The sequence below is a fragment of the Kitasatospora sp. NPDC003701 genome, assembly GCF_053587085.1.
Genome location: NZ_JBSFNM010000072.1, coordinates 1 through 44,035, shown reverse-complemented (window position 1 = coordinate 44,035; position 44,035 = coordinate 1). Strand labels below are relative to the sequence as shown.

Below are 44,035 nucleotides of genomic sequence, written 5' to 3'. Positions count from 1 at the left end.
CGGGTTCCCGCCGGCCGATGCCGGCGGGAACCCGCGCCCCATTCTCGCTGCTGTCGTTGATCACCCGCTGTCGGTGTGGACGTGCCCACCGTGGTCGGTGCCGCTGTCGATCACCCCGCCGAGCAGCCCGTGCAGGAGGTCCTCGGTGGCGTCGGACAGCACGACCACCCATCCGTCGCCCACCAGGTACGACCCGCCGTAGTCCTTCGCCTCCGAGGTCCAGGCCTCCTGAGCACGCCGCGTGGGGAAGGTGGCGATCCAGATCTCCTCACCGCCCGAGGTGCACATGCCCTGCCGGAGGTCGGCCACGTCGGCGGTGATCTCGGCCGTGCAGCCGATCCGCCCGGCCAGCTCCTCCACCGAACGCGGGCCCGGGCGCTGCGCGGCCTGCGACGGGCCGATCAATCCGCCTGGGCCGACGAGGAGTTGGAGGATGCCGAGCAGGAGCAGGAGGACCAGCAGGGCCCACTGGACGGCGGTCCGGACGGTACGGTCGGTGCGGGGCAGGGCGGGGAGGGCGCCCCGGGCCCTCACTTGCCGGTGGCCGGCGTGCCCTGCGGATTGATGGCCGTCCACAGGTTGTTGTCCATCCCGCTTCCGAGGGCGCTACCGTAGCCCTGGTCGCCCGAATAGAGGTAGGCGGGCGTGCAGTTGATGCTCAGCTGCCACGTGCCGTCCGGCCGCTGCATCTTGCCGATCAGCTTCGGGTCCACGCCGCTGATCGCATTGGCGTCCACGGGCGGGGCGGGTGTCCAGGTCTTGATGCACTGCCCTTCGCAGTTGGAGCGCATGGGCCAGGCGGTGTCCTTGCCGAAGTGGTACAGGGTGCGGCCGTAGCCGTCCACCATGATCTTGCCGAGCTGGGGGTGGACGATGACGGAGATCTGCACCTTGACCTGGGTCTGCTGGGGCTTCTGCGGTACGGCGGCGGCCGGACTCGGGGCCGCCGTGGTCGCCGGTGCGGGAGCCGTCGGTGCCGCGGTCGTCGGTGCGGGGGTGGCCGGCGCATCGGTGGCGGCCTTCGCCTTCGTCCCGTCCGGCGCCAGGGCGAACCAAGTGCCGCCCACGCCCTGGCCCTTGGTGTCGCCGGGCACCGCGTCCTGCGCGTAGCGGTAGGCGGGCCAGCCGCCCACCGTCAGCTGGTGCGTGCCGTCGGCCCGGGCGATCTCGCCGAGCTTGCTCTGGTCGACGTCGGCGCCCGCGGTGGTGCTGGCGTTGAAGTTGAGAACCGGCGGCCAGGTGGCGGCACAGGCGTCGGCGCAGTTGGACGCCGGCGGCTTGCTGGTGTCCTTGTCGAACCGGTAGAGGGTGAAGCCCTGACTGTCCGTCAGGACGTTGCCGAGCGCGGCGTCCGGCCGGACGGCCAGCCGCCCGCCGGGGCGGTTGGCGTCGGCCGCGGCCGAGGAACCACCGTAGGAGCCGTAGTCGCCGGCCGGGGACTGCGTCGCGCCGGCCAACTGGCCGGTTCCGTAGGGCGGGTTGGAGGGACTGGCACTGCTGCTGAAGTTCCCGAGGGCGGCCATGACCACGAGGCCGGCCAGCAGGAGGCAGAGCCCTACGAGGCCGTATCGTTTCGTTGTCAAGATCTTCCTTGCCTTTCCATTCGGTGGAGCCCGAGCTTTCGAGCGGTTGCGGGGCGAGGTCGGGTGACAGGTGGGGCGAGGGCCGGGAACCGGTCGGCACTCACTGGATCCGCAGCGCCAGCGCGGGGCATCGGTCGACCGCCCGGGCGGCCTGCTGGAGCAGCTGCGGCGGGACCGGCATGACACCGGCGGCGGGGAAACCGTCCGCCCCCAGGCTGATGACCTCGGGCAGGACGCTGGTGCAGAGCCCGTGGGCCTCGCAGAGCGTCCAGTCCACGACGATGCTCCCGGCGCTCTCGACGACCGGCATCGGGAGGACGTTCAGCACGGGCCGGCCGCAGCCGTACTGGTACGAGTGCAGTTGGAGGTCCTGGTCGAAGACCTGCAACGCCGAGGCCACGAATCGGGAGGCGGCGTCGGGGTGGCTGCACGCGCCGCGCCCGATGACCGCCTTCATCCGGATCTCCAGGGCGTCCAGGGCGGCCGGGCCGCCGCCCTTCACCACCTCCTCCAGTGCTTTGACCAGGGCGGGCAGTCCGAGGTAGCACGGGCCGCACTGGCCGGCCGTCTCGTCCGCCATCCAGCGGGCGACCCGCAGTGCCTCGCCCAGCGGGCAGGTGGTGTCCGGCAGCGGCAGGATCGCGCCGGCGCCGAGCGTCCCGCCGAGGCTCTGGAAGGACTGGCGCGACACCACGGCCAGGGCGGCCGCCGCGGGGGGCAGCCAGGTGCCGTGGTAACCGCCGACCAGGACGCCCTGTCCGACGTCCAGGCCGAACATCGCCAGCAGCTGGACGAGCGGGACGCCGGTGGGCGCCTCCACCACCTGGGAGCCGGCCAGGGTCAGCAGCACCGTCCCGGGTTCCGTCGGAAGGCCGACCTCGCGGTAGGGCAACGCCCCCAGCCGGGCCGCGACCGCGAGGTGCGCGTACGTCTCGGCGTTGGACAGCAGGGTCGGCATGCCCCCGACCCCGCTGTCGCTGGTCCGCACGCCCCCGCCCCGGGGCAGGGCGATCCCGCTGCCGATGCCGCGGGCCAGCGCGCTCCCTTCGCCGGAGACGAACCGCTCGGGCAGCCGGGTGACGGTGACCGCCGGCTTGGTGGTCCTGCGTTCGGTCAGCGCCCGGCGCAGGGACTGCTCGACGTCCGCCCGGGTGACCCCGAGCACCACCTGCTCGGAGCCCAGCGCGGTGGCCGCCAGCAGCGCGCCGTCCAGCACCAGGTGCGGGGTGCGCAGCAGAAGCGCGGCGTCCTTGAGGCAACTCGGTTCTCCTTCCGTGCCGTTGACCACCACGACCGGGCGGCCCTTGCGCCGGGCGGCCGCCTTGACGACGGCCCGCAGCTTCCGCGCGAAGGGGAATCCGGCCCCGCCCCGGCCGCGCAGGTTGATGTTCTCGGCCAGGTCGGCCAGTTCCTCGGCCGGCATCGCCGGCGGACGGTCGTGAACGAGCAGGTGCGCGCGGTAGTCCAGCCGCTCGTCGTGCTCCAGGCCCGCGAACAGGACCGGTCGGCCGAGCCAGGCGATGGGTGCGCCGCTCATCGGCCGTGCCGTCGCTGAACGGATCCGACGCCGTCCGGCCGTCCGGCGGCCGGCTCGGGGCGGACCGGGACGGTGGTCCCGCGCGGTGAACCGCGGTTCTGGAAGACCAGCCGCAGCGCCAGCGCGACGATCGTGCCGGCCACCGCCACGGCGTACAGGACGGACACCCACGGGGCGGCCGGCCGGCCCGCGTTGAGCCCGTGGACCAGTGCGCCGCCCCAGGCGGGGTAGGCGCAGATGTGGACGATCCGCCACCGGCTCGTGCTACCGGTCCTGGCCAGCAGCCCGCGGGCCGCCCCGGCGATGGCCACGGCCAGCAGCAGGTAGCCGGCCGTCACGCCGAGGCCCAGGATCACCGGCCGGTGCGGGTCGGCGAACGGGACGAAGGCCGCGACCGCGCCGATCCGGCCCTGCATCAGGGTCATCCACACGTGCAGGCAGAGGAAGACCACGCCGCCGATGCCCATCGCGCGGTGGATCGCCTGCGCGGCCAGGCGGTGCACCGGGTGCAGGAACAGCCGGTCGGTCGCCGCGAGTCCCCACAGGACGGCGGCGCTGAACGAGACCAGGGCGAGCACCCCCGCGGCCGTCCCGAGGAAGGCCTGCAGCGCGCCGTTGACGATCACGGCCGCCGTGCCCAGTCCCGCCGCGAGCAGTGGGAGGTACGACCACGCCGTCCGGGAGGTGTGGGCACCGGGCTCGGTGCGGTCCCCGGTGGCCCCGGCCGCTTCCTGCTCGCTCCGGTCGCCCCGGTCGCCCCGGCCGGCGCGTTTGCGCCCTTCGGTCGGACGCCGGGATCGGTGTCCTCGCCCTGTCAACATCGCTGAGCCCTCCGGCTGGTCGTGCTGTTCCGCTCTGGTGGGGCGCCCGGGTTCCGGGCGGGCCGCGCGTGGTGCCGCGGCCCGGGCCACCGGGTTCCGCCCCGGCGGCCCGAGGGGGTCATCCGCAGCGGCGGCCCCCGTTGATGCAACTCACCACTTGGTCCATCAGGTCGCGGGTCATCACGTTGACGAAGTCCCCGTGGTCGGTGATCGGATTGTGGAGTTGCTCGGGGAAGCTGTCGACGGCGAAGCGGACACCGGACGGCACGTCGTAGGCGACGCGCTCCACGAGTTGGGGGATGACCCTGAAGTTCTTCGGGCACGCGCCGGCCTTGGAGAAGGCGGTGTGGGTGCGGTGGTTGGCGCTGTCGATGTTCCTGCCGTCCCAGCAGTCCGGGAACTTCAGGATCCGCACGACCCGGGTGCCGGCCGGGCAGATCGGGTACTTGTCGGCGAGCTGGCGGTCCTCGAACCCGGTGCAGCTCCACGAGGCGTGGGCGTTGGCGGGCCCGTTGGTGAGTGCCTTGGCGTCGCCGGTGACGATCCGGAGGAAGCGGGGCATCGCGTGGACCGCGTCCCCGTCGGTGGAGCTGTAGGTGATCCCGACCTCGGCGGGCTGCAGGATGCGGCCCTTGTTGTGGTCCCTCCCGCCGCCCGGTGCCTTGAGATCGCTCTCGACGGTGCCGTCGAGGACCCGCAGCACCGGCCAGTAGTAGGCCGACTGGTCCCCGTTGGTGCAGGTGGTGCCGGCGCCCGCGAGACCGCCGTTGGTGGAGAACGCGTCGGTGATGAGGTTCCCCACGTAGTCGTGCATGTGGTGGGCGCCGTTGCTCACCCCGGGGGCCACGATCACGTTGTCGGGGTTGAGGTGGCCGTTCTCGTTGCGTCCGCACCGTGAGGTGAAGGTGCCGGTGGCCGGCCCGGTGCGCGTGGGCCTGGCGACGTTCGGAGCCACGGAGGTGATGGCGACGAATCCGCGTCCCAGGGCGACCGGCCCGCTGTTCGGCGCCTTGCTCGGGGCGGCCGGGCCCGCCGCGTCGGGGGCGTAGTCCCGGGCGGACGCGTCGACGACCAGATCGCGCCGGATCGAGCAGTTCGCCATGCCCGAGAGGTCCGCGGGGAGCCCGGAGTCCGGTCCGGCGCTCGCCGCGAGCTTCCGCAGGCTCGCCGAGCGCTTCTTGCCCAGTTCGCTCATGACGCGTTGCTCGTCGCCCCCGGAGCCGGGCTCCCAGAGGCTGCGGTACGCGTCCGCCACCTGGGCGTCGAGGTCGGCGAGGTCGAGGTCGATGTCGGCCTGGGCGGCCTCCGGCACCGAGGCGAGGCTCGCGCCGATGTCGCCGCAGGCCACCGTGCCGAGCTGCTCGGCGGCGGCCGGCTGCGACCACCAGGGGCTCTGTCCGGCGAACGCCGCCGCGGCGAGTACGGACCCGCCGCTGACCGCCAGCACCCCGGCCAGCAGCAGGGCCGCCAACTTCCGCCTGGACGTGCCACGTTTGTGAATCCTCATCATCGCACCCTCACGGGATCGGGCCTGTCGGACAGGCCGTGGACAGCCTCTTCCGCTGTATGTGTCTAACGCTGCGTTCCACCGGGCGTCGGGGCCGGCGCCGTCGTCGGCGAGGAGGTGCCGGCCGGCGGGCCGGAGAGCTCGCCGAACTTCACCAGTCGGGTGGCCTCCAGGACCGACATGTGGTCCAGCACCGTGGAGTTGGCCATGGTCGCGAGATCGCGGACCGTGGAGTTCTGGGTGCCGGCGCGCACTTGGGCGACGACGGCGAAGACCTGGCCGTGGGCGTTGCGCAGGATGTTCGCGAACAGCCGGTCGAACTCCGCGCCCTGGGCGTCGTCCAGCTGCTTCAGCCACGCCTTCTGCTGGACGGAGGGTTCGCTCGGCACGTCCAGGCCCAGCGTCCCGGCGGTCGCCAGGACGGCGCGGTCGAGATCCGTGTGCCCGTCCACCAGGTGCCGGCCCGCGGTCCTGACCTCGGGACTGCCGCCCTTGGCGAGCGCCATCCGGCCTGCCGGGATCTCCCACAACCCGGCCAGCCTGACCCGTTTGACGAAGTCGCGGTCGAGTGGTGTCAGTGGCCCGGTCGGCGTCTGCACCGTCCCCGGCCCGTCCTGCGCCTGGGGGCTGCGGTACGAGCCGGCCGAGCGGACGACGGGCACCAGCAGGGCCGCCGCGGTGGAGATCATGGCCAGGATCACGAGCAGAGTGGCGAACGATCGCGGAAGACGGCTCACCTTGGGAATACCGTAGGGGGCATTTCCGGCGCCGCGTTTCTTCCTCGAAGATGACATCGGTTTCCTCATCACGCCGGGATGAGCGATCACGGCGGCTCGTCGACCGAACCACCTGACGACCACCCCGGTGGCCGGGTGAACACGCTCCGGACCCGCCGGCACCTCCGTGGGAGGGTTCCGTCGGGGGGTCGGACGGATTCCGTGGTCGCGGGCCCCGGTCGAACGTCATGGAATCTGGACGGTCAGGGGCGGGTACGCATCACGGAGCGTGCTGGACGGGCGTCACCTCGGCCACGGGTGTCCGGCGCGCGAGGGTGCGGGACGGAGAGTGCGCCGCCGGTCGACCGCTGGGGTGTGGGTTCGGCACCGAAGACCTCCCGGGAGCTGCCGGCCACAGGGCTGGGCCGGTCACCACGGTGAGAGGCGACAATCGGGTTTCCGTCCCGCGGCTTTGCCACTTCTTTGCTGTCCGGCACGTGTCGGTCCCGCGATCACGGGCCCCGCCCGGCCGGGCGAACGGACGACCGCACGGCCCGGGCGGCGGACGACGGGCACAGGCGATATCGGCAGGTGGTACCGGACTGTGGCGTACGCCCGGTGAGGGGTAGATTGCCCTACCGGCCGGGCCCGCGCGGCACCGTGCCACCCCTGTGTCCCACACCCTTCGGACGGCACCATGGAGCGACTCAACCTCAATCAACTAGCGATCTTCGTGAAGGTCATCGAGTGCGAGGGGTTCTCGGCCGCGAGCCGGGTCCTGTTCCTGAGCCAGTCGTCGGTGTCGAAACAGGTGCAGAACCTGGAGATGGCCCTGCGGGCCCAGCTGGTCGACCGCTCGGGCCCGAGGATCCGCCCCACTCCGGCGGGCACGGTTCTGCTGGCACAGGCCAAGGAGGTCCTCGCGCTGGCGAACCAGGCCGTCGAGGCCGTCCGGACGGCGGCGCTCGTGCGCGAGGAACCACTGCTGATCGGCAGCACCAGCACCATCAACGGGCACCTCCTGCCGGCCCTGCTGGCACTGCGGCAGCTGGAGCCCACGGCGCTCTTAGGCCTCGCCGTCAGCACGGCGGACGAACTCGCCGGGGCTCTGGAGGAGGGCAGGATCGGCATCGGGCTGACCGGCAGCCCGCTGGCTCCCGGTGGGTACGAGTCCGAGCTGCTCGCCGACGAGGAGATGCTGCTGGTCTGCGCGGCCGACCATCCGCTGGCAGGACGGGACATCACCCCCGACGACCTCGCGGGCGAGGTCTTCCTGCTGCGCGAGTGCGGATCGCAGACGCGCCGTCAGCTGACGTCCCTCCTGCGCACATGGGACCTGGCCGAGGCCCGGACCCTCGACCTGTGGGGCACGGAGGGCATCAAGCAGGCCGTCCGGATCGGCCTGGGCGTGGGACTGCTGCCGCGCCGGTCCGTCCGACGGGAACTCCTGCACGGCGTGCTCGCCGAGCTGGCGGTCCGCCCGGCCCCCGAGCGTCGGCCGGTGACCGCGAGCTGGACCCTGGCCCGCCCGCTGACGGAGCACGAGCAACTGCTGCTCCCGATCCTGCGGTGGGCCGCCCGGGCGCCGGTCGGGTCCGACATCCCGCTGCCGCGTCGGCCCCGGGAGTAGGGGCGCAGCCGAGGGCCGGCACGCCGGTCCGCCGGAGGGAGGAGGGCGGGCGGGACCGTGGTACCGGGTCCGGGCCGGGGCGGGAGCCCGGTCCTCGTGCCGTCGGGCGATGCCGGGGCCGGGGCCCGCTCCCTAGGGTCGAGCACGTGACCAGCGCGGTCCGCCCGCCGGGCGGGCACCGCCGTCACCCTCGTTCCCCCCTCACTGCGCGCCCTCGTCGCGCCGTACCCAAGGAGCTTCCGCATGGCCGCGCGCCTTTCCCGCCGACGTCACGGCTTCCGTACCACCGCCAAGGGCACCCACGCCCTCGCCCTGCTGCTCGCGGCGGCCGCCGCCCTCGGCACGGCCGGTGCGTTCCCGGCCTCGGCGGCGCCGGCCTCCGGGGCGAAGGACACCGTACGGACCGGGCTGGAACGACTGGTGACGGCGGACCACTACCCCGCCGCGCTGGCCTCGGTCGTCGACCCCGGTGGCCGCACCCGCACCTACACCGCGGGCGTCGCGGACCTCCGCACCGGGGCGAAGGTGCCGGTGGACGGGCAGGTGCGCGCGGGCAGCAACACCAAGACCTTCGTCGCCGCGGTCGTCCTGCAACTGGTCGGCGAGGGCAGGGTCGAACTCGACGCCCCCGTCGAGCGCTACCTGCCCGGACTGGTTCGCGGCGAGGGCATCGACGGCAATGCCATGACGGTCCGTCACATTCTCCAGCACACCAGCGGATTGCCCAACTACACCGAGTTCATCATCGAGAACGTCTTCGGCGAGGACCGCCACCGTTACTACCAGCCCCGCGAGCTCCTCGACCTCGCGTTCGCCCACAAGGCGCTCTTCGCCCCCGGCACCGACTGGTCGTACAGCAACACCAACTACGTCCTCGCCGGCCTGCTGGTCGAGAAGATCACCGGCCGTCCGCTCGCCGAACAGCTGACCAAGCGGGTGATCGACCGCCTCGGGCTGCGCCACACCTACTTCCCGCCGGTGGGCGACGAGGGCATCCGGGAGCCCCACCCCCGGGGCTACCACGCCTCCGGGCCGGGCGGCGCGCTCGAAGACGTCACCGAGCTGGACCCGTCCTGGGGCTGGGCGGCCGGCCAACTGGTCTCCACCCCGAGCGACCTCACCCGGTTCTTCTCCGCCCTGATGGGCGGCAAGCTGCTGCCGCCCGCCCAGCTCGCCCAGATGCGGACCACGGTCAGGATGCCCGACCACCCGGAGTCGGTGCCCGGCCAGCAGTACGGCCTCGGGCTCATCCGCACACCGCTGAGCTGCGGCAAGGTGGCCTGGGGACACGGCGGCTCCATCCCCGGCTTCCACACCCTCCCCGGCGTGACCGAGGACGGCCGGGCCACCACCATCGCCGTCACCGCGAACATCGCCCCCGGCCCGCAGGCCTTCTCGCACGTGGAGGCCCTGTTCGACGCGACCCTCTGCGCCAAGTGACGTCCGGAGCGGCCGGAGGACGGCTCCGGAGGTCGAAGGGCTTACGGATCGCTGACACGCGCCCGCTTCGGCGCTCCCACGGGCAGGTCCGCGGGTAGCGTCGCCGGTCATGAGGATTCTGGTCACCGGCGGCGCCGGGTTCATCGGTTCGGCGGTCGTGCGCGCCCTGGTCACCGCGGGCCACGAGGTCCGCGTGCTCGACGCGTTGCTGCCCGCGGTCCACCCGTCGGGGGCCGCGCCCGACCTGCCGGCCGGCGTCGAGTTCCGCCGCGGCGACGTCCGGGACGCGCCGGCGGTGGCGCAGGCGCTGGCCGGGGTGGACGCGGTCTGCCACCAGGCGGCGATGGTCGGGCTCGGTCTGGACCTCGACGACGCGCCCGACTACGTCGGCTGCAACGACCTCGGCACCGCCGTCCTGCTCTCCGCGATGGCCCGTGGTGGGGTGCGGAACCTGGTGCTGGCCGGGTCGATGGTGGTCTACGGGGAGGGCCGGTACGTCTGTTCCGCGCACGGGAACGTGGCGCCCGGGCCGCGGCGCCCGGACGATCTCGACGCCGGCCGGTTCGAACCGCCCTGCCCGGTCTGCGGCGACGCCTTGCGGCCGGGGACGGTCACCGAGGACGCCCCGGCCGACCCGCGCAACGTGTACGCCGCGACCAAGCTCGCGCAGGAGCACCTGGCGTCGGCCTGGGCCCGCGCGAGCGGCGGGGCCGTGCTGGCGCTGCGCTACCACAACGTCTACGGCCCGGGCATGCCGCGCGACACCCCGTACGCCGGGGTCGCCTCGCTGTTCCGGTCCGCGCTCGCCCGCGGCGAGGCGCCCCGGGTGTTCGAGGACGGCGGCCAGCGCCGGGACTTCGTCCACGTCGAGGACGTGGCGGCGGCCAACCTGGCCGCGCTGGAGTCCGTCGGCGGCCGACTGCCGGGCAGTGCACGGGCGTACAACGTCGGCAGCGGCGAGGTGCGCACGGTCGGGGAGATGGCACGGGCGCTGGCCGACGCCCACGGCGGGCCGGTGCCGGTGGTGACCGGGCAGTACCGGCTCGGGGACGTCCGGCACATCACCGCCGACTCCTCCAGGCTCCGGGCCGAACTGGGGTGGCGGGCCCGGGTGCCCTTCCGGGCCGGGATGGCCGAGTTCGCCGCCGCGCCCCAGCGGGCCTGACCGGGCCCCGGCCCCGGCCACCGAGGTCGGGTCCGGGGCCCGGGCCGGACGCGCGCTAGCCGGGCGCCGCCGGGAGCGCGATCTCGAAGCAGCAGCCCCCGGTGACGTTGTGCACCCGGGCGCGACCGGCGTGCGCCTCGACGATGCCGCGGACGATGGCCAGCCCAAGCCCGGCACCGCTGTCCCCGCCCTCACCCCGCTCGCCGGGATCGCGCCGCGGGGTACGGGCGGCGCTGCCGCGCCAGCCGGTCTCGAACACCCGGGAGAGGTCCTGTTCCGGGATGCCGCCGCAGCCGTCGGTGACCGACAGCACCACCTCGTCCACCTCGCGGCGGGCGGAGACGGCGACCACGCCGTCCTCGGGCGTCGAGCGGATCGCGTTGACCAGCAGGTTGCCGAGCACCCGGGTGATCTCACGGCTGTCCACCTCGACCGGCTCGGCGGCGACCTGACGGCCCTCCAGCCGGACGCCGCGCTGCCGGGCCAGCGGGTGCGCGCCGGCCAGCGCGTCGTCGACCAGGTCGTAGACGGACACCCGGGAGAGCGACAGGGACAGTGCGCCGGCCTGGATCCGGGAGAGCTCGAAGAGGTCGTCGACCATCCCGGTGAGCCGCTCCACCTCGGCCCGGATCCGCTTGAGGTAGTGCTCCGGGTGCTCGGCCACGCCGTCCTCCAGCGCCTCGGCCATGGCGCGCAGCCCGGCCAGCGGGGTGCGCAGGTCGTGGGAGATCCAGGCGATCAGCTCGCGCCGCGAGGCGTCCAGGGCCTGCGCCCGGGCGCGCGACTCGGCGAGCCGAACGCTGGTGGCGGCGAGTTCCTGGCTGAGCTGGGCCAGTTCGAGCCCGAGCGGGTGCGCCGGTGCGGTGAAGCCGGTGTCGCTTCCGACGGTGCGCGCGGCCTCGGTGAGGGCCCGGCTGCCGGCGACGACCTGGCGGCCGAGCAGCGCGGCCGTGAGCAGCGACACCACGGAGGCCATCCCGAGCACGGTGATCACCACGCCGAGGTCGTGTCCGGAGAGGAACATCGCCTGGGCGACGGCGAACGTCCCGGAGGTGACCGCGAGGACGGTCACGACGGCGACGCAGAAGAGTGAGAGCGCCATCGAGCGGCGGCGCAGCAGCCGCACCGCCACCCAGCCGAGCAGGCCGGCGCCGGCGGCGCCGAGCCCCGCGAACAGGGCGATCAGCAGGAGGTCCTTCACGCCGGCCCGTCCTTCTCGTTCGTCGTCGGGTCGTAGCGGTAGCCGACGCCCCAGACCGTGGTGATCAGCGTGGGGGCGGCGGGGTCGTCCTCGATCTTCTCGCGCAGCCGGCGGACGTGGACGGTGACGGTGGACAGGTCGCCGAAGTCCCAGCCCCAGACCCGCTGCATCAGCTCCTGCCGGGAGAAGACCGTCCGGGGGTGCCGGAGCAGGAAGGCGAGCAGGTCGAACTCCCGCAGGGTGAGGAGGAGTTCGCCACCTTCGCGGTGGGCCCGGCGGGCCTGCGGGTCGAGCGTGATGTCCCCGGACACCAGCGGCCCGGGGGACGGCGCCGTGGGCACGGCGCGGGAGCGGCGCAGCACGGACTGGACGCGCAGGACGAGTTCCCTCGGGCTGAACGGCTTGGTGACGTAATCGTCCGCGCCCAGTTCCAGGCCGAGGATGCGGTCGGCCTCGTCGCCCTTGGCGGTGAGCATGACCACCGGGAGGTCGGCGCCGTTCTCGGTGGCGCGCAGCCTGCGCAGGATCTCCAGGCCGTCGATCCCGGGGAGCATGAGGTCCAGGACCAGCAGGTCGGGGCGGTGGCTGCGGGCCAGGTCGAGGCCCTGGTGACCGTCGCAGGCCCGGTCGACGCGGTGGCCGGCCCTGGTCAGGTAGCCGGCGACGACCTCGCCCACGGTGAGGTCGTCGTCGATCACCAGGATGCGGGCGGGGTCGGGTGGTGCGGCGGAAGCGGGGCTCTCGTTCACCTCGCCGAGGATACGAGCCGCGACCGCGGGCCGGTGCCGCGACGGGGTTCACGTTCGGATTCCGTAAGATCGCGGCCGGGCCCGGCCGCGTGCCGGCGATCCGCCGTAGGACTTTCGTAAGGCCGCGGTTCGGCCGCCTCCGGGCAGCCCGCCGTTAGCGTGGCCGACGTGATCTCTCCGACTCTCCCCCCGCCGTGTGCCGATGTGATCCTGCCCTGCCTCGACGAGGCCGAGGCCCTGCCCTGGGTGCTGGGGCGCGTCCCCCCGGGCTGGCGGGCGATCGTCGTGGACAACGGGTCCCGCGACGGCTCGGCCGAGCTGGCGCGCTCGCTGGGCGCGACCGTCGTCGAGGAGCCGCGGCGCGGTTTCGGCGCCGCGTGCCACGCCGGGCTGCTCGCCGCCACCGCCGATCTGGTCTGCTTCCTGGACTGCGACGGCTCGCTGGATCCCGCCCAGCTGCCGCGCGTCACCGCGCCGGTCCTCGCGGACACGGCGGACCTGGTGCTCGGCCGCCGCCGCCCGGCGAGCGCCGGGGCCTGGCCGCTGCACGCCCGCCTGGCCAACGCCGCCCTGGCCCGCCGGCTGCGGGCGAGGACGGGGGCGCCGCTGCACGACCTCGGGCCGATGCGCGCCGCCCGCCGTGAGCGGCTGCTGGCCCTGGGCCTGGGCGATCGCCGCTCCGGCTACCCGCTGGAGATGGTGCTCGCCGCCTCGGCGGCGGGGATGCGGATCGCCGAGACACCCGTGGACTACCTGCCGCGGACGGGCCGTTCCAAGGTGACCGGTACCGTGCGCGGCACCCGGCAGGCCGTCCGCGACATGCGGGCGGTGCTGGCCGCGCCGCCGCCGACCCTGCTGGTGATCGCCAAGTCGCCCGTCCCCGGGCGGGTGAAGACCCGCCTGACCCCGCCCTGCACGCCCGAGCAGGCCGCGCGACTGGCCGAGGCCGCGCTCGCCGACACCCTCGCCACCCTCGACCGGGTACCGGCCGGGCGGCGGCTGCTCGTCCTGGACGGCGAGGCCGGCCGCTGGCTCCCGCCGGGCTGGCAGGTCGTGCCGCAGCGTGGCGGCGGGCTGGACGAACGGCTGGCGGCCGCCTTCGCGCACGCCGCCGGGACCGCCCCGCAGGCGCCCGCGCTACTGGTCGGCATGGACACCCCGCAGGTGGCGGCCGCCCTGCTCGCCGAGCCGCTGTCGCCGGTGCGCCGCCAGGGCGTCGACGCCTGGTACGGGCCGGCCGAGGACGGCGGATTCTGGGCCCTCGGGCTGGCCCGGCCCACCGGGGAGCTGGCCAGGCGGCTGCTGCTGGGCCTGCCGATGTCCACGCCGCGGACCGGCCAGGCCCTGCTCGACCGGCTGGTGGCTGAGCAGTTGACGGTCCATCAGCTCCCGGTGGTGACCGACGTGGACACCATCCGGGACGCGCGCCTGGTCGCCGCCGAGGCTCCGCACAGCAGGTTCGCGGCCTGTCTGCGCTCGATCGAGCCCGCCACCGAGGTGACGCGGTGACCGTCGTCACCGGAGCGTGGGTGGACGACCCGTTCGCCGAGGCCGTCCTCGCCGGCCGGGGCCCGCTGTGGCTGCGGCGCGAGGACGGCCACCGGATCCCGCTCGACGTCGAACGCTGGTGCGCACCCGCCGCCGGCGCGGATCACGGCCTGTTGCTGCGCTGCACCCGGCTGACCGCGCCGGTGGTCGACCTCGGCTGCGGGCCCGGCCGCCTCGTCGCGGCCCTGCTGGGCCTCGGCGTGCCCGCCCTCGGCGTCGACATCACCGGCGCCGCGGTGGACCGGACCAGGAGCCTCGGCGGGCCCGCCCTGTGCCGCTCGGTGTTCGACCGGCTGCCCGCCGAGGGCCGCTGGGGCGGCGCGCTCCTCGCCGACGGCAACCTCGGCATCGGCGGGGACCCGGGGCTGCTGCTCGGGCGGAGCGCCGAACTCCTGGCGCCGGAAGGCGTGTTGCTGGTCGAGGTGGACCCGCAGGAGCTCGACGAGCGGATCACCGTCCGGGTGGAGGGGCGCGACGGGCGGCTCGGGCCACCGTTCCCCTGGGCCCGCAGCGGCGCCGCGGCCACCGCCCGTCGGGCCGAGCGGGCCGGGCTGGTCGAGACCGAGCGCTGGTCCTCCCACGGCCGCCGCTTCCTCGCCTTCAGGAGGGCCGCCCGTCCTCGGTGACGGGCACCGCCTCCTCGGCCCCGGCCGGGGAGGCGTTCGGCCACAGCGGGTGCTCGCGCTCGGCCCACAGCGGGTGCTCGCGCTCGGCCCAGCGCCGGTCGACCAGTCCGGTCCGCATCCCGCGCCGGGCCTCGGGATCCCGGAGCGCCATCCGGACGTGCCCGGCGGTCACCACGGCGACGGCCGCCGCGAGCCAGTCGTGGACGAAGGTCGCGCCGGTCCGCCAGGCCGGCGGCGCCAGGTGGGTCAGCCACATCAGCAGGCCCGTCCCGAGGATCACCGCCATCGCGCCCAGCGTCCACTGGGCGTACAGCTTCTGCCCGGCGTTGAACTTCCCCGCCGGCCGGTACGCGGCGCGGGCCCGGACCGCCCGGAGCCAGGCCCAATCGACCGGGTGGAAGCGGCTCAGCCTCGACACGTCCGCCCGCACCGCCCGGAAGGCCAGTCCGAGCAGCAGGGGCACCGGCAGCGCCAGCCCGCACCACACGTGCACGGTGACCACCAGCCTTCGGCGGCCCACCAGTTCGGCCAGCGGCGCCAGGTAGAGGCAGGCGGCGGTGGCCAGGCAGGTCAGCATCAGGGCGGCGGTGGCACGGTGCACCCAGCGCTCGGCGCGGCTGAAGCGGAGCAGCAGCTCAGGCGGTCGGTTCATCGTCACGTCCGTTCGACCGGCCGACCCAGGCGTCGACGTCATAACCGAGCTGCTCCCAGTACCCCGGCTCCACCCTGTCGGTCACGGTGATCCCCGACAGCCACTTCGCCGACTTGTAGAAGTACATCGGCGCCACGTACAGGCGCACCGGCCCGCCGTGGGAGTGGGAGATCGGGGCGTCCTGGAGCCTGAGCGCGACCACCACGTCGTCGCGTCGGGCCTGCTCCAGGGTGAGGCTCTCGGTGTACTCGCCGTCGAAGCAGCTGAACCGCACCGCCCGGGCGCCCGCGGTGACGCCGGCGGCTTCGAGCAGGTGCGCGAGCGGCACGCCCTCGAACGGGGTGTTCGGCACCCGCCAGCCGGTCACGCACTGCACGTCCCGCACGATCCGGCGCTGGGGCATCGCCCGGAGGTCGGCCAGGCGGTAGCTCCCGGGGCGTTCCACCAGCCCGTCCACCGTCAGGGTGTACGTGTCCGGGCCGCGCGCCGGCACCGAGGAGACCACGGAGTAGTACCGGAAGCCGCCGCCTCCCGGCAGCAGGCCGGTGAGGCCCGTCGGGTCCTTGCCGGCCACGGTGTCCTGGGCCCGTTGGAGGTAGGGGCCGGCTGCCACGCCGACGGCGCCGAGGCCGAGCATCCCCAGCACCACCCGGCGGCCGACCGGCGCTCCCCGGCCCTCTTCGATCTCTTCGCTCACGTCGCCGATTCGACCAGCCGAACGGCGAAACGGCCAGCGCCTGCGCCGACCCGTCAGACTTCCGTCACTTCTGACCGCCCACCGCCACGACCACCCGCCCCGCGAGGCGCTGCCGCAGCAAGGGGACCAGGAGGACGACGCACAGCGCCGTCCCGTACGCGAGCTGCTGCGCGGTCGGCCCTCCGGTCAGGTAGAGCGCCTGCCCGGCGGCCGGGACGGCCAGCCACTCCCAGCGGCCGTCGAGCGCGACCAACGCGACCACCAGCAGTCCGTACCAGGGGTAGGCGGGCGCGACCAGCAGCAGCGCCGTGCCCGTCACCAGGAGCGCGCCGGCCCACGGCCGGTGCGGGTCGCCCCGGCGGAGCACCCGGAGCACCACGGCGGCGAGGGCAAGCGCCGCCGCCCACGGCGCGAGGCGGTCCGGCAGCACCAGCCGCAGCAGCCCGAACCGGTCGATGTGCCCCTGCTCGTAGCCCTCCTCGCGCAGGTAGCCCGGCAGATAGCCCAGGACGGAGGTGCCCGAGACCGCGACGTACGGCAGGTAGGCCAGGGCGAAGGCGCCGAGCGCGGACCCGACGAGCAGAACGTCGTGCCGGGTCGGGCGCCGGGCCAGGAGACCCGAGAGCGCGCCGGGAAGGGCGAGGGCCGGGAGCAGCTTGGTCGCGACGGCGCCGCCCAGCAGGAGTCCCCCGCCGACCGCTCGCCCCCGCGCCGCGCAGCCGAGCCCGGCGACCGTCAGCAGGGCGCCGAGCGTGTCCACGTGCGCGTCGTTGACGGCCCACACGGTCACGCCCGGGAACCACCCCCACAGCGCGGCCCGCCAGGGATCCCGCCGCAGCCCCAGCAGGAGGGCGGTGGTCGCCACCGCCAGCACCGCCCCGCCGGCCTGCACCCCGCGGACCCCGCCGCCGAACGGGTGCACCGCGAGGAACCACGCCTGCGCCACCGGCGGGTAGATGGTGTGCACGGCCGGCCGGTTGATCCGGGTGCAGTCCCCGGCCGCGGTGCGCCGCTCGTCCCAGGCCGTGCAGCCGTCGCCGACCGGGAAGAGCACCGGATCGCGCAGCCGGGCCAGCGCCGGATCGTCCGGGGTGTGCGCGTAGGGCGAGGTCCCGGCCGCCTGGACCCGGCCGTCCCAGACGTAGCGGTAGGCGTCGTCGCTGGTGCGCGGCGGCGCCAGGAGCCCGACGGCGGCCACGGCGACGCTGCCGGCCAGGAGCAGCGGCACGGCCTGCCGGCGCGGCACCCTGCGCAGCAGCGGCACCGCGACGGCGAACAGGGCGGTATCCAGGAGGTACCAGCCGTGGAGCGGCAGCGCGCCGCTCTCGGCGACGGTCAGCGCCAGGGCCGTGACCAGCGCGGCAAGGGCCAGGAGGCAGGGCGGGACGGTACGGGAGATCACGTCGCCCACCCTCCCACCGGCTTCCCTCCGCAGCCCCGGCGGCGAGGCCGCCGTTCGTTTTCCGTAAGCACGTCGGAGCACCGGCGGGACGCGCCGGGGCGCTTCGATGGACGCATGGAGACCGAACCCGCCGAGCCCGGCACACCGGCCGCTCGCCACCGCTACGACCCGCCGCTGCCCACTCCCCCGTCGTTCCTGCGGCGCGGGCCCTTCCGCGAGGGGGCGTTCACCTCACCGCTGCACGAGCCGCGGACGGTGGTCGTCGTCGGCCGCTGGCTCGGCGTGGCCCTCCTGGTCTGCTTCCTGACCGGCCTGGCCAGTCATCTGCTCCAGGACCCGCCCGGCCGGCTCGCGCCGCACCTGCCCGCACGGCCGGTGAACGGCTACCGGGTCACCCAGGGCCTGCACGTGATCAGCGGTCTGGCCGCGATCCCGCTGACCGGCGCGAAACTGTGGGCGGTCTACCCGCGCCTCTTCGAGTGGCCACCGGCCCGCAGCGTGCTGCACGCCCTGGAACGGCTCGGCATCGCCGTCCTGGTGGCGGCCGTCCTGCTGGAGCTGTTCACCGGCCTGCTGAACACCCTGCAGTGGTACCCGTGGCCGTTCCCGTTCCGGCAGACCCACTTCTGGCTGGGCTGGCTGGCGACCGGCGGGCTGCTGGTCCACCTCGCCGTCAAGGCGCCGGTCGTCACCGCGAACTGGTGGCGCCGGGCCGCCCCGGCCCTGGCGCAGCGCCGCGCGTTCCTGACGGCCACCACCGCCGCGGTCGGCGCCGTCACCCTCACCACCGCCGGGCAGACCGTCCCCTGGCTGCGTGCTCTGGACCTGCTGGCTCCGCGCCGCCCCGATCTCGGCCCCCAGGGGCTGCCGGTGAACCGCACCGCCGCCCAGGCCGGGACGGTCACCGTGCCCGCCGACTGGCGGCTGCGGGTCGACGGGCCCCGGCCGTACGAGCTCACCCTCGCCGAACTGGGCGAACTCCCCCAGCACTCCGCCGAACTGCCGATCTCCTGCGTGGAGGGCTGGAGCGCCGGCGCCCGGTGGACCGGGGTCAGGGTGGCCGATCTGGTGCGACGGGCCGGCGCCCCGCCCGGCTCGGCGGTCCGGGTCACCTCGCTGGAGGCCGAGGGACCGTACCGGGTGATGGAGATGCCCGCGCCGTACGTCGACGATCCGCTCAGCCTGCTCGCCCTGCGGGTCGACGGCGAAGTCCTGGCCGCGGACCACGGGTTCCCCGCGCGGATCATCGCGCCCAACCGGCCCGGCGTCCTGCAGACCAAGTGGGTCGAGCGCATCGAGGTGATCGCATGACCGCCGCCGTCCGCGCTCTGCTGCTGGCCGCCGGCCTCGCCCTGACCGGCTACGGCCTGTCCGGGCTGCTCGGCGACGCGTACATCACCGACCCGCTGGACGTCCTGGTCTGGGCGGTCGGGGGGCTGGTGCTCCACGACGGGCTGTGGGTGCCGCTGGTGTGCCTGCTGGGCGCGTTCCTGGTGCGCGGGCCGGTGCTGCGCGGCTGGTTGGTCGTCGCGGCGGCCGTCACCGCCGTCGGGCTGCCCGCCGTCCTGCGCGCCGACGACGACCACGACAACCCGTCGTTGCTGCCACTGCCCTATCTGCGCAACTGGCTGCTGGTGCTGGCCGCCACCGCCGGGCTCGCGCTGCTGCTCGCGTTCGCCGGGCGGTGGCGGCGTCGGGACCGGACCCTCAGGAGCCGGGACCGGGCCGTCAGGCGCCGGGCACCCCGGGAAGGCCGGTCGTGAGACCGTCCAGGGTGTGCGGGCAGGGGCACTCGCGCACCGCCGGGAGCCCCTCCAGCGCCTTGAACAGCACGGTGCGCAGCCGGTCGACGTTGCGGGCGAACTCCTTCAGCACCTCGGCGTGGGTGACGCCCTCACCGCTCTCCACCCCGGCGTCGAGATCGGTGACGAGGGCCAGCGAGGTGTAGCAGAGGCCGAGTTCGCGGGCGAGGACGGCCTCCGGGTGCCCGGTCATGCCGACCACCGACCAGCCGTTGGCGGTGAACCAGCGGGACTCGGCGCGGGTGGAGAAGCGCGGGCCCTCGATCACCACCAGGGTGCCGCCGTCGACCGGCACCCAGGCCGCCTCCCGGGCGGCGTCCATCGCGACCTGCCGCCCCGCCGGGCAGTACGGGTCGGCCATCGACACGTGCACCACCTCCGGCACCGTGCCGTCCGGCAGCGGCAGACCGTCGTAGAAGGTCTGCGGCCGCCCCGAGGTCCGGTCCACGAACTGGTCGGGGACGAGCAGCGTGCCCGGCCCGTACTCCGGGCGCAGCCCGCCCACCGCGCACGGCGCGACCACCTGCCGCACGCCCAGGGTGTGCAGCGCCCACAGGTTGGCGCGGTAGTTGATCCGGTGCGGGGGGAGCCGGTGGCCGCGTCCGTGCCGGGGCAGGAACGCGACCCGGCGGCCGGCCACCTCTCCCACGAACAGCGCGTCGCTCGGTTCGCCGTACGGGGTGTCCACCCGCACCTCGGTCACGTCGTCCAGCAGCTCGTAGAGCCCGGAGCCGCCGATCACGCCCAGCTCGGCGCTCGGCAGGACGTCCTGGTCGACCGTCATCCCGGTCCACCTCTCTTCTCGGGAACAACCTCCCGGCCACTGTAGGAAGGGAGCGGACCGGAGGCGGGACAGCGGGCCTTACGAATCACGAACGTCCCCGCGCCGCCGGTGCGGGACCGAGGCCGACGGGGACGTCCACCCCGTCGGCGGGCCCTTCGGTGCCGGATCGGTGGGGCGGGTGCGCCCGATGGCGGCCAGGACGAACGTGACCGAGATGAGGAGGGACCAGGCTCCGAGCTTGTCCGGTCCGACGGGCTGCCAGCCGTGGAGTTGGTAGGGGTAGCGCCAGGCTCCGAAGTACGTCGCCATGTTCTCGGCGACCCACAGGAAGAATCCGATGAGCGCGAAGGACAACAGCAGCGGCATCCGTCGCCGGGTGGTCTGGACGGTGTAGCGGACGCAGGTGCCCGCGGTCGCCAGCGCGAGCAGCCCGGCCAGGACCCACCGGGCGTCGGGCAACCAGTGGTGGCTGAAGAAGTTCACGTAGATCAGGGCGGCCACGGCGGCCATCGCCCGGGGGCGGTACCGAACGAGTTCCAGGTCGAGCAGGTGCCACGCGCGGCAGACGTAGCTGCCGACGGCCGCGTAGAGGAAGCCTCCGTACAGCGGGACACCCGCGAACTTCAGGACCGCCGGCTCCGGGTAGCTCCACGATCCCAGCTGAACCTTGACCAGCTCGAAGGCCAGGCCGATGCCGTGGCACGCGGTGATGACGGCGATGTCGCGGCCGCTCTCCCAGCCACGTCGCCAGAAGAGGAGGGTCAGCAGAACGCCGTAGCAGAGCAGCAGGTCGTACCGGGCGACCGGGAGGGCCGGCAGGACCCGTGACACGGCCAGGCCCCCCAGCAGGGCGGCGGCGAAGGCGGACGCCCGGGTCTGGGACCAGGCGAATCCGAGCAGCTGCCTCATCGGCGGAGCGAGTCGGCCGGTTCTCATGAAGCCGCCCGGCCGAACGCGGGGACCGTGCGGACGGCGTAGGCGGCCGGGCAGCCGGATCGGGGGCGGCGGGGCTTGGGTCTGGGGGTCACTGTGCTCCGTCAGGGAGGGGTCGGCGCCCATGGCGGCGGAAGGCGTGTCACCGGTTCGGTCACCACGGTGATGAGGTGGTGACCCGGGCGACCGGGGCACGCACCCCGCCGGTGCCCACCAGGGCCTGAGCGGCGGGAATCCGAACAAACCGCTGCCGGCCGGGGCAGTGGACACGCTGCCAGCTGGGCGGGTGTGCGCCATCACTCCCAGGTATCGCCGGCATACGCCCCAGGTGCCATGTCCGGCTCCCCCTCACGGCCTACGCCGGAGCCGACACAGGGTCCCCGGAGAGCGCGGCGACGGCCACCGGGCCGACCCGGGCAGCGCGGCCGACGCCGGTGGCAGCGGAATCCGGCCGGTGATGGTGTGCGCGGTGGCCGGCTCCGTCGCACGTCAGGTACGCGGCCGGCACCGAGCGGTGGACGCGGGGCCGCGCACCTGCCGGTCGGCCGGGGCAGCGACGGACCGGCAGCTGGCCGGAAACCACCGAGCCGAGCGTCATAAGGACTCACATTCCAACAGGATTTGGAACTTGATGGCTACTATTCCAACACCGCCACTCCGGGGTCCGCTCCGGAGCTGTCGACGCTGCATGCAGCTCCGACGCCGTCCCCCGTCGCCACCGCAAGGGCGACCTGGCGCCCGCTTCTTGTCATGGTCATGACTTGAGAGTGGCCTGCATGCCGCCCCCGCACCGTCCAGAGCCGCAGCAACCGTGCCCCGCGTCCCACCTGACGCATCACCGGCCGGATGCCCGCTGCGCCGCACCCTGCGGCGCAGACCCGTGCCCGTCCGCACCCGCGGCCGGCAGGCAAAGGAGTGCTCGTGAAGCGCAAAGCCCCCGCCCACAGTCTCGCCGCCCTCGCCGTCACCACCGCCCTGCTGGTGACCGGCGCCCCGGCGGTCACCGCACAGGCGGCACCGCCCGCCCCGGCGCCGACACCCGCCTCCGGCCGCAGCGCCGCACTGGCCGCGGCCGACCGGCAGGGCGCCGCCGTCGCCCGCCACCTCGGGCTCGCCCCCCAGGAGAAGCTCGTCGCCAAGGACGTCGTCCTCGACCCGGACGGCGCCCGGCACCTGCGCTACGAACGGACCTACTCCGGGCTCCCGGTCCTGGGCGGCGACCTGGTGGTGCACCAGGCCCCGGACGGAACCCTGCGCGGTGTCGACCGCGCGTCCGACGCCGCCCTGGCCGGCCTCGGCACCTCCCCCGCCCTGAACGCCGCACGGGCCCGGGCCACCGCACTCGACGCCCGGCCCGGGGCGACGGTCAACCGGCCGCCCCGGCTGGTGGTCTGGGCGGCCGACGGCGCCCCGCGCGTGGCATGGGAGACCGTGCTCGCCGGGACGGCCGACGACGGCGGCCCGAGCAAGCTGCACGTGATCACCGACGCCGCCGAGGGCACGGTGATCCGGACCTTCGAGGGCGTGCAGACCGGCACGGGCCACGGCGTCCACGTCGGCGAGGTCCCGATCGGCACCACGCCCGCCGACTCCGGGTACCAGCTCAAGGACGGGGCGCGTGGCGGGACCTACACCACCGACATGGGCAACGGCTCCGCCGGTGGCGGGTCCCTCTTCACCCGGTCCACCGACAACTGGGGCGACGGTCTGCCGTCCAACCGCGAATCGGCGGCCGTCGACGCGCACTTCGGCGTCGCGGCGACCTGGGACTTCTACAAGAACACCTTCGGCCGCGCGGGCATCCGCGGCGACGGGGTCGGCGCGTCCAGCCGGGTGCACTACGGCAACGGGTACGTCAACGCGTTCTGGGACGACGACTGCTTCTGCATGACCTTCGGCGACGGCGACGGCAACGCCCGCCCGCTGACCTCCATCGACGTCGCGGGCCACGAGATGACCCACGGCGTCACCGCCGCGACCGCCAACCTCACCTACTCGGGCGAGTCCGGCGGCCTGAACGAGGCCACCAGCGACATCCTCGGGACCATGGTGGAGTTCTACGCCGACCTGCCCGCCGACACGCCCGACTACCTGATCGGCGAGAAGATCGACATCCGTGGGAACGGCAGCCCGCTGCGGTACCTGGACAAGCCGTCCAAGGACGGCCGTTCCGCCGACTACTGGCGCCGGGGCGTCGGCGGCATCGACGTCCACTACTCCTCCGGCGTCGCCAACCACTTCTTCTACCTGCTCTCCGAGGGCAGCGGCGCGAAGACCGTCAACGGCGTCGCCTACGACAGCCCCACCTACGACCACTCCACGCTCAGCGGGATCGGCCGGGACAAGGCCGCCGCCATCTGGTACCGGGCGCTGACCGCCTACATGACCTCCACCACCGACTACGCCGCCGCCCGCGCCGCCACCCTGCACGCGGCCGAGGACCTCTACGGCTCCGGCGGCGGCGAGTACTCCGCCGTCGCCGCCGCCTGGAGCGCCGTCAACGTCGGAGCGGCCCTGCCCTCCTCCCCCGCGCTCACGCATCCGGGCGACCAGGTCACCGCGCTCGGAACGGCGGTCGACCTGCTGATCCCGACCGCGGGAGGCTCCGGCACGCCCACCTACGCGGCGGACAACCTGCCGGCCGGCCTGTCGATCGACGCCGCCACCGGACGGATCACCGGCACACCCGGCACGGCCGGATCGACGACCGTGACGGTGACCGCGACGTTCCCCTCCGGCGCGGCCGCGAGCACCAGCTTCACCTGGGCCGTCACCGACGGCGCCGGCCCCTGCCCGTCGGCGCAGCTGATCGGCAACGCCGGCTTCGAGAGCGGGGCGGCGCTGCCGTGGGCGGCGACGCCCTCCGTGCTCGACGCCGACCCCGGCCAGGCGAGCCACGCCGGTTCCTGGAAGGCCTGGCTGGACGGCTACGGGTCCAACCACAGGGACACCGTCTCGCAGACCGTCACCGTCCCGGCGGGCTGCCGGGCGACGCTGACCTACTGGCTGCACATCGACTCGGCCGAGACCACCCCGTCCGCCAAGTACGACCGGCTGAGCGTCACGGTGAACGGCCAGGAGGTGGCCGCCCACTCGAACCTCGACCGGGCCGCCGGCTACACCCTGCGCACGGTCGACCTCTCGGCCTACGCCGGACAGAGCGTCACCCTCGCGTTCACCGGCCGGGAGGACGGCTCCCTCCAGACCAGCTTCGTGCTCGACGACATCACCGTCTCGACCGGGAGCTGACCCACGGCGGGCCCCTGCCCCCGTGGACGTCGTGGTGGCGCACCGCCGGAACGTGCTCGCAGCGTTCCGGGGAGCGTCACCACGGCGGTCCCGTCCGCGCCGCCCGGCGGACCGAACGGCGCGTCGCAGCACCCGCCCCCGGACTTCTGACACATCGCCAATTCATCGACCGGGCAAGGGAATTCCGCATTCCCACGCTTCAGGACCTCCGCGCGGACACCGGGCCCCGCCCGGCCGGGACGATCACGCCCCAGGGGGCGGGCGGACCCGGCTCGCGTGCGCGCCGCAGGCGCGAACCGACCGGCGCAGCGGTGCGGTTCCGGCCGTTCCGGACTGCGACGAGAGCTGTTCGCGTGCGCCCCGTGACAACCGGTAGCCGTGTGAACGGTCAAAATCTGTCATCGAGACGGCCGCCCGAGGGCCCGGACAGGCCACTGGCACGTGCCATCAGCTGCTGCGCGGCATCGGACTCCGGCGATGGTTGGTGTCCGTCCGGACGGCACCCGAAGCCCGGACGGATGCCGCCGGGGCACCGGTGGCGGGATGTGGCGCGGCGCGCGTGCGCCCCCGTTGGCGGGCGAACGGCCCCGCTGATTGGATGGCGCCCAGCCGACCGGCGAGAGCATGTCCACGTCAAACGAAAGGAACTGCCATGACTGACGTCTACGAGCCCCCGATGCTGATCGAGCTGGGCGACTTCGCCGAGCTGACCCGGGGCTTCATCATCGGCGACGTCTTCGACGGCCACGGCTTCTACCTCATCTGAGAGGCCCGGACGATGAGCGGTCACCCGAGGACCTGGTTCGTGGTCCTACCGGACACCGAAGCACCCTCGGCCGTGGCCGCGGTGCAGGACACGGGCGCGTCCCGTGTCCTGCACCACCCCTCGGGCCGGCCCTGGATCGTCGGGGACTGGTCCGCGACGGAGCTCGTCCACGCGGCGGCCGGCGGGGTGCACGTGGCCGTGCTCGGCCACAGCAGCGCCGACCTCACCACCCTGCGCCGCCATGTCGAGCGGCCGGACGGCGCCGACATCGGCCCGCTCGCGGACCGGCTGGACGGCAGCTTCCACCTGCTGGTCAGCGCGCACGGCACGGTCCGCGCCCAGGGCACCCTCTCCGGACTGCGCCGGCTCCACCACGCGCGGCTGCGCGGCGTACCGGTCCTCGCCGACCGGGCGGACGTCCTCGCCGAGTTGACCGGGCAGTCCGTCGCGACCGAGCGGCTGGCCCTGCGCCTGCTCCACCCGCTGCCCCACCCGCTGACCCTGCTCCCCCTGTGGACCGGCGTCGCATCGGTGCCCTACGACCACAGCGCGCTGCTGGCCCCGGACGGCCCCGTACGCACCGTGCGCCGCTGGCGTCCGCCCGCGCCCCGGCGCCCGCCCGCCGAGGCCGCCGAAGCACTGGGAGCCGCGCTGGAACGGGCCGTCGCCGCTCGCACCGCCTGCGGCGGACTGGTCGCCAGCGACCTGTCCGGCGGCCTGGACTCCACACCGCTGAGCTTCCTCGCCGCGCGAGGGCCGGGCGAGCTGCTCACCGTCACCTTCGGCTCCGTCGACCGGCTGCACGACGACGCCCGGTGGGCGGACGCGGCCGCCGCCGAACTGCCAGGCTCCCGCCTCCTGGTGGGGGCCGACACGCTCCCCGCGATGTTCGCCGGCCTGGAGCATCCGGGTGAGCAGGGCGACGAGCCGTTCGCCTGGACCAGGACCCGGGCGCGCGACGAGCACGTGGCCCGCGAACTGGGCACCCGCGGCGCGCGGTTGCGGATCAGCGGCGAAGGCGGCGACGAGGTGCTGCAGCTCATGCCCGCCCACCTGCGCATGCTCGCGCGCCGCCACCCGGTCACGGCGGCACGACAGTTGCACGGCCACCGGGCCCGACTGCGCTGGCCGCTCGGCCGGTCGTTGCGCGCGCTGGCCGACCGACGGAGCTACCGGGACTGGCTGGCCGACGCGGCCGAGCACATCGAGGCCGTCACCCCGCCGCCCGGGACGACGCTGCTGGGCTGGGGCATGCCGCCGCGCCTGCCCCCGTGGGCCGGCGCCGAGACGATCCGCACCGTCCGGGCCCAGGTGCTCGCCGCCGTCGCCGGCGCCGAGCCGCTCGCTCCCGAACACGCGCAGCACCAGATGCTGCACATGGTGCACCACAGCGCCGCGGCGATGCGGCAGGCCGTGGACCTCACCGCCCGGGTCGGCACGCCGTACACCGTGCCGTTCCTGGACGACCACGTGCTGGAGGCCTGCCTGGCCGCCGACCCCGCGCTGCGCGGCACCCCCTTCGCCTACAAGCCGCTCCTGACCCGCGCGGTGGCCGGCGTCGTGCCCGCGCACCTGCTGCGCCGGCCGGGCAAGGGCGACTTCAGCCCCGACGCGCACGAGGGCCTGGCCCGCCACCGCCGCCAACTGGCCGACCTCACCGAGCGGAGCGCGCTGGCCGAGGCCGGGCTGATCGACGCCGCCTCGCTGCGCCGGGCCTGCGTCGGCCTCTACCCGCCCGGCACCTCCTACGCCGCGCTGGACGCGACGCTCGGCTGCGAGCAGTGGCTCCGCGCGCGGACCGCCCACCGCACGGCCCCCGCCCCCGCCCCCGCCTCCGCCTCCGCACACGGCGGACGCGGGACCGGCGGACGCACCGCAGGTACGAGCACCGAACCGATCCCTGGAGGGCACTGATGGCAGCGAGGCTGCGCGCGGACGTGACGCTGACCGAGACCGAGACGGGGGGCGTCCTGCTCGACGAACGAGCCGGCCGCTACTTCCAGTTGAACCGCACGGGAGTCCTGATCCTCCACACGCTGATCGACGGGCGCTCGGTGCAGCAGGCCGCCGAGATCCTGGCCGAGCGCTACCCGGTCACCGCCGAACAGGCCCGCACCGATGTGGACAGCCTGCACCGGAGCCTCACCGCCGCCGGGTTGATCACCGAATGAGCCTGCCGCACGCCGACCCGCTCCCCCGACCGCCCTGGCGCAGCCGTCCCGCCGTGCTCACCGCGATCGCACTGGCCCGGGTCCTCGAAACACTGCCGCCGCACCGGATCCGCCGGCTCCTGCTGCAGCTGCGGCGCGGCGCCCGGCCGGCCACCCCGGCACAGGCCGGCGCAGCCCGGCAGGCCGTGGTGGCGCTCAGCGTGCGCTGCGCCGGTCAGGGGTGCCTGCAACGCTCACTGGCCGCCGCCCTGCTCTGCCGCCTGCACGGCAGCTGGCCGACCTGGCGCACCGGTGTGCGGCTCGCCCCGTTCCGGGCGCACGCCTGGATCGAGGCCGACGGCGCCCCGGTGGGCGAACCGGCCGAGCTGGCACACTTCCGGCCGGTGATCACGGTCGCACCGGCGAACCGCGGCGCCGCCGAACGAGCGGCGCGGTGACGCCCGGGCCCGTCCACGGCGCCGCACAGCACCCGGACGCGGGCCCCGCCGGCCCGGAAGGGGGGCCGACCGTCCTGCCCGCAGTCAGTGGGCGGGCCGGGCGGGCGGCGGGAGTGACTCCGGGGCGCGACCCGTCCCGTGGTTGTAGCGCGGTGTACGTGTCGCTACGCTGCGGCCATGAAGCAACTGAACGTGCGGTTGGACGACGAGGCGCACGAGGCGCTCGAACAGCGTGCGGAAGCCGCGGGGATGTCCCTGCCGGACTACGCGCGCAAGGTCCTCGCCGAGGAGGCCGACGAGCGGCGGGAGCGGTTCCTGACCGCGGCGGCGCACTTCTCGCAGGCGTGGGCACCCGCGTTCGAGGCCGAGTTCGGCCCCTACCCGCGCAGCGGGCGTGCCGGGGCGGCGGACGCCGCGTGATCCTGCGCGTCGACCGGGCCTGGCTGCTGGACATCGCCCACCAGTTCCTCCCCGCCGATCCCGACATCACCGACTACGGCACGCTGGCCGCCGCGATCGCCCGCCACCTCGACGAGGTCATGGACGTACCCGTCTACGGCTCCGTCCACCAGCGGGCCGCGGCGCTCATGCACCAGCTGATCCGCGTACCGGCCCTCGAGTTCGCGAACGAGCAGTTCGCCGCGGTCGTCGCCGCCTCCTACCTCGCCGGCTCCGGCGTCATCGTCACCGCCGAGCCCAAGCAGGCCGTCGAACTCGCCGGCCGGATCCGCGACGGACAGGCCGACGTCCGCGAGACCGCCACCGCCATCCGCACCTGGTACCGCTGACGACCTCCGCCCGCAACTCCCGCGCGCGGCCGCCGGGCCCGGGGTGCGCCTGCCTCTCCCTCGGGCCCGTCCCCGAGTGCTCCGGTCGGGGCGGACAAGCTCGCTGACGCTCCGGAACCGGACTCGGACCCCCTGCCGCAGACACGGCACGGGGGTCGACGCGTCCAATGGAACGGGTTTGATCATCCGACCGGGGTGGTCGGTTGCCAGGTGAGTTCGAGGGCGCCGTCGACCGTGGGGGCGCAGGGCCGTGTGGATCCGCCGAGGCTCGCGTGGTCCAGGAGGACCGGCGCCCCGGTCTCGAGCGCGTTGGCGATGTCGTGGAGCATCGCGGTCACCGAGGCCCACTGGGGAGTGTCCAGGGCCCACGTCTCGTGGTCCCAGAGGAGCACGGCGCCGTGCGTGTCACCGGGCCGGAGATCGACGATCAGGCCGTCGCCGCCGGGACCCAGCGCGATCGGCATGTACTCGCGCAGGTAGCGAGCCTCGGGCTGCCCGTTCTCGTCGAACGACTCGCCCTCCTGCTCGGCGACCGACAACCAGATCGCGTGGGTCTCCAACGCCTCCCCCAGCGGGACCGGAGCGAACTCGCCCGGCATCCAGTGGCTCTCGACGGCGTCGGGCAGCAGCCACCACGCCCGCAGGTCGGCCGGCAACGGAAGGCCGAGGTCCGCCTCGAACGCAGCCAGGCGCGCGCCATCGGTCATCGGCCTGGCCGATTCCGGCCGGACATGGGCGGCGAGCCAGGTGCTGATGCGGCCCCATGCGGTCGGGACATCGTGATCAACTGTTGTCATGGCGGGCAGTCTGCCCCATCCGGCGATGACGGGGCCGACCGCCGGAACCGTCGAGGACGCGGGCCGGAAGCAGCCGGTCGGGCCGCGGCCAGCACCGCCGGGCCCGCCGCACGACGACGCCCCGGTCTACCAACCGCCGGAGGCGGTGTTGAAACGGCGGGAGGCGGTGGACACATCGGCGGTCCGCACCGGCGGGAGGTCGGAGCCGGAGGTGCTGACACGGGCGCCGCCCCGGCCCGGAACCTCCTGGCGGCCGGCCGACTCGGTGCTGGCCCGCCAAGGGGCGGACGCCACCTCGGGAGCCGCCGGCGGGCGCGGGTCCTCCCGGTCGATCCGCAGCACCAGGCTGCGGCCCCCGGGACCGCCGACCCCGTCGCGGTCGGTGCAGCGGACCACCTGGCTGCGGGTGGCGCCGTGCTCCTCCCACCGACCCACCACGGCGCGGACACTGGGTCCCCAGTCGCCCTGGTACTCGTACTCGACGGCGAGGTCCCAGTCCTCGGCATCGATCAGCTCGCTGGCGCCGAGGACCCCCGGCACCACCACGGTTCCACCGCCCCGGACGGTCACCACGGCGCGCTGCGGCCACTCGGCCTGCACACCGGTCACCGTGATCCGGTGGGCGCCTCGGTACTTCGGCATCGGTCACTCCCGCGGGCTGGTTCGGCTGATCCGTACTCCTCCTCCCTTCTACGGCCGGCGACCCGGCCAGGGTTCGACCCGGACACGACGGGCCGGTGCCGACGGGGATCCGCGGGACGACCTCCCGCCACGGCACCGGCCGGGCGCCGGGGCGCTCCCCCGGGGGCGGGGCCGTCCGGACGCCGCCCCCGGAGGCCGGCGTCAGTAGGCCAGGATGTCCCAGTGGCTGCCCTCGTTGCAGTACAGGTTGCCCGAGGCCGCCTTCCACTGCGGGTAGCCGTCGCCCCGGTAGCCGATGTAGGTGAAGCTGTTCTGGATGTAGCCGTCGATGCAGGAGTTGCGGGAGATGTCGACCTTGTAGCCGTTGTAGTGGCTGTAGGTGCCGGAGGCGTGGCCCACCTCGGTGCCGCCCGTGATGTTGATGGCACAGCCGCTGGACTGCTTGAGGGTGATGATCGTGCTCACCGTGCCGGAGTTGATCTGCTCGAACGAGGTGCAGGTGGAGTTGGACCGGGTGGTGCAACCGCCGCTGGAACTCCAGGTGATGCCGGCGTTCCTGAACTGAGCGGCGGCCGTCGACTGCGACACCTTGGTACCACTGGCGCCGGCCGTGGGCGCGGAGACGGCGAGCCCGGCCATGGCCAGGGCGACGACGGTGACTGCGGTGCGGGGCTTCATCTGCTCTCCCGGTGAGGACGGTGGACCTCGGACAGGGGCACCCCCGCTCGTCACCGACCGGACACGCCGGCCTCGGCCCGCCGGGCGGGCAGTCGAGCGCCGGACGGGCAGGGCCGACCGGGCAGGGGGTCGTGCAACGTGCCGTGCGGCAGTGCTGTGACGCGGCCGTGCTCCGGCGCCCGGGCGACGGAGGATCCGCCCGGCCCCGATCGTGTCCGCAGGGATCGACAGGGCCCCGTCGGCCAGCACGGTGACAGGACGACAGACGGCCCCGAGGCAGGGCACACCCTGGCGAACGGTGCCAGACCCGGTACGGAAACCGTGCGGGAAGCGGTACGGGTCTCCAGGATGACCCGAGGCCGTCTATGCGAGTAGACCCCGCCCTGTGAATTTCGCATGGCGGCCACGTATCCGAAATGCGCAGACGCCCCACCCTGCGAAGAGAGCAATACGATCACGTGGGTCGCGTCTGCCTACTTGGCGATCTCCCGGGTCGTCGCGCGGTCGCCGAGCGGGGCGAGGAGGTTGATCAGGTCGGTGTCGTCCTCGCGGCACTGCAGGCCGAGCACGGCGGCCCCCAGCGGCGGGCACATCTGCTCAACGGTCAGTACTTCGCTGATCCGGTGCTCTTCTCCGATCCGCGCCAGCCCCGAGGCGGCCAGCACCAGGGCGTCCACCTTCCCGGCGTCAAGAGCGGCCAGCCGCAGGTTCGCCGTCCCACGGATCGGCACGAGTTCCAGGTGGGGGTGGCTGCGGGTGAGCTGGGCGACACGCCGCACGGCCGAGGTGCCGACCCGGGTGGCGGGCGGCAGGTGGTCGAGCGTGAGGCCGCCGGGGTGGATCAGGGCGTCTCGGATGTCCGCCCGCTCGGGGTAGGCCGCGAAGACGGTGCCCGGGGTGACCAGCGGGTCACCGGACACATCCTTCATGCAGTGCACCGCGAGGTCGCAGACCCCGCTCAGCAGGGCCTCCTCGATGTCGCCGGTGAAGGCGCCCCTGTCGTGCAGCTCGGCCTGTTCACCGGGACCGCGGTCGCCGGCCGCGACGAGGAACACCAGTTCGGTGTCCAGGTCGGCGTGGAGGGCGGCAAGGTCGGCACGGACGCGGGCGACCTGGACGAGCGACATGGCCGAGGCACGGGCGCCGATGCGGATCGTGCGGCGGGGGGGAGGGCATTCGATCTCCATTCACGATTCCGACATACCGTCGGAATAAGGTCGGGTCATGTTCGAGTAGCATGCGGTCAACATCTGCTCAGATGCTTGGAGTTGGGGAATGCGGACGCTGATTGTCGGATCCCGGGCCAGTCACCTGGCGCGAGCGCAGGTCAAGGAGTTCCTGGCGCCGTTGCGCGAGCGTTTCCCCGACGTCGAGTTCCGCCATCAGGTGATCCTTGAAGGCGGCGACCGGGACCGGAAGGCGGCTCTGTCCCAGGTGTCGGCACGCTCAGGCGGCTCCGCGTTCTCCACCGAGCAGGAAGCCGCGCTGGTACGGGGCGAGGTGGACGTGATCGTCCACTCGCTGAAGGACCTGCCCACTAGTAACCCGCCCGGGTTGATCCTGCTGCCCCCGCCCGGCCGGGAGGAGGTGCGGGACGCGCTGTGTGGGAGCACGTTGGCGGGTCTGCCGCAGGGCGGCCGGGTCGGCACCTCCGCGGCCCGCCGGATCGCGCAGTTGCGGCATGTGCGCCCGGACCTGGTGTTCGTGCCGATCCGCGGCAACGTTCCGCCCCGGCTGAACAAGCTCAAGACGATGAACCTCGACGGCGTCGTTCTGGCGGCGGCCGGGCTGGTGCGGCTCGACCTGGGCGACGCGATCGGCGAGCTACTGCCGCTCGACCAGTTCCTCCCGAGCCCCGGCCAGGGCGCCTTGGGAATCCAGATCCGCGAGGACAACGAGCTGGCCCGCGAGATCCTGGCCGACACCGGCGACCCGGTGGTGGACGCGGAGGTGCGGGCCGAGCGGGCGATGCTCGGCGAGCTGCACGGCGGGTGCTCGGTGCCGGTCGGCGCCTACGCGAAGGCCACCGGCGACACGCTGTCGCTGCACGCGCAGGTCACCTCCCTGGACGGGACGAAGCAGGTGGAGGCCGGCTTCTCCGGCCCCGTCTCGGAGCCGGAGAAGCTGGGCATCCAGGTGGCCGGCCTTCTCCTGGACCAGGGCGCCGAGGTGATCCTGTCGGAGATCCGCCCGGCCGCTTAGCCGGTCAGCAGCCGGGCGAGGTCACCGGCAGCGTAGGTGATGATCCGGTCGGCGCCGGAGCGCTTGAGCATCGTGAACAGCTCCAGCAGCGGGCGAAAGTCCCGCCGCCCGGTGCCCTGGTCGAGTGGGGCGAGGCGTGTGTACTCGCCGGAGACCGAGAACGGCATCAGCGGCACCGCCGTCTTCTGCTTGAGGCTGGCGAGCACGTCCACCGAGAACATCCCCGGCTCCAGCAGCAGCATGTCCGCCCCTTCGCCGATGAAGGCCAGTCCGGTGTCCACCGCGGTCTCCGGCTGGCGCGGGCTGATCTGGAACGGCCGGTGGGCGCCGGAGGCGGGGGTGGCCCGCATGGTGGCCCGATAGCCTTCGTAGAGGGCGGAGTCGAAGATGAGGTGCGGCATGGTCGCCACATCGCGGTGGCCGTGTTCGTCCAGGGCTTGGCGCACGCAGGCGGTGGTGCCTCGGATCATCGCGGCCGGTCCCACGATGTCGGCTCCGGCCCCGGCCTGGATGACGGCCTGAGCGGCGATCATCGCCGCTGTGCGGTCCAGGTCGATCCGGCCGCCGCTGGTCAGGTGGCACTCGCCGGTGTCGGTGTGGCCGCACAGGCAGTTCTCGGTCATCACCGCGATGCCCGGCTCCGCGTCCTTGGCGGCGCGGATGGCCCGCACCATCAGGCTGTCCGGTGCAACGGCCCCGGACGCCTCGGCGTCGCGGCGCAGACTGTTGGCGAACACCTTGACCGAGCGGATGCCCAGGGCGGCGAGGTCGCGCACCGTCCTCGGGATCTCGGCCACTGTGACGGTCGGCATCGGCCGATCGGCGTCCTCGCTGTCCTCGCGGACCAGCAGGACCATCGACAGGTCGGCCGCCGTCAGCGGGGGGTCCTCCAGGAAGCTGCGGACAGCGGCCCGGCCGTGGAGCCGGGCAACGTCGCCGATTGCGGTGCCGTACTGGGTGATGGTCATGTCGTCCCCTCGATCGCGGCAGCGGGCGCGTGAATCAGTGGCCGCCGGAGGCGGCCAGGGCGGGCGGGTGTATCGACGGGCGGCGGGGGCCGTCCGCCAGGCGGCGGATCACCGCGCGGGCCGCCCTGCGGGGGGCGGACGGGACGTTGGAGGCTGGTGAGCGGCTGGTCGGGCAGGGCGACCTCGGCCCAGACCTTCTTGCCTCGCGTGGTGTGCTCGGCCCCGTGGGCGAGGGCCAGGCGCTCGACCAGGAACATGCCCCGGCCGGCCTCGGCCTCCGGGCCGGAGACCTGGTGGCGGGGCATGACCTGCGAGCCGTCGTGGACCTCGATGATCAGGCGCCGCAGGTCGAGGTTGGCGTGCACTACGACGGTGAGCATCGTTCCGGTGGTGTGCCGCACCGCGTTGGTGACGAGTTCCGAGATCACGGTGTCCAGGGCCAGACGGCTGTCGTTGTCCGTACGGACCTCCCACTGTCTGATCAGCCGGTCGAGCCGCTGTCGGCTGACGGGGACGGAGGCGGGGTCGTGGACCAGGAAGAAACTGCTGCTGCACACGGGCATGTCGGAGGAACCCTTCGGGGCGTCAGGCTGGGGCTGGGGCTTGGACGAGCCGTGCGGGGGGAAGGAATTGATCTCGCCCACCCGGCCGGTACACAGTCAACTACTGTCCGTGGTGGCACCGGTGGTGCCACCAAGGGGTGCATTTCTCACGCGGGGGGCCGCTTTGGGGGGCCAGGATCGGGCACCAGTCAGTGAAAGGCGTGGGGGACGGGCATGATGGAACCAGACGGTATCGGCGCCGTGCTGAGGCGGATCCGGGAGACAGCCGAACTCACCCGCGACGAGCAGGCCCTGCTCTTACAGGAAGCTCAGGGCGGTACGTGGTTCGACCCGGAGAACCTGAAGCGCTGGGAGACCGAGCGACGGTTGCCGACCCCGAGGTGGCACCAGCTGCTTGCTGATGGGTACGGGCTCTCGGCGGAGGAGGTCGCCCGAGCGGTGGCCGCCTCACGGCGTCGGCGCAGGCTTCACCAGCAGCCGGTCGAAGACGAAGGAGAGGAGGGTACGGCGGTGAATCGACGACGGTTTCTCGGCGCGGCGGCACTGGCGACAGGGGTTGCCGCGCTGCCCGGCATCGCGGAGGCGCGAGAGGGGATCGACGCCGGACTGTCCGGCTCCGACACCAGCGATCTCGCCTACCTCGACGGGGCGTTCGAACGCCACCGCGGCGGCTACCACGGTCGGGCGCCGGGGCTCGTGCTGTCCCAGATGCGCCAGGACCTCGGCCTCCTGCAGGAGGCCCTCAGCCGCCCGCACCCCGCTGGCACCCGTACCGACCTGGCCCGAACAGCGGCTGGGATCACCGGCCTGGTCGCGATCATCCAGCACGACCGGGGCGACCAGCGCGACTCCCATGGCTGGTTCGCCACCGCCGCGAAGGCCGCCCGCGAGTCCGGCGACCGGCACATGCTGGCCTGGGTCCTGGCCCGGCGCGCGATGCTCCCGCTCAACTACGGAGCCCCGAACGCAGCCGCGGATCTGGCCATCAGCGCCCGCCAGGAGGCCGGCCGGACCCCGACGGCGGCGGCCGCACTGGCCGCCGCCGTCACCGCGCGGGCGCTCGCCTCGACCGGTGACCACCAAGGGGCCCTTCGCGCGGTCGCCGACGCCCGCAACATCGCCGAACACCTCAACACCGCGCAGGCGGCCGACACCTGGTTCGGCTACCCGCTGCAGAAGCACCACGTCCACCTGTCGCAGGCGTTCACGCTGATGGGTCGCACCCGTGAGGCGAACGCCGAACAGGAAGCAGCTCTCGCCCTCACCAGGTCGCCGTCCGTCATGACCCGGGCCCTGCTGACCATGGACGCCGCGACCTGTCTGAGCATGGACGGCGACCCTGCCGCCGCTGCTGACATCGCCATCGGGGTGTGGCAGCAGCTGCCGACGGCGTACCGGGACGGATTGGTCCGGTCCCGCGCCGAGGCCCTGCACCGCACGCTCGCCGGACCGGCCCACACACGGCTCGGCGAGGCCCTGGCTTGTTGACGCGGCTCCGCCGTAGCGGGGGCAGGGTCCGGCGTTCACGTTCCACCAGTGAATACCGAGCCGCCGTCAGGCCCCGGGCTCCGCTTCCGCGGTTACTGAGGTCGGCGCCGGCGTGCTGTTCAGCCCGGCCGGGCCGCCCGTCGAGCCAGGCCGCCCAACCAGGCTGAGGGTGCCCTGCGGTCCGCAGCGGGGCGGGCTCTTCCCGGCGGAGTCAAGGAGCGGCGGGGCGCCGGAAGGCGCCCCGCCGCCATGGCGCTCAGGGTCGGCTACGCCCCGCCGGACCTCCGTAGTCTCCTGATCTCGGGGTTCACCTTGAGGTCGGGAAACCTCTCCGTCAGTCCGTCCAGCACCTGCGTCATGAACTCCTGTGCAGCCGTGCAGAGTTCTTCGTATCCCACGGCTCCGGTCGCGTACCGTTCCCGGCGGACCCGCACCTCGCTGCCGCGGCGTTCGAACACGTACTCGCCGGCGCCGGCCGCAGCCGAGTACGTCGCGCGACGGTTCGATGCCAGCTTTCGCGAAGCGTCAAGGAACCCGAGGGCCAGATCGAGGATCGGCCCCATGCCACTGAAGTCGGCTCCGTCGACAACGAAGGTGTAGGGCCCCCAGAATGCCTCGGACGTGAGGTCATAGAGGTCCGCCGACGAGAAGTCCATCTTCCCGCGCGGGCCTCGGTCGGCTCCGCCCGTACCGGCCGCGGAGAACCGGAGATCAATCACTGCGTTCCTTCACTGGTCGAGCACGTCTCGCCTGCCATTGCGTGCCATCGCGGTCGGCATGCCGCGTCACGGGCCGGTGATGCCGGGCGCGTATGCACGCCCGGCCCGGGCCGCGTCATCCGCCCGCGGCGTCCTCGGCCTCCCAGCGCAGCAGGTCGCCCGGCTGGCACTTGAGCACCTCGCACAGCGCGGCGAGCGTCGCGAACCGCACCGCCTTGGCGCGGCCGTTCTTGAGTACGGCCAGGTTGGCGGGGGTGATCCCTACGCGTTCCGCGAGCTCGCCCACGGACATCTTCCGCCTGGCCAGCATCACGTCGATGTCAACGGCGATCGGCATCAGATGACCTCGTCCAACTCGCCCTGCAGCTGCGCCGCTTCGACGTCGCGTGCAACGGCCTGCGCGAGCAGCATCCGCAGCACGAGCACGATGAGCGCGACCCCCAGGATGGCCAGGCCGATGCCGGCCATGATCACGGTGACGCCCGGGTCCTCCCGCTGGCCCGGCGCGTTGATGGCCGTGACCGCGAACCACACGAGGGCGGCCGCCACGATCGCGCCGATCACGCCGTCCACGTACCGGAAGGCGGCGGGGGAGAAAACGGTCCCACGTCGCACCATCGCCACAAGCCGCCAGACACAGACCAGCGCGACCTGGGCCGACAGCATCCCCAGGATGGTGATCACACGCAGCGGGGTCAGCGGGACCGACCCGTCCTCCGGGTCGCTCCCGCTGACCAACACCCACACCATCGACGCCTGTACGAACACGGTGCCGGCGAGCACCACCACGAGCACGGCGCGCAGCGCACGCACGGTCAGCTTTCCCATTGCCGTCCTTCCATCGAGTTGCGATGGGAAACTATCGAATATCGATAGGTGAAGCAAGTGTCGGGATGGACGGGCGCAGCATGCGGATGCCAGCGGGGCGCGGGACGGAGACGGCTGAGGGCCCGAACGGGCCGGGCGCCGCCCTGCCGGGGAGCGACCGCCGGCTCAGCCCGTGCCCGCCGCGTCCTCCTCCTGGCAGCAGGCCCGGGAGCCCGCCACCCCGCGGTGCGGGTGACGGGCTCCCCGTCGGGCGGGTCCGGCGGGCCGGGTCAGTCCCGCAGCGCGAGCAGCAGGGCCGGCACGACGAGCAGCAGCGCCCAGGGCTCGGTCAGCGCGACCATTCCCAGACCCGTGTAGGCCACGACCTCCACGGCCCGGCGCCGGGTGCGCCGGCGCTTCTTCATCGCCTTCCTCGCCGCTTTCGACTCCAGCTTCTCGTCCTGTGCCTCGTCGTGGTTCTCGAACGGGCGCGGCAGCTCGTCCTGCTTGGCGAACATCGGGTCCTCCATCGAATGGTCGTGCTCGGGGGTGGGGTGCTGTGGTCCGCGGGCCCGGTCGGGCGAGGCCGGTGTCCGGGAGCCAGGAGCGGCGGGCCGGGCGAGGACGGGGCCGGTCACGGGGTGGGCGGGGTCCAGTCGGCGGGCAGACCGGACTGGGCGAGGACGGTGGCGATGCTGTAGTGGTCCTCGTCGGAGGTGATCCGGCACCGGCTCCGGTCGAGGTCGAGGAGGGTGGTCATCGGCACGGCGAAGGGCTTGGGCGCGCCCTTGAGGTGGCCGGAGTAGACGGCCTTGACGGTGATGCGGTCGCCCGCGCGGTGGGCGGTGCGCACGGCGACGTGGACCTTGTCGATGAGGCTGTCGGCGCGGGCCTTCCACCCGGAGATCTCCCGGCGGCCGTGGAAGGTGACGCCCACACCCAGGTCGGCGTAGCTGCCGTCCATGGTGAACAGGGCGCCGAGCGCCTGCGGGTCGGTGCCGTTCCAGGCCCGGACCCAGTCCGCGACGATCCCCGGCGGCCGCCGTTCGGTGGTCGCGGCGTAGGCGGAGGTGGCGGTGGCGGCGGTGCCGCTCAGGGCCGCGGCGGCGACCAGCACGGTCACGGCGCGGGACGGGCGGGACGTCATGGTGGTGCTCCTTCGGGGTGTACGCGCAACGTTCATGGCGCACAGGCTCCCGTCGGGCGGTGTCCACTTTCCAGGCCCGACCGGGCGCGGGGACTGTTCAGACCTGTCCACACCTGTTCGCCCGGTCCGGCCGAAGGCCCGCGTGCCGTTCGGCTCCGGGGACGAGGACCGGGAACCGTCCGTGGCGCTCGGCGCGACGGGCCCCGGATCGGCGGCGGGCTCGGGCGCAGCTCACGGTGCCGCCGGACCGGGCGGGCCCGGTCCGGCGGCACGGAAGGCGCCCGAGGTCGCGCCGAGGCGCTCGGACACGGCGATCGGCTCCACCGCGGAGGTCGTCCGCACCCGGCTCCCGTCGGACCTGGGGGAAGAGAACCACGGCCCCCTTCGTCCACCGTGGCCCCGGAACGGCCACCGAAACGCGCGGCCTCGGTCAGACGCCGACCGGGACGCGGACGACGACCGCCTCGCCCACCCGGTTGTGGCGTTCCTCCCAGGTCTCCAGCGCGCTCCGGCAGGCGTGGTCGAGGTGGCGCAGACCGGTCAGGTCCAGGTGGACGGTCCGGCCGGCGGGCAGTCGCTCCAGCGTGTCCAGGAGCCGGGGCAGGCGGAGGAAGGTGGCGTTGCCCGCGAGCGTGACGTTGACCGTGCCGTCCTCGCGCTCGTCGACGTCCACGTGCAGGTGCGAGGTGTCCCAGGCGCTCTTCAGCACGGAGAGCAGCAGGCCGAGCAGCACCCCCTCGAAGAGGTTGGTCGCGACGACGGCGACCGCCGTGGCGATCAGGATCAGGGCCTCGCCGCGGTGCGTCCGCCACAGCGGGACGAGGGCCTTCGCCGGCACCAGTTTGGCCCCTGCGTGCACCAGGACGCCGGCCAGCGCGGCGAGCGGGATGACCGAGAGCGCGGCGGGGAACAGTGCGGCGAACAGCAGCAGCCAGAGACCGTGCAGCACGCGGGAGGCCTTGGTCCGTGCCCCGGCCTGGACGTTGGCGGCGCTGCGCACGATGACGGCGGTCATCGGGAGCGCACCGAGCGCGCCGCAGACCGTGTTGCCGACGCCCTGGGCGATCAGCTCCCGGTCGTAGTGGGTGCGCGGGCCGTCGTGCAGGCGGTCCACCGCCGCGGCGCTGAACAGGCTCTCGGCCGAGGCGATCAGGGCGAACGCGAGCACGGTGCCGAGGACGCCGACGCTGCCGAGCGCCGCCAGGTCGGCGCCGCCGGGGAGGTCGATCACCCCGGCCAGGCCGGCGACCTCGACCTTGCCGACGGAGAGGTCGAACAGCGCGGTGGCGGCGGTGGCCGCGGCGACGGCGGCCAGCGGCGCGGGGACGATCCGGACCCGGGCGGGCAGCCGGGGCCAGAGCACCAGGACGGCTATGGTGCCGATGCCGATCGCGGCGGCGGTGAGCGCCCGCGTCGAGGTCGCGGTGTCGGCGACCAGGCCGGGCAAACCCGCGAGCTTGTCGAGTCCGCTCCTGGGCGCCTTGGCGTCGACCAGGGCGTAGAGCTGGCCGGAGATCAGCACCAGGCCGATGCCCGCCAGCATGCCCTGGACGACCGACACCGAGATGGCGCGGAAGAGGCGCCCGAGGCGCAGGGCGCCCATGGCGAGCTGGAGCAGCCCGGCCGCGGCGGTGATCACGCCGAGGGTGGCGAGCCCGTGCTCCTGGACGGCGGCGAAGACCAGGACGGTGAGACCCGCGGCGGGGCCGGACACCTGGAGGCTGCTGCCCGGCAGCAGCCCGGTGAGCAGACCGCCCACGATCCCGGTGAGCAGGCCGAGTTCGGCCGGGACGCCGGAGGCGACGGCCACCCCGACGCAGAGCGGCAGCGCGACCAGGAAGACGACGAGGGAGGCGGCCAGGTCGGCCCGTAAGTCGGCGGGCCGGAGGGCGGGACGACGAATCATCAGGTCCTCGGATTGACGGTGCGGGCGGTTGACAGGGGGCCGGTCACAACGGGAGGAAGAGTCCGGAGTCGGCCCGGTGCGCGAGCACCAGCCCGGTGTGGACCTCGTAGAACCAGCCGTGCAGCCGGACCCGGCCGTCGAGCAGTCTCCGTGCGATGCCCGGGTAGCCGCGCAGCTGGTCCAGCTGGGCGAGGACGTGTCGTTGCACCGGCCCGGCCACGGTCGGGTCGAAGACGTCCGCCCCGTCGGCCCGCAGGACGCCGCGGTCGGCGTTGCGCAGCCAGGAACGGACGGCGGGCGTCACGCTGAGGTCGTCGCCGCGCACCACCGCGCCGACCGCCCCGCAGTGCGAGTGGCCGCACACCACGATGTCGCGCACGCCGAGGACGTCCACGGCGTACTCGATCGTGGCGGTCTCACCGGAGGCGGAGTCCGCGTGGTACGGCGGGACGATGTTGCCTGCGGTACGGAGTTCGAAGAGGTCGCCGGGGTCGGCTCCGGTGATCAGGGTGGGCACCACCCGGGAGTCCGAGCAGGTGATGAAGAGCGCCTGCGGCGACTGACCGGTGGCGAGGCCGTCGAGCTCGCGGCCGGCCCGGCCGGCGCGCTCGGGGAAGGCGCGGGCACGGTCGATCAACGGTTCCATGAGGGTATGCCTCCTTCTGCCTCCCGCGGCGGACGGCGGGGCGGGCGGTCGGGATCGGGCAGGGGACAGTCCGTCCAGGCCTCGGACCCGGGGCCCGCACCGTCCGTCGGGCACGGCGGACCCGCGTGCCGGTGACCTTCGGTGATCCCCCGGTGACCTGATGCTTCGTCAAGTGCTAGTAAAGCACGGTCATGAAGAAGGTAAAGCCCGCACCTGGGAGGATTGTGCGCCGGTCCGGTTAACATCTTGTTACCGCATCGTGCTGGTGTGCGACGGGGGCGCCTCTCCTGGCCGAACGGCATGTCGAACCGGGCGCGAACCCCCGCGCCGCGCGCCGCCCTTCCGCGCCGCCGGGCTTCGACGCGCACCCGAGCGCTCGCCGTGAATTGACGGTCCGTCAACTATCTTCGGGGGCTTGGAGATCCGCCAAGGAACCGGTGGGGTCCGCCCGAAGCCCGCCTGCGGCGTGATCGGCCGCGGGCGGGGCGGGCATCGGGTCGGCCGCTCTCGCGGCGGTGCGGTACGCGAGGGGTGGGCCACGCGGCCGGGCCGCTACGGCCGCCTCGCACGCGGGTCACCAGAAGTGCCACCAGGCGTGCGAGCCGGAGCGGTACCGGCCGTCGCCATCGGCACCCGTACCGGGGGCGGGCCGCGTGGGGCCCGGGGTGGAGGGGGCGTCGCCGGGCGACGGGGCGGACGGGGTGGACGGGGCGGACGGGGTGGTCACGGGGACGTCGGCGCCCGTGCCGGTGATGCGGTCGTAGCGGTACGGGGTGTAGTAGCTGGTGGGCCAGCCCGCCAGGGAGCTGGCGTTGAGGTCGCCCTGGTACTGGCTGGTGAGGACGCGCGGGTTGCTCTCCGCGTAGAAGTGGAAGGTCCCGGCGGACTTGTCGATCCAGTCGCCGAAGAGGATGACGTGCTGGGCGGTGTAGTCGAGCGCGTCGCCGGATTCGAGGTCGGTGGCGGCGATCTCGGTGGAGACGTCGGGCAGGGTCTGGGTGACCATGCTGTCGGTGAGGTGCCAGGCCATCGAGACGTAGCCCGAGCAGTCCTGCCGATAGGTGCCGTTGCTGTCCGTGTGGAAGGCGCCCTGGTCGTAGGACACGCCCTGGGTGACCCAGCTCTGTGCCCGCTCGATCACCTCGGCGCGGGTGATGGCGCCCCCGGCGGAGGAGGCGGCGTGGGCCGGGGCACCGGTCAGGACGGCGGGGACGCCGAGCAGCACGAGGCCGGTGAGGCAGCGTCGGAGGGTTAGTCTGCGGACGGACATGGCGGGCTCCAGGTGGATCGGTGACAGGGCTGCGGGCGGGTTCAGCCGAGGCGGCGGGTGATGGCGGTGAGGACGTCGAGGTCGGCCCGGGTGTCGTAGGCGGTGGTCCCGGAGCCGGCCCGTTCGTCGAAGTGGACGACGGCCAACGTGGTGTCGTGCTGGACGGCGTACAGGTGATTGATCTGCGGACCGGCGGCCGACAGGCCCTCGACACCGGCCCACCGGCGCGACCAGGCCGTGGCCCGACCGGCCGCTGCCGTCCTGACGACCTCCGCGTCCTCGGCGCGGGCGTCCTTCGTCTGCAGCGCGCGCGAGAGTGCCTGACACTCGCTCATCCCGGACAGCACCTCCTCGTAGGCGTCCCGGGCGTCTTCGGCATCCCGGAAGGCGAAGACCTCCTGGAGCGCGGGGGTGCGGTGGACGCCCACGTAGGCGAGCTGCTGCCAGCTCACGGCACCGACCACGGAGGCGCACTCGTTGAGGCGGATGTCACCGGTCACGGGCCGGACGGCGGCAGCGGGCAGCGGCGTCCAGCCCTGGGCGGCGGCATCGGGCAGCTGCGCCGCCGACAGCGGCGGGGCCGGGGCGGTCGCGGACGGCTCCCCCGGGGCGGGGGCGTGAGCGCCGCGGGGAGCACCGGTCGGTGTCGCGCCCGGGGAGCTGCCGCAGCCGGCGGCAGCGAGCAGGGCCGCCAGTGCGCAGAGCGCGGCGTAGCGGAGTCGGCGGGCGGCGAGACGAAGGCAGGGCTCCTCACGGCAGGAGGTACCGGAACGGGGCGTGGATCGGGGCATGGCGGTCTTCCTGGCAGGCCGCCGTGCGCGAAGAGGTGCGGGGGCGGAACCGGGTATGGCGGTGCCGGGCGGCGGGGGGCCGGTGAGGGCCGGCGTCCGGCGGGCGGGCGGCCTCGCGGGCTCGCACGCGACGTGTGATCGTGCCGTCCGGCGCTCTCGGAGTGCGCGGACCGGGCGCCGGGTGAGCGGATTGTTGTCGGATGGTTCGCGTGCTGTCAAGGTCCGCCGGTGCCCGTCCGCGCGACCCGGCGGACCACCGGGGACAGCCGCCGTTCCTGTGTGCGGCCGAGGCGTGCGCACGACGGTGGAGCTCCTGCCGGCCGGCGGCTGACGGCACGTCACCACGGGCTTTCCGCCGGGGTCTGCGGCGGGGCCCCGGCCGGAACACCTCCGCACGGGCCCGGGCGCGCGTCGGACCGGTTCGCCCCTGGCGCGCGGCCGGGAAGGGCGGTCGGGAAAGGCGGCCGGGAAGGGCGGCCGGGCGCCGAGCACGGACGTGCGGCGGCGCGCACTCGGCCGACCGCACTCCGAATGGCGACCGCCGGGCGCGGCCGACGCGAATGCGACTGTGATCCACCTCACGTTTGAGCGGCGCGCATCACTGACTATCGTTCTTGGAAAGGAACGCCCATATCACTGGCCGTCCGTATCGTGGATTGCCGGCCGGGCACCTGAATCCACCCGAGAATCGCCCCACCGGATTTGGACGACCGATTTCCCGACCACGCCCGACAATCGGGCGAAGGTGCGTTATCCAAGGCCAGGAGCCCTCAGAACCCGGCACCTTGCCTGCACAGAGGGTCGATCGCCATGGCAATGCACATTGCCATTCGTCGACTCCCCCGAGTGAATGCCCAGCTGCCGCAGACCGTGTCCACCTGATGACAGAAATCGGCACCGATACGGCCTGCGCCCGGCTCGCCCCCGATCCCACCGACCCCTCCGACCGCGAGCAACCGACCCGTCGTGCGGGCAGCAGCTCCCGTCCGCACCCACTCCAGGCCCGGCACCAGCCCCGTTGCCAAGGAGACGCCACATGAGCATCGAAGACCGCGGCACCCGGCCCGAGCCGGCGACCCGCTCCCGCAAACACGACCGGCGCACGTACGTTGTCGACACCAGCGTGCTCCTGGCGGACCCTCTCGCCATGACCCGCTTCGAGGAGCACGAGGTCGTCCTGCCGGTGGTCGTGGTCACCGAGCTGGAA

Annotated in this window: 45 protein-coding genes and 1 pseudogene; 18 read left to right on the top strand and 28 right to left on the bottom strand. The window is 73.8% G+C overall.

The window, feature by feature from the left end; genetic code table 11:
• Window positions 1-60 precede the first annotated feature (60 nt).
• From ACWDRR_RS38760 to ACWDRR_RS38735, 6 genes are all read right to left on the bottom strand, one after another.
• The gene (locus ACWDRR_RS38760) at window positions 61-534 is read right to left on the bottom strand and encodes a hypothetical protein (protein ID WP_449776989.1); all 474 of its coding nucleotides are present in this window, start codon (window positions 532-534) and stop codon (window positions 61-63) included.
• Window positions 531-1,583 carry an SCO0930 family lipoprotein gene (locus ACWDRR_RS38755; protein WP_449776988.1) on the bottom strand — a complete coding sequence of 351 codons (1,053 nt, stop codon included), beginning with the start codon at window positions 1,581-1,583 and terminating at the stop codon, window positions 531-533. Before ACWDRR_RS38755 ends, ACWDRR_RS38760 begins: the two co-directional genes overlap by 4 nt.
• A 100-nt stretch (window positions 1,584-1,683) precedes the next feature.
• Window positions 1,684-3,120: an NADH-ubiquinone oxidoreductase-F iron-sulfur binding region domain-containing protein gene (locus ACWDRR_RS38750; RefSeq protein ID WP_449776987.1), complete on the bottom strand. Its 1,437-nt coding sequence runs from the start codon at window positions 3,118-3,120 to the stop codon at window positions 1,684-1,686.
• Complete coding sequence (locus ACWDRR_RS38745; protein WP_449776986.1) at window positions 3,117-3,941, bottom strand: hypothetical protein; 825 nt, start codon at window positions 3,939-3,941, stop codon at window positions 3,117-3,119. The genes ACWDRR_RS38750 and ACWDRR_RS38745 overlap by 4 nt, the downstream gene beginning before the upstream one ends.
• Window positions 3,942-4,059: 118 nt before the next feature.
• Entirely contained in the window at window positions 4,060-5,448 is a 1,389-nt protein-coding gene (locus tag ACWDRR_RS38740) for a DUF1996 domain-containing protein (protein WP_449776985.1), read from the bottom strand.
• 65 nt (window positions 5,449-5,513) lie between these two features.
• Window positions 5,514-6,185 carry a DUF4142 domain-containing protein gene (locus ACWDRR_RS38735; RefSeq protein WP_449776984.1) on the bottom strand — a complete coding sequence of 224 codons (672 nt, stop codon included), beginning with the start codon at window positions 6,183-6,185 and terminating at the stop codon, window positions 5,514-5,516.
• A 676-nt stretch (window positions 6,186-6,861) separates the two neighbouring features.
• On the opposite strand from ACWDRR_RS38735, the gene ACWDRR_RS38730 reads away from it, so the two are divergent.
• From ACWDRR_RS38730 to ACWDRR_RS38720, 3 genes are all read left to right on the top strand, one after another.
• The gene (locus tag ACWDRR_RS38730) at window positions 6,862-7,794 is read left to right on the top strand and encodes a LysR family transcriptional regulator (protein ID WP_449776983.1); all 933 of its coding nucleotides are present in this window, start codon (window positions 6,862-6,864) and stop codon (window positions 7,792-7,794) included.
• Between the two features lie 243 nt (window positions 7,795-8,037).
• Window positions 8,038-9,234 carry a serine hydrolase domain-containing protein gene (locus ACWDRR_RS38725; RefSeq protein ID WP_449776982.1) on the top strand — a complete coding sequence of 399 codons (1,197 nt, stop codon included), beginning with the start codon at window positions 8,038-8,040 and terminating at the stop codon, window positions 9,232-9,234.
• Window positions 9,235-9,343: 109 nt separating this feature from the next.
• Window positions 9,344-10,399 (top strand): NAD-dependent epimerase/dehydratase family protein, encoded by a 1,056-nt coding sequence (locus ACWDRR_RS38720; RefSeq protein ID WP_449776981.1) that lies wholly within the window; start codon window positions 9,344-9,346, stop codon window positions 10,397-10,399.
• 55 nt (window positions 10,400-10,454) lie between these two features.
• On the opposite strand, the gene ACWDRR_RS38715 is transcribed toward ACWDRR_RS38720, so the two are convergent.
• A complete protein-coding gene (locus tag ACWDRR_RS38715; RefSeq protein WP_449776980.1) occupies window positions 10,455-11,600 on the bottom strand; it encodes a sensor histidine kinase in 1,146 nt (381 codons plus the stop codon).
• The gene (locus ACWDRR_RS38710) at window positions 11,597-12,349 is read right to left on the bottom strand and encodes a response regulator transcription factor (RefSeq protein WP_449776979.1); all 753 of its coding nucleotides are present in this window, start codon (window positions 12,347-12,349) and stop codon (window positions 11,597-11,599) included. Before ACWDRR_RS38710 ends, ACWDRR_RS38715 begins: the two co-directional genes overlap by 4 nt.
• 171 nt (window positions 12,350-12,520) lie before the next feature.
• Between ACWDRR_RS38710 and ACWDRR_RS38705 the strand changes: the two are divergent.
• The 3 genes and pseudogenes from ACWDRR_RS38705 to ACWDRR_RS38695 form a co-directional block, all read left to right on the top strand.
• A pseudogene (locus tag ACWDRR_RS38705) lies at window positions 12,521-13,228 on the top strand (glycosyltransferase family 2 protein); the annotation flags it as partial.
• Entirely contained in the window at window positions 13,208-13,858 is a 651-nt protein-coding gene (locus ACWDRR_RS38700) for a TIGR04282 family arsenosugar biosynthesis glycosyltransferase (RefSeq protein WP_449776992.1), read from the top strand. The pseudogene ACWDRR_RS38705 and the gene ACWDRR_RS38700, both read left to right, overlap by 21 nt.
• Complete coding sequence (locus ACWDRR_RS38695; protein WP_449776978.1) at window positions 13,855-14,523, top strand: SAM-dependent methyltransferase; 669 nt, start codon at window positions 13,855-13,857, stop codon at window positions 14,521-14,523. The genes ACWDRR_RS38700 and ACWDRR_RS38695 overlap by 4 nt, the downstream gene beginning before the upstream one ends.
• On the opposite strand, the gene ACWDRR_RS38690 is transcribed toward ACWDRR_RS38695, so the two are convergent.
• The 3 genes from ACWDRR_RS38690 to ACWDRR_RS38680 form a co-directional block, all read right to left on the bottom strand.
• Window positions 14,498-15,175, bottom strand: coding sequence for a cytochrome b/b6 domain-containing protein (locus ACWDRR_RS38690; RefSeq protein WP_449776977.1), 678 nt, complete (start codon window positions 15,173-15,175; stop codon window positions 14,498-14,500). The two genes, ACWDRR_RS38695 and ACWDRR_RS38690, sit on opposite strands and share 26 nt — an antisense overlap.
• Complete coding sequence (locus ACWDRR_RS38685) at window positions 15,159-15,812, bottom strand: molybdopterin-dependent oxidoreductase (RefSeq protein WP_449776991.1); 654 nt, start codon at window positions 15,810-15,812, stop codon at window positions 15,159-15,161. The genes ACWDRR_RS38690 and ACWDRR_RS38685 overlap by 17 nt, the downstream gene beginning before the upstream one ends.
• 124 nt (window positions 15,813-15,936) lie before the next feature.
• Window positions 15,937-17,274 carry a glycosyltransferase 87 family protein gene (locus ACWDRR_RS38680; RefSeq protein ID WP_449776976.1) on the bottom strand — a complete coding sequence of 446 codons (1,338 nt, stop codon included), beginning with the start codon at window positions 17,272-17,274 and terminating at the stop codon, window positions 15,937-15,939.
• A gap of 114 nt (window positions 17,275-17,388) precedes the next feature.
• Here ACWDRR_RS38680 and ACWDRR_RS38675 point away from each other — a divergent pair, with 114 nt between their 5' ends.
• Window positions 17,389-18,585 carry a molybdopterin-dependent oxidoreductase gene (locus ACWDRR_RS38675; protein ID WP_449776975.1) on the top strand — a complete coding sequence of 399 codons (1,197 nt, stop codon included), beginning with the start codon at window positions 17,389-17,391 and terminating at the stop codon, window positions 18,583-18,585.
• Window positions 18,582-19,037 carry a hypothetical protein gene (locus ACWDRR_RS38670; protein ID WP_449776974.1) on the top strand — a complete coding sequence of 152 codons (456 nt, stop codon included), beginning with the start codon at window positions 18,582-18,584 and terminating at the stop codon, window positions 19,035-19,037. Before ACWDRR_RS38675 ends, ACWDRR_RS38670 begins: the two co-directional genes overlap by 4 nt.
• Here ACWDRR_RS38670 and ACWDRR_RS38665 read toward each other — a convergent pair.
• Both ACWDRR_RS38665 and ACWDRR_RS38660 read right to left on the bottom strand, forming a co-directional pair.
• On the bottom strand, window positions 19,003-19,860 hold the full coding sequence (locus tag ACWDRR_RS38665) for an S-methyl-5'-thioadenosine phosphorylase (RefSeq protein WP_449776973.1): 858 nt from the start codon (window positions 19,858-19,860) through the stop codon (window positions 19,003-19,005). The genes ACWDRR_RS38670 and ACWDRR_RS38665 overlap by 35 nt on opposite strands.
• Before the next feature lie 78 nt (window positions 19,861-19,938).
• A complete protein-coding gene (locus ACWDRR_RS38660; protein WP_449776972.1) occupies window positions 19,939-20,769 on the bottom strand; it encodes a DUF817 domain-containing protein in 831 nt (276 codons plus the stop codon).
• An 870-nt stretch (window positions 20,770-21,639) separates the two neighbouring features.
• Here ACWDRR_RS38660 and ACWDRR_RS38655 point away from each other — a divergent pair.
• The 7 genes from ACWDRR_RS38655 to ACWDRR_RS38625 all read left to right on the top strand — a co-directional run bounded on the left by ACWDRR_RS38655 (window position 21,640) and on the right by ACWDRR_RS38625 (window position 28,204).
• Window positions 21,640-24,042, top strand: a complete 2,403-nt coding sequence (locus tag ACWDRR_RS38655) for a M4 family metallopeptidase (RefSeq protein ID WP_449776971.1) — start codon at window positions 21,640-21,642, stop codon at window positions 24,040-24,042.
• Window positions 24,043-24,694: 652 nt separating this feature from the next.
• Entirely contained in the window at window positions 24,695-24,808 is a 114-nt protein-coding gene (locus ACWDRR_RS38650) for a lasso RiPP family leader peptide-containing protein (RefSeq protein ID WP_449776970.1), read from the top strand.
• Between the two features lie 39 nt (window positions 24,809-24,847).
• The gene (locus ACWDRR_RS38645) at window positions 24,848-26,722 is read left to right on the top strand and encodes an asparagine synthase-related protein (RefSeq protein ID WP_449776969.1); all 1,875 of its coding nucleotides are present in this window, start codon (window positions 24,848-24,850) and stop codon (window positions 26,720-26,722) included.
• Window positions 26,722-26,979, top strand: a complete 258-nt coding sequence (locus ACWDRR_RS38640) for a lasso peptide biosynthesis PqqD family chaperone (RefSeq protein ID WP_449776968.1) — start codon at window positions 26,722-26,724, stop codon at window positions 26,977-26,979. The genes ACWDRR_RS38645 and ACWDRR_RS38640 overlap by 1 nt, the downstream gene beginning before the upstream one ends.
• The gene (locus tag ACWDRR_RS38635; protein ID WP_449776967.1) at window positions 26,976-27,416 is read left to right on the top strand and encodes a lasso peptide biosynthesis B2 protein; all 441 of its coding nucleotides are present in this window, start codon (window positions 26,976-26,978) and stop codon (window positions 27,414-27,416) included. Before ACWDRR_RS38640 ends, ACWDRR_RS38635 begins: the two co-directional genes overlap by 4 nt.
• A 177-nt stretch (window positions 27,417-27,593) precedes the next feature.
• Complete coding sequence (locus ACWDRR_RS38630; RefSeq protein ID WP_449776966.1) at window positions 27,594-27,836, top strand: plasmid mobilization protein; 243 nt, start codon at window positions 27,594-27,596, stop codon at window positions 27,834-27,836.
• Entirely contained in the window at window positions 27,833-28,204 is a 372-nt protein-coding gene (locus tag ACWDRR_RS38625; protein WP_449776965.1) for a fic family toxin-antitoxin system, toxin component, read from the top strand. Before ACWDRR_RS38630 ends, ACWDRR_RS38625 begins: the two co-directional genes overlap by 4 nt.
• Before the next feature lie 182 nt (window positions 28,205-28,386).
• Here ACWDRR_RS38625 and ACWDRR_RS38620 read toward each other — a convergent pair whose 3' ends face one another.
• The 4 genes from ACWDRR_RS38620 to hemC (ACWDRR_RS38605) form a co-directional block, all read right to left on the bottom strand.
• Complete coding sequence (locus ACWDRR_RS38620; RefSeq protein WP_449776964.1) at window positions 28,387-29,001, bottom strand: SMI1/KNR4 family protein; 615 nt, start codon at window positions 28,999-29,001, stop codon at window positions 28,387-28,389.
• Window positions 29,002-29,127: 126 nt separating this feature from the next.
• Window positions 29,128-29,643, bottom strand: a complete 516-nt coding sequence (locus ACWDRR_RS38615; RefSeq protein WP_449776963.1) for a hypothetical protein — start codon at window positions 29,641-29,643, stop codon at window positions 29,128-29,130.
• A gap of 201 nt (window positions 29,644-29,844) precedes the next feature.
• On the bottom strand, window positions 29,845-30,321 hold the full coding sequence (locus ACWDRR_RS38610) for a hypothetical protein (protein ID WP_449776962.1): 477 nt from the start codon (window positions 30,319-30,321) through the stop codon (window positions 29,845-29,847).
• 473 nt (window positions 30,322-30,794) lie between these two features.
• Entirely contained in the window at window positions 30,795-31,508 is a 714-nt protein-coding gene (gene hemC / locus ACWDRR_RS38605) for a hydroxymethylbilane synthase (protein WP_449776961.1), read from the bottom strand.
• An 88-nt stretch (window positions 31,509-31,596) separates the two neighbouring features.
• On the opposite strand from hemC (ACWDRR_RS38605), the gene hemC (ACWDRR_RS38600) reads away from it, so the two are divergent.
• A complete protein-coding gene (gene hemC / locus ACWDRR_RS38600; RefSeq protein ID WP_449776960.1) occupies window positions 31,597-32,523 on the top strand; it encodes a hydroxymethylbilane synthase in 927 nt (308 codons plus the stop codon).
• Here hemC (ACWDRR_RS38600) and ACWDRR_RS38595 read toward each other — a convergent pair.
• Together ACWDRR_RS38595 and ACWDRR_RS38590 are read right to left on the bottom strand one after the other, a co-directional pair.
• Window positions 32,520-33,491, bottom strand: a complete 972-nt coding sequence (locus ACWDRR_RS38595) for a hypothetical protein (RefSeq protein WP_449776959.1) — start codon at window positions 33,489-33,491, stop codon at window positions 32,520-32,522. The genes hemC (ACWDRR_RS38600) and ACWDRR_RS38595 overlap by 4 nt on opposite strands.
• Complete coding sequence (locus ACWDRR_RS38590; protein ID WP_449776958.1) at window positions 33,488-34,048, bottom strand: ATP-binding protein; 561 nt, start codon at window positions 34,046-34,048, stop codon at window positions 33,488-33,490. Before ACWDRR_RS38590 ends, ACWDRR_RS38595 begins: the two co-directional genes overlap by 4 nt.
• Before the next feature lie 219 nt (window positions 34,049-34,267).
• Here ACWDRR_RS38590 and ACWDRR_RS38585 point away from each other — a divergent pair, with 219 nt between their 5' ends.
• Window positions 34,268-35,542, top strand: a complete 1,275-nt coding sequence (locus tag ACWDRR_RS38585) for a helix-turn-helix domain-containing protein (protein WP_449776957.1) — start codon at window positions 34,268-34,270, stop codon at window positions 35,540-35,542.
• A 266-nt stretch (window positions 35,543-35,808) separates the two neighbouring features.
• On the opposite strand, the gene ACWDRR_RS38580 is transcribed toward ACWDRR_RS38585, so the two are convergent.
• The 9 genes from ACWDRR_RS38580 to ACWDRR_RS38540 all read right to left on the bottom strand — a co-directional run bounded on the left by ACWDRR_RS38580 (window position 35,809) and on the right by ACWDRR_RS38540 (window position 42,828).
• Complete coding sequence (locus ACWDRR_RS38580; RefSeq protein WP_449776956.1) at window positions 35,809-36,261, bottom strand: hypothetical protein; 453 nt, start codon at window positions 36,259-36,261, stop codon at window positions 35,809-35,811.
• 115 nt (window positions 36,262-36,376) lie between these two features.
• Window positions 36,377-36,598, bottom strand: a complete 222-nt coding sequence (locus ACWDRR_RS38575) for a helix-turn-helix domain-containing protein (RefSeq protein ID WP_232650045.1) — start codon at window positions 36,596-36,598, stop codon at window positions 36,377-36,379.
• Entirely contained in the window at window positions 36,598-37,089 is a 492-nt protein-coding gene (locus tag ACWDRR_RS38570; protein ID WP_449776955.1) for a DUF2975 domain-containing protein, read from the bottom strand. The genes ACWDRR_RS38575 and ACWDRR_RS38570 overlap by 1 nt, the downstream gene beginning before the upstream one ends.
• Before the next feature lie 269 nt (window positions 37,090-37,358).
• A complete protein-coding gene (locus ACWDRR_RS38565; RefSeq protein ID WP_449776954.1) occupies window positions 37,359-37,586 on the bottom strand; it encodes a hypothetical protein in 228 nt (75 codons plus the stop codon).
• Window positions 37,587-37,702: 116 nt separating this feature from the next.
• A complete protein-coding gene (locus ACWDRR_RS38560; protein ID WP_449776953.1) occupies window positions 37,703-38,215 on the bottom strand; it encodes a nuclear transport factor 2 family protein in 513 nt (170 codons plus the stop codon).
• A 430-nt stretch (window positions 38,216-38,645) separates the two neighbouring features.
• On the bottom strand, window positions 38,646-40,121 hold the full coding sequence (locus ACWDRR_RS38555) for a SulP family inorganic anion transporter (protein ID WP_449776952.1): 1,476 nt from the start codon (window positions 40,119-40,121) through the stop codon (window positions 38,646-38,648).
• A 43-nt stretch (window positions 40,122-40,164) separates the two neighbouring features.
• The gene (locus tag ACWDRR_RS38550) at window positions 40,165-40,767 is read right to left on the bottom strand and encodes a carbonic anhydrase (RefSeq protein ID WP_449776951.1); all 603 of its coding nucleotides are present in this window, start codon (window positions 40,765-40,767) and stop codon (window positions 40,165-40,167) included.
• A gap of 574 nt (window positions 40,768-41,341) precedes the next feature.
• Entirely contained in the window at window positions 41,342-42,037 is a 696-nt protein-coding gene (locus ACWDRR_RS38545) for a hypothetical protein (protein WP_449776950.1), read from the bottom strand.
• A gap of 41 nt (window positions 42,038-42,078) precedes the next feature.
• Entirely contained in the window at window positions 42,079-42,828 is a 750-nt protein-coding gene (locus ACWDRR_RS38540; protein ID WP_449776949.1) for a hypothetical protein, read from the bottom strand.
• A 1,036-nt stretch (window positions 42,829-43,864) separates the two neighbouring features.
• Between ACWDRR_RS38540 and ACWDRR_RS38535 the strand changes: the two genes are divergently transcribed.
• Window positions 43,865-44,035: PIN domain-containing protein (locus ACWDRR_RS38535; RefSeq protein WP_449776990.1), on the top strand; the 171-nt coding region annotated here is incomplete at its 3' end.

Excerpts from the sequence above, each read along its gene's own strand:
- ACWDRR_RS38750 (WP_449776987.1), bottom strand. The coding sequence starts at position 3,120 with ATGAGCGGCGCACCCATCGCCTGGCTCGGCCGACCGGTCCTGTTCGCG.
- ACWDRR_RS38745 (WP_449776986.1), bottom strand. The coding sequence starts at position 3,941 with ATGTTGACAGGGCGAGGACACCGATCCCGGCGTCCGACCGAAGGGCGC.
- ACWDRR_RS38740 (WP_449776985.1), bottom strand. The coding sequence starts at position 5,448 with ATGAGGATTCACAAACGTGGCACGTCCAGGCGGAAGTTGGCGGCCCTG.
- ACWDRR_RS38730 (WP_449776983.1), top strand. The coding sequence starts at position 6,862 with ATGGAGCGACTCAACCTCAATCAACTAGCGATCTTCGTGAAGGTCATC.
- ACWDRR_RS38725 (WP_449776982.1), top strand. The coding sequence starts at position 8,038 with ATGGCCGCGCGCCTTTCCCGCCGACGTCACGGCTTCCGTACCACCGCC.
- ACWDRR_RS38720 (WP_449776981.1), top strand. The coding sequence starts at position 9,344 with ATGAGGATTCTGGTCACCGGCGGCGCCGGGTTCATCGGTTCGGCGGTC.
- ACWDRR_RS38690 (WP_449776977.1), bottom strand. The coding sequence starts at position 15,175 with ATGAACCGACCGCCTGAGCTGCTGCTCCGCTTCAGCCGCGCCGAGCGC.
- ACWDRR_RS38685 (WP_449776991.1), bottom strand. The coding sequence starts at position 15,812 with ATGCTCGGCCTCGGCGCCGTCGGCGTGGCAGCCGGCCCCTACCTCCAA.
- ACWDRR_RS38675 (WP_449776975.1), top strand. The coding sequence starts at position 17,389 with ATGGAGACCGAACCCGCCGAGCCCGGCACACCGGCCGCTCGCCACCGC.
- ACWDRR_RS38670 (WP_449776974.1), top strand. The coding sequence starts at position 18,582 with ATGACCGCCGCCGTCCGCGCTCTGCTGCTGGCCGCCGGCCTCGCCCTG.
- ACWDRR_RS38665 (WP_449776973.1), bottom strand. The coding sequence starts at position 19,860 with ATGACGGTCGACCAGGACGTCCTGCCGAGCGCCGAGCTGGGCGTGATC.
- ACWDRR_RS38660 (WP_449776972.1), bottom strand. The coding sequence starts at position 20,769 with ATGAGGCAGCTGCTCGGATTCGCCTGGTCCCAGACCCGGGCGTCCGCC.
- ACWDRR_RS38655 (WP_449776971.1), top strand. The coding sequence starts at position 21,640 with ATGCCCGCTGCGCCGCACCCTGCGGCGCAGACCCGTGCCCGTCCGCAC.
- ACWDRR_RS38650 (WP_449776970.1), top strand. The coding sequence starts at position 24,695 with ATGACTGACGTCTACGAGCCCCCGATGCTGATCGAGCTGGGCGACTTC.
- ACWDRR_RS38640 (WP_449776968.1), top strand. The coding sequence starts at position 26,722 with ATGGCAGCGAGGCTGCGCGCGGACGTGACGCTGACCGAGACCGAGACG.
- ACWDRR_RS38635 (WP_449776967.1), top strand. The coding sequence starts at position 26,976 with ATGAGCCTGCCGCACGCCGACCCGCTCCCCCGACCGCCCTGGCGCAGC.
- ACWDRR_RS38630 (WP_449776966.1), top strand. The coding sequence starts at position 27,594 with ATGAAGCAACTGAACGTGCGGTTGGACGACGAGGCGCACGAGGCGCTC.
- ACWDRR_RS38620 (WP_449776964.1), bottom strand. The coding sequence starts at position 29,001 with ATGACAACAGTTGATCACGATGTCCCGACCGCATGGGGCCGCATCAGC.
- ACWDRR_RS38615 (WP_449776963.1), bottom strand. The coding sequence starts at position 29,643 with ATGCCGAAGTACCGAGGCGCCCACCGGATCACGGTGACCGGTGTGCAG.
- ACWDRR_RS38610 (WP_449776962.1), bottom strand. The coding sequence starts at position 30,321 with ATGAAGCCCCGCACCGCAGTCACCGTCGTCGCCCTGGCCATGGCCGGG.
- hemC (WP_449776961.1), bottom strand. The coding sequence starts at position 31,508 with ATGGAGATCGAATGCCCTCCCCCCCGCCGCACGATCCGCATCGGCGCC.
- hemC (WP_449776960.1), top strand. The coding sequence starts at position 31,597 with ATGCGGACGCTGATTGTCGGATCCCGGGCCAGTCACCTGGCGCGAGCG.
- ACWDRR_RS38595 (WP_449776959.1), bottom strand. The coding sequence starts at position 33,491 with ATGACCATCACCCAGTACGGCACCGCAATCGGCGACGTTGCCCGGCTC.
- ACWDRR_RS38585 (WP_449776957.1), top strand. The coding sequence starts at position 34,268 with ATGATGGAACCAGACGGTATCGGCGCCGTGCTGAGGCGGATCCGGGAG.
- ACWDRR_RS38575 (WP_232650045.1), bottom strand. The coding sequence starts at position 36,598 with ATGCCGATCGCCGTTGACATCGACGTGATGCTGGCCAGGCGGAAGATG.
- ACWDRR_RS38570 (WP_449776955.1), bottom strand. The coding sequence starts at position 37,089 with ATGGGAAAGCTGACCGTGCGTGCGCTGCGCGCCGTGCTCGTGGTGGTG.
- ACWDRR_RS38565 (WP_449776954.1), bottom strand. The coding sequence starts at position 37,586 with ATGTTCGCCAAGCAGGACGAGCTGCCGCGCCCGTTCGAGAACCACGAC.
- ACWDRR_RS38560 (WP_449776953.1), bottom strand. The coding sequence starts at position 38,215 with ATGACGTCCCGCCCGTCCCGCGCCGTGACCGTGCTGGTCGCCGCCGCG.
- ACWDRR_RS38555 (WP_449776952.1), bottom strand. The coding sequence starts at position 40,121 with ATGATTCGTCGTCCCGCCCTCCGGCCCGCCGACTTACGGGCCGACCTG.
- ACWDRR_RS38550 (WP_449776951.1), bottom strand. The coding sequence starts at position 40,767 with ATGGAACCGTTGATCGACCGTGCCCGCGCCTTCCCCGAGCGCGCCGGC.
- ACWDRR_RS38545 (WP_449776950.1), bottom strand. The coding sequence starts at position 42,037 with ATGTCCGTCCGCAGACTAACCCTCCGACGCTGCCTCACCGGCCTCGTG.
- ACWDRR_RS38540 (WP_449776949.1), bottom strand. The coding sequence starts at position 42,828 with ATGCCCCGATCCACGCCCCGTTCCGGTACCTCCTGCCGTGAGGAGCCC.